The 55,697-nt window shown below is 68.8% G+C and carries 54 protein-coding genes (1 of these 54 running past the window's edge); 28 read left to right on the top strand and 26 right to left on the bottom strand.

Going from position 1 to position 55,697, the window contains the following annotated elements; all coding sequences use genetic code 11:
• Positions 1–152: 152 nt before the first annotated feature.
• Together FFS49_RS42420 and FFS49_RS29640 are read right to left on the bottom strand one after the other, a co-directional pair.
• Positions 153–1,160, bottom strand: coding sequence for a hypothetical protein (locus tag FFS49_RS42420; protein WP_191225517.1), 1,008 nt, complete (start codon positions 1,158–1,160; stop codon positions 153–155).
• A 60-nt stretch (positions 1,161–1,220) separates the two neighbouring features.
• Positions 1,221–2,066 (bottom strand): aldo/keto reductase, encoded by an 846-nt coding sequence (locus FFS49_RS29640; protein ID WP_105818784.1) that lies wholly within the window; start codon positions 2,064–2,066, stop codon positions 1,221–1,223.
• 166 nt (positions 2,067–2,232) lie between these two features.
• On the opposite strand from FFS49_RS29640, the gene FFS49_RS29645 reads away from it, so the two are divergent.
• Complete coding sequence (locus FFS49_RS29645; RefSeq protein ID WP_011352976.1) at positions 2,233–2,979, top strand: GntR family transcriptional regulator; 747 nt, start codon at positions 2,233–2,235, stop codon at positions 2,977–2,979.
• 21 nt (positions 2,980–3,000) lie between these two features.
• Here the strand turns inward: FFS49_RS29645 and FFS49_RS29650 are convergent, their stop codons facing one another.
• Complete coding sequence (locus FFS49_RS29650; RefSeq protein ID WP_105818785.1) at positions 3,001–4,392, bottom strand: CoA transferase; 1,392 nt, start codon at positions 4,390–4,392, stop codon at positions 3,001–3,003.
• A 450-nt stretch (positions 4,393–4,842) separates the two neighbouring features.
• Positions 4,843–5,166, bottom strand: a complete 324-nt coding sequence (locus tag FFS49_RS29655) for a DUF2917 domain-containing protein (RefSeq protein ID WP_105818786.1) — start codon at positions 5,164–5,166, stop codon at positions 4,843–4,845.
• A 218-nt stretch (positions 5,167–5,384) separates the two neighbouring features.
• On the opposite strand from FFS49_RS29655, the gene mdtD reads away from it, so the two are divergent.
• A complete protein-coding gene (gene mdtD, locus FFS49_RS29660; RefSeq protein ID WP_039368231.1) occupies positions 5,385–6,821 on the top strand; it encodes a multidrug transporter subunit MdtD in 1,437 nt (478 codons plus the stop codon).
• Between the two features lie 190 nt (positions 6,822–7,011).
• Positions 7,012–8,286 (top strand): EAL domain-containing protein, encoded by a 1,275-nt coding sequence (locus tag FFS49_RS29665; protein ID WP_039368234.1) that lies wholly within the window; start codon positions 7,012–7,014, stop codon positions 8,284–8,286.
• A gap of 22 nt (positions 8,287–8,308) precedes the next feature.
• On the opposite strand, the gene FFS49_RS29670 is transcribed toward FFS49_RS29665, so the two are convergent.
• From FFS49_RS29670 to FFS49_RS29680, 3 genes are all read right to left on the bottom strand, one after another.
• Positions 8,309–8,911 (bottom strand): class I SAM-dependent methyltransferase, encoded by a 603-nt coding sequence (locus tag FFS49_RS29670; protein WP_039368236.1) that lies wholly within the window; start codon positions 8,909–8,911, stop codon positions 8,309–8,311.
• A 100-nt stretch (positions 8,912–9,011) separates the two neighbouring features.
• Positions 9,012–10,058 (bottom strand): 2-dehydropantoate 2-reductase, encoded by a 1,047-nt coding sequence (locus FFS49_RS29675; RefSeq protein WP_105818787.1) that lies wholly within the window; start codon positions 10,056–10,058, stop codon positions 9,012–9,014.
• The gene (locus tag FFS49_RS29680) at positions 10,051–10,575 is read right to left on the bottom strand and encodes an Mpo1-like protein (protein ID WP_105818788.1); all 525 of its coding nucleotides are present in this window, start codon (positions 10,573–10,575) and stop codon (positions 10,051–10,053) included. The genes FFS49_RS29675 and FFS49_RS29680 overlap by 8 nt, the downstream gene beginning before the upstream one ends.
• 81 nt (positions 10,576–10,656) lie before the next feature.
• On the opposite strand from FFS49_RS29680, the gene FFS49_RS29685 reads away from it, so the two are divergent.
• Together FFS49_RS29685 and chrA are read left to right on the top strand one after the other, a co-directional pair.
• Entirely contained in the window at positions 10,657–11,364 is a 708-nt protein-coding gene (locus tag FFS49_RS29685) for a Crp/Fnr family transcriptional regulator (protein ID WP_071334977.1), read from the top strand.
• 88 nt (positions 11,365–11,452) lie between these two features.
• Entirely contained in the window at positions 11,453–12,664 is a 1,212-nt protein-coding gene (gene chrA / locus FFS49_RS29690; protein WP_071334978.1) for a chromate efflux transporter, read from the top strand.
• Positions 12,665–12,772: 108 nt separating this feature from the next.
• Here the strand turns inward: chrA and sodB are convergent, their stop codons facing one another.
• Positions 12,773–13,351 (bottom strand): superoxide dismutase [Fe], encoded by a 579-nt coding sequence (gene sodB, locus FFS49_RS29695; protein ID WP_011352986.1) that lies wholly within the window; start codon positions 13,349–13,351, stop codon positions 12,773–12,775.
• A 227-nt stretch (positions 13,352–13,578) separates the two neighbouring features.
• Positions 13,579–14,961, bottom strand: coding sequence for an exodeoxyribonuclease VII large subunit (gene xseA / locus FFS49_RS29700; protein ID WP_105818789.1), 1,383 nt, complete (start codon positions 14,959–14,961; stop codon positions 13,579–13,581).
• 450 nt (positions 14,962–15,411) lie between these two features.
• On the opposite strand from xseA, the gene lpxK reads away from it, so the two are divergent.
• The 5 genes from lpxK (at position 15,412) to FFS49_RS29725 (ending at position 19,435) form a co-directional block, all read left to right on the top strand.
• On the top strand, positions 15,412–16,440 hold the full coding sequence (gene lpxK / locus FFS49_RS29705; RefSeq protein ID WP_039368256.1) for a tetraacyldisaccharide 4'-kinase: 1,029 nt from the start codon (positions 15,412–15,414) through the stop codon (positions 16,438–16,440).
• Positions 16,421–16,615, top strand: a complete 195-nt coding sequence (locus FFS49_RS29710; protein WP_010090898.1) for a Trm112 family protein — start codon at positions 16,421–16,423, stop codon at positions 16,613–16,615. Before lpxK ends, FFS49_RS29710 begins: the two co-directional genes overlap by 20 nt.
• 109 nt (positions 16,616–16,724) lie before the next feature.
• Positions 16,725–17,510 (top strand): 3-deoxy-manno-octulosonate cytidylyltransferase, encoded by a 786-nt coding sequence (kdsB, locus tag FFS49_RS29715; protein WP_071334980.1) that lies wholly within the window; start codon positions 16,725–16,727, stop codon positions 17,508–17,510.
• 208 nt (positions 17,511–17,718) lie between these two features.
• Entirely contained in the window at positions 17,719–18,381 is a 663-nt protein-coding gene (gene adk, locus FFS49_RS29720; RefSeq protein ID WP_027785236.1) for an adenylate kinase, read from the top strand.
• A 295-nt stretch (positions 18,382–18,676) separates the two neighbouring features.
• A complete protein-coding gene (locus FFS49_RS29725; protein ID WP_105818790.1) occupies positions 18,677–19,435 on the top strand; it encodes an SDR family NAD(P)-dependent oxidoreductase in 759 nt (252 codons plus the stop codon).
• 64 nt (positions 19,436–19,499) lie between these two features.
• Here the strand turns inward: FFS49_RS29725 and FFS49_RS29730 are convergent, their stop codons facing one another.
• Positions 19,500–20,342, bottom strand: coding sequence for a SirB1 family protein (locus tag FFS49_RS29730; RefSeq protein ID WP_039368457.1), 843 nt, complete (start codon positions 20,340–20,342; stop codon positions 19,500–19,502).
• 8 nt (positions 20,343–20,350) lie between these two features.
• On the bottom strand, positions 20,351–21,901 hold the full coding sequence (gene murJ / locus FFS49_RS29735) for a murein biosynthesis integral membrane protein MurJ (RefSeq protein WP_046544567.1): 1,551 nt from the start codon (positions 21,899–21,901) through the stop codon (positions 20,351–20,353).
• 304 nt (positions 21,902–22,205) lie between these two features.
• Here murJ and rpsT point away from each other — a divergent pair, with 304 nt between their 5' ends.
• Complete coding sequence (rpsT, locus tag FFS49_RS29740) at positions 22,206–22,478, top strand: 30S ribosomal protein S20 (protein WP_039368270.1); 273 nt, start codon at positions 22,206–22,208, stop codon at positions 22,476–22,478.
• Positions 22,479–22,635: 157 nt separating this feature from the next.
• On the opposite strand, the gene FFS49_RS29745 is transcribed toward rpsT, so the two are convergent.
• Positions 22,636–22,956, bottom strand: coding sequence for a DUF3579 domain-containing protein (locus FFS49_RS29745; protein ID WP_039368274.1), 321 nt, complete (start codon positions 22,954–22,956; stop codon positions 22,636–22,638).
• A gap of 413 nt (positions 22,957–23,369) precedes the next feature.
• Between FFS49_RS29745 and argF the strand changes: the two genes are divergently transcribed.
• Positions 23,370–24,299, top strand: a complete 930-nt coding sequence (gene argF, locus FFS49_RS29755; RefSeq protein WP_039368277.1) for an ornithine carbamoyltransferase — start codon at positions 23,370–23,372, stop codon at positions 24,297–24,299.
• Positions 24,300–24,390: 91 nt separating this feature from the next.
• Here the strand turns inward: argF and murB are convergent, their stop codons facing one another.
• Positions 24,391–25,440: a UDP-N-acetylmuramate dehydrogenase gene (murB, locus tag FFS49_RS29760; RefSeq protein ID WP_105818791.1), complete on the bottom strand. Its 1,050-nt coding sequence runs from the start codon at positions 25,438–25,440 to the stop codon at positions 24,391–24,393.
• A 137-nt stretch (positions 25,441–25,577) separates the two neighbouring features.
• Here murB and FFS49_RS29765 point away from each other — a divergent pair, with 137 nt between their 5' ends.
• Positions 25,578–26,063, top strand: a complete 486-nt coding sequence (locus tag FFS49_RS29765) for a YajQ family cyclic di-GMP-binding protein (RefSeq protein ID WP_039368282.1) — start codon at positions 25,578–25,580, stop codon at positions 26,061–26,063.
• An 80-nt stretch (positions 26,064–26,143) separates the two neighbouring features.
• Here FFS49_RS29765 and plsY read toward each other — a convergent pair whose 3' ends face one another.
• Both plsY and ybaK read right to left on the bottom strand, forming a co-directional pair.
• On the bottom strand, positions 26,144–26,782 hold the full coding sequence (gene plsY / locus FFS49_RS29770; protein ID WP_105818792.1) for a glycerol-3-phosphate 1-O-acyltransferase PlsY: 639 nt from the start codon (positions 26,780–26,782) through the stop codon (positions 26,144–26,146).
• Positions 26,783–26,890: 108 nt separating this feature from the next.
• On the bottom strand, positions 26,891–27,382 hold the full coding sequence (gene ybaK / locus FFS49_RS29775) for a Cys-tRNA(Pro) deacylase (protein WP_105818793.1): 492 nt from the start codon (positions 27,380–27,382) through the stop codon (positions 26,891–26,893).
• Between the two features lie 239 nt (positions 27,383–27,621).
• Between ybaK and FFS49_RS29780 the strand changes: the two genes are divergently transcribed.
• Complete coding sequence (locus FFS49_RS29780; RefSeq protein ID WP_105818794.1) at positions 27,622–29,184, top strand: AMP-binding protein; 1,563 nt, start codon at positions 27,622–27,624, stop codon at positions 29,182–29,184.
• A gap of 48 nt (positions 29,185–29,232) precedes the next feature.
• Here the strand turns inward: FFS49_RS29780 and xerD are convergent, their stop codons facing one another.
• From xerD to queG, 3 genes are all read right to left on the bottom strand, one after another.
• Positions 29,233–30,183 (bottom strand): site-specific tyrosine recombinase XerD, encoded by a 951-nt coding sequence (gene xerD, locus FFS49_RS29785; RefSeq protein WP_105818795.1) that lies wholly within the window; start codon positions 30,181–30,183, stop codon positions 29,233–29,235.
• Entirely contained in the window at positions 30,183–30,650 is a 468-nt protein-coding gene (locus FFS49_RS29790) for a methylated-DNA--[protein]-cysteine S-methyltransferase (RefSeq protein WP_105818796.1), read from the bottom strand. Before FFS49_RS29790 ends, xerD begins: the two co-directional genes overlap by 1 nt.
• Before the next feature lie 64 nt (positions 30,651–30,714).
• Positions 30,715–31,950: a tRNA epoxyqueuosine(34) reductase QueG gene (gene queG / locus FFS49_RS29795; RefSeq protein ID WP_105818797.1), complete on the bottom strand. Its 1,236-nt coding sequence runs from the start codon at positions 31,948–31,950 to the stop codon at positions 30,715–30,717.
• Positions 31,951–31,967: 17 nt separating this feature from the next.
• On the opposite strand from queG, the gene tsaE reads away from it, so the two are divergent.
• The gene (gene tsaE, locus FFS49_RS29800) at positions 31,968–32,522 is read left to right on the top strand and encodes a tRNA (adenosine(37)-N6)-threonylcarbamoyltransferase complex ATPase subunit type 1 TsaE (RefSeq protein ID WP_039368301.1); all 555 of its coding nucleotides are present in this window, start codon (positions 31,968–31,970) and stop codon (positions 32,520–32,522) included.
• Entirely contained in the window at positions 32,504–34,024 is a 1,521-nt protein-coding gene (locus FFS49_RS29805; protein ID WP_105818798.1) for an N-acetylmuramoyl-L-alanine amidase, read from the top strand. Before tsaE ends, FFS49_RS29805 begins: the two co-directional genes overlap by 19 nt.
• Positions 34,025–34,078: 54 nt before the next feature.
• On the opposite strand, the gene FFS49_RS29810 is transcribed toward FFS49_RS29805, so the two are convergent.
• Positions 34,079–34,957: an EamA family transporter gene (locus tag FFS49_RS29810; RefSeq protein ID WP_171026858.1), complete on the bottom strand. Its 879-nt coding sequence runs from the start codon at positions 34,955–34,957 to the stop codon at positions 34,079–34,081.
• Positions 34,958–35,220: 263 nt separating this feature from the next.
• Between FFS49_RS29810 and FFS49_RS29815 the strand changes: the two genes are divergently transcribed.
• Positions 35,221–36,102, top strand: a complete 882-nt coding sequence (locus tag FFS49_RS29815; protein WP_105818800.1) for a pirin family protein — start codon at positions 35,221–35,223, stop codon at positions 36,100–36,102.
• A 52-nt stretch (positions 36,103–36,154) separates the two neighbouring features.
• Complete coding sequence (gene trxA / locus FFS49_RS29820) at positions 36,155–37,003, top strand: thioredoxin (protein WP_105818801.1); 849 nt, start codon at positions 36,155–36,157, stop codon at positions 37,001–37,003.
• Between the two features lie 110 nt (positions 37,004–37,113).
• Here the strand turns inward: trxA and FFS49_RS29825 are convergent, their stop codons facing one another.
• A complete protein-coding gene (locus tag FFS49_RS29825) occupies positions 37,114–37,971 on the bottom strand; it encodes a tRNA threonylcarbamoyladenosine dehydratase (protein WP_039368313.1) in 858 nt (285 codons plus the stop codon).
• A 128-nt stretch (positions 37,972–38,099) separates the two neighbouring features.
• Between FFS49_RS29825 and pdxH the strand changes: the two genes are divergently transcribed.
• From pdxH to FFS49_RS29840, 3 genes are all read left to right on the top strand, one after another.
• On the top strand, positions 38,100–38,744 hold the full coding sequence (pdxH, locus tag FFS49_RS29830; protein WP_105818802.1) for a pyridoxamine 5'-phosphate oxidase: 645 nt from the start codon (positions 38,100–38,102) through the stop codon (positions 38,742–38,744).
• A 121-nt stretch (positions 38,745–38,865) separates the two neighbouring features.
• Positions 38,866–40,086 (top strand): cyclopropane-fatty-acyl-phospholipid synthase family protein, encoded by a 1,221-nt coding sequence (locus FFS49_RS29835; protein WP_039368320.1) that lies wholly within the window; start codon positions 38,866–38,868, stop codon positions 40,084–40,086.
• Between the two features lie 23 nt (positions 40,087–40,109).
• Positions 40,110–41,405, top strand: coding sequence for a DUF72 domain-containing protein (locus FFS49_RS29840; RefSeq protein WP_105818803.1), 1,296 nt, complete (start codon positions 40,110–40,112; stop codon positions 41,403–41,405).
• Positions 41,406–41,444: 39 nt separating this feature from the next.
• On the opposite strand, the gene msrA is transcribed toward FFS49_RS29840, so the two are convergent.
• On the bottom strand, positions 41,445–42,005 hold the full coding sequence (gene msrA, locus FFS49_RS29845; protein WP_046544550.1) for a peptide-methionine (S)-S-oxide reductase MsrA: 561 nt from the start codon (positions 42,003–42,005) through the stop codon (positions 41,445–41,447).
• 580 nt (positions 42,006–42,585) lie between these two features.
• Between msrA and FFS49_RS29855 the strand changes: the two genes are divergently transcribed.
• The 3 genes from FFS49_RS29855 to FFS49_RS29865 all read left to right on the top strand — a co-directional run bounded on the left by FFS49_RS29855 (position 42,586) and on the right by FFS49_RS29865 (position 45,468).
• On the top strand, positions 42,586–43,992 hold the full coding sequence (locus FFS49_RS29855; RefSeq protein ID WP_105818804.1) for a selenium-binding protein SBP56-related protein: 1,407 nt from the start codon (positions 42,586–42,588) through the stop codon (positions 43,990–43,992).
• Positions 43,989–44,654 carry a hypothetical protein gene (locus tag FFS49_RS29860; RefSeq protein WP_105818805.1) on the top strand — a complete coding sequence of 222 codons (666 nt, stop codon included), beginning with the start codon at positions 43,989–43,991 and terminating at the stop codon, positions 44,652–44,654. Before FFS49_RS29855 ends, FFS49_RS29860 begins: the two co-directional genes overlap by 4 nt.
• A 304-nt stretch (positions 44,655–44,958) precedes the next feature.
• Positions 44,959–45,468, top strand: a complete 510-nt coding sequence (locus tag FFS49_RS29865) for a flavin reductase family protein (RefSeq protein WP_071334995.1) — start codon at positions 44,959–44,961, stop codon at positions 45,466–45,468.
• Here FFS49_RS29865 and FFS49_RS29870 read toward each other — a convergent pair.
• A complete protein-coding gene (locus FFS49_RS29870; protein WP_006477992.1) occupies positions 45,455–45,955 on the bottom strand; it encodes an Lrp/AsnC family transcriptional regulator in 501 nt (166 codons plus the stop codon). The two genes, FFS49_RS29865 and FFS49_RS29870, sit on opposite strands and share 14 nt — an antisense overlap.
• Positions 45,956–46,085: 130 nt before the next feature.
• On the opposite strand from FFS49_RS29870, the gene kynB reads away from it, so the two are divergent.
• From kynB to kynA, 3 genes are all read left to right on the top strand, one after another.
• On the top strand, positions 46,086–46,727 hold the full coding sequence (kynB, locus tag FFS49_RS29875) for an arylformamidase (RefSeq protein ID WP_105818806.1): 642 nt from the start codon (positions 46,086–46,088) through the stop codon (positions 46,725–46,727).
• 31 nt (positions 46,728–46,758) lie between these two features.
• Positions 46,759–48,009 carry a kynureninase gene (gene kynU / locus FFS49_RS29880; protein WP_095146094.1) on the top strand — a complete coding sequence of 417 codons (1,251 nt, stop codon included), beginning with the start codon at positions 46,759–46,761 and terminating at the stop codon, positions 48,007–48,009.
• Between the two features lie 79 nt (positions 48,010–48,088).
• Entirely contained in the window at positions 48,089–49,021 is a 933-nt protein-coding gene (gene kynA, locus FFS49_RS29885; RefSeq protein WP_071334996.1) for a tryptophan 2,3-dioxygenase, read from the top strand.
• 30 nt (positions 49,022–49,051) lie between these two features.
• Here kynA and FFS49_RS29890 read toward each other — a convergent pair whose 3' ends face one another.
• The 4 genes from FFS49_RS29890 to mdlC form a co-directional block, all read right to left on the bottom strand.
• On the bottom strand, positions 49,052–50,449 hold the full coding sequence (locus tag FFS49_RS29890) for an MFS transporter (RefSeq protein WP_105818807.1): 1,398 nt from the start codon (positions 50,447–50,449) through the stop codon (positions 49,052–49,054).
• Between the two features lie 266 nt (positions 50,450–50,715).
• Positions 50,716–51,660, bottom strand: a complete 945-nt coding sequence (locus tag FFS49_RS29895) for a 2-dehydropantoate 2-reductase (RefSeq protein ID WP_105818808.1) — start codon at positions 51,658–51,660, stop codon at positions 50,716–50,718.
• A 14-nt stretch (positions 51,661–51,674) separates the two neighbouring features.
• A complete protein-coding gene (locus tag FFS49_RS29900) occupies positions 51,675–53,126 on the bottom strand; it encodes an aldehyde dehydrogenase (RefSeq protein ID WP_105818809.1) in 1,452 nt (483 codons plus the stop codon).
• 38 nt (positions 53,127–53,164) lie between these two features.
• Positions 53,165–54,772, bottom strand: a complete 1,608-nt coding sequence (mdlC, locus tag FFS49_RS29905) for a benzoylformate decarboxylase (protein WP_105818810.1) — start codon at positions 54,770–54,772, stop codon at positions 53,165–53,167.
• 99 nt (positions 54,773–54,871) lie between these two features.
• On the opposite strand from mdlC, the gene FFS49_RS29910 reads away from it, so the two are divergent.
• On the top strand, positions 54,872–55,697 hold the 5' portion of the coding sequence (locus tag FFS49_RS29910) for a LysR family transcriptional regulator (RefSeq protein ID WP_171026857.1). It continues 86 nt past the right edge of the window; 826 of the gene's 912 nt are visible here — the first part of the coding sequence; the start codon lies at positions 54,872–54,874; the stop codon falls past the right edge of the window.

The raw sequence follows: 55,697 nt of genomic DNA on the forward strand, positions 1-55,697 counted from the left end.
CTTCGGGTGGCGGCACTTCGGGTGGCGGCACTTCGGGAGGCGGAACTTCCGGTGGCGGAACTTCCGGTGGCGGAACTTCCGGTGGCGGCACTTCGGGAGGCGGCACTTCGGGAGGCGGCACTTCGGGAGGCGGAACTTCGGGAGGTGGGACATCAGGCGGCGGAGGTCATGGCGGACATGGTGGCCATGGCGGTGGTGGTGGCGACGGTGACGGCGGTGGCAACGGCGGCCATGGCGACGGTGATGGTGGCGGTCATGGCAACGGTGGTGGCCATGGCGATGGTGACGGCGGCGGTCACGGCAACGGTGGTGGCCATGGCGATGGTGACGGCGGCGGTCACGGCAACGGTGGTGGCCATGGCAACGGCGATGGCGGCGGTCACGGCGACGGTGGCGGCCACGGCAACGGCGATGGCGGCGGCCACGGCAACGGTGGTGGCCACGGCAACGGCGATGGCGGCGGCCACGGCAACGGTGGTGGCCACGGCAATGGCGATGGCGGCGGTCACGGCGACGGTGGCGGCCATGGCAATGGTGACGGCGGTGGTCACGGCAATGGCGATGGCGGTGGCGGCGGTCACGGCGACGGTGGCGGCCATGGCAACGGCGATGGCGGTGGTCACGGCAACGGTGGTGGCCATGGCAATGGTGACGGCGGCGGCCACGGCAACGGTGGTGGCCATGGCAATGGTGACGGCGGTGGTCACGGCAACGGTGGTGGCCATGGCGATGGTGACGGCGGCGGTCACGGCAACGGTGGTGGCCATGGCAACGGTGACGGCGGTGGTCACGGCAACGGTGGTGGCAACGGCAATGGCGATGGCGGCGGTCACGGCAACGGTGGTGGCCATGGCAATGGTGACGGCGGTGGTCACGGCAACGGTGGTGGCCACGGCAATGGCGATGGCGGCGGTCACGGCAACGGTGGTGGCAACGGTAATGGAAACGGCAGTGGCGGCGCCGGCAATGGCGGGGCCAACGGTGTCGGCAACGGTCGCGGCAATGGCAGTGGTGCTGGCGGCAACAGCGGCTCGGGCAACGGCGGCAGCACCGGTGGCCACGGCAACGGTGGCGGCAACGGCAATGGAAACGGCAGTGGCGGCGTCGGCAATGGCGGGCCCAACGGTCACGGCACCGGGAACGGCAATGGCGGCGGTCACGGCAACGGCGGATCGTCGGGAGGCAGCCACTGACCTGCTGTGTTGATCCGCCGGGTATCGTCAGAGCATCTCGAGCGCGCGCTTGCTGCGCGGCGGACGGAAGTAAGCGTCAAGCTGCACGCGCTCGTCATCGCTGAAGACGAAATCGAGCGCGGCCCGGTTGTCGCGCACGTGTTCGAGCCGCGACGCCTTCGGGATCGCGAACACCTCCGGCTGCGCGAGCACCCACGCGAGCGCGACGCGCATCACCGACACACCGCGCTGCCGCGCGATCTCGTCGAGCGGCGAGTGCTTCGGCAGCCGCCCGTGATCCACCGGGCTGTAGGCCATCGCCGGCATCCGGTGCTCGGCAAGCCACGGCAGCAAGTCGAACTCGGGGCCGCGACGCGCGACGTTGTAAAGGATCTGGTTGGTCGCACACGCGCCGCCACCGGCTTCATCGACGAGCTCGGCCATGTCCGCCGTATCGAAGTTGCTGACGCCCCAGTGACGGATCTTGCCCGCGCGCTGCAGCGCCTCGAAGCCTTCGACCGTCTCTTCGAGCGGCACCGAGCCGCGCCAGTGCAGCAGGTACAGGTCGAGGCGATCGGTACGCAGGCGCTTGAGGCTCGCATCGCACGCGGCGACGACACCGCGCCGGCTCGCATGGTGCGGATAGACCTTGCTGACGAGGAACACGTCGTCGCGCAAGCCCGCGAGTGCTTCACCGACCAGTTCCTCGGTCGCGCCGTCACCGTACATCTCGGCCGTATCGACCAGCGTCATCCCGAGCGCGACGCCTTCGCGCAGCGCCGCGATCTCGTCGGCGCGCCTGGCGGGCCGCTCGCCCATTTCCCACGTGCCCAGGCCAAGCTTCGGAATCGTCTCGCCGTCCGGCAGGACGACCGTGGCGATCGTGTCTGTCATGCGTTCCTCGTTGCGGATTCGTGGCCGCGCACCGCGGCCCAGCCATGGAATACGACACATCAGTGTAGTCAATCGGCGCGCCATTCACCTATTGCACGGCAAAAACCGGCTATAACGGCGCCACGTGATGACTTAGAATGGCCGCAATCAGATCGATACCCACTCCATGAAGGCATCCACGGACGACCGCTGGCAGGACCTGCGCCCCGACCCCGACAACGACACGCCGCTCTACCTGCAGCTCGCCCGCAAGCTCGGCGACGCGATCCACGACAACCGCTGGACGGCCGGGGAGGCATTGCCCTCCGAACGCGTGCTGTCCGATGCGCTCGGCGTCTCGCGCATCACCGCGCGCAAGGCGATCGCGCTGCTCGTCGAGCAAGGCCTGATTCGCCGCACGCAGGGCGCCGGCAACTTCATCCAGCCACGCTACGAAGATCCGCTGTCGCGGCTGTCGAGCTTCAGCGAAATGCTCGAACGGCGCGGCTTCAAGCCGAGCTCGCAATGGCTCGCGCGCGAGATCCAGCCGGCGAACCGCGACGAAGTGATCCAGCTCGGGCTGTCGCCGGCCGCGTCGGTCACGCGCCTGAAGCGCCTGCGTCTCGCCGACGGCATCGTGATGGCCGTCGAGAATTCGACGTTTCCCGCGACGCTGATCCCCGATCCGCAGGCGATCGGCGGCTCGCTGTACAGCTATCTCGAAGCGCGCGGCACGCCGATCGTGCGCGCGCTGCAGCATTTCCGCGCCGTCAACGCGACCGACGAGATCGCCGAGCAGATGGGCATCGCGCCGCACGACGCGCTGCTGCTGATCACACGAATCGGCTATACGTCGGACCAGCGCGCGATCGAACTGACCGACACCTACTGCCGCAACGACTACTACGACTTCGTCGTCGAGCTGCGCAAGTAACGCCGGCCGCGCCGCCGGCGCTCACAGCCAGCGCGCGTCATCGGTGCCGAGCGGCACGGGCGGTCGCGCAAGCGACGGCGGTGTCGCCGACAACCGCTCGGCCGGCCGCACCACGTCGAGCGTGCCGAACGGCGACGCGATGCGCTCGATCCGGTCGCGCACGTCGGTGCGCGTGAAGTCGGGTGCGTGCGGGCCGTCCGGCACGATGCCGAACGACTGCAGCCAGCGTCCCGTCTGCGCGAGCGACAGCCGTACGTGCCAGCTCCCCCCTTCGCGCGCCCGGCGCGCGAGCGCGATCATCGCACCGAACGCCGCGAGATAACCCGTTGCATGATCGAGCGCCTGGCACGGCAGGTGGCGCGGCCCGTCCGCGTGCGCGGCCTGCTGCTCCTGCCATGCGATCCCGCTCGCCGACTGCACGAGGCTGTCGAAGCCGCGCCGCTGCGCCCACGGACCCGCATGCCCGTACGCGGATATCGATACGTACACGATGCCGGGCCGCCGCATCGCCAGTGCGTGGGGCGCGAAGCCGCGCGCTGCGAGCGCGCCGGGCCGGTACGACTGCAGGAACACATCCGCATCGTGTGCGAGCGCGTGCAGCGTATCGATGCCCGCCGCGTCGCGCAGGTCGATCCACGCCGAACGCTTGCCGCGCCCGTTGTCGATCACGAGCGGCGCGATGTTCGGCAGGTGCGGGCCGTTGACGAGCAGCGTCTGCGCGCCGTGCGACGCCAGCGTGCGGCCCGCGACCGGCCCCGCGATGATGCGCGTGAGATCGAGCACACGCACACCCGTGAGCGGCTGGCCGGCTTCGCCGCGACCGATCGGCTCGACCGGCGCGTCACCGATCCGCTCGATTTCGAACAGCGGCAGCGACGCGATCGCGCGCGCCTGCTCGAGCGACGCCCACTCGTCAGGTGTTCTGATCAATGCCGCGCACAGCCCGGCGTCGGCCAGCGCGGTATCGAGTGCCGCACCGTCCCGCGCGCGGATCGCCGCGGCAACAGCGTCCCGCTGCGCGCCGCAGCCGAGTACGTCGAGAATTCCGTTCAGGTGATGCGGGAAGTTCGCGTGCAACTGGATCCAGCGGCCGTCGCCCGTCTCGAAGAAGCCCGTCACCGGATGACGCAACTCCGGCGGCGGACCATCGTCCACGCGCAGGTAGCGTTCGCTGCGGAACGCGACGAGCGCGTCGCGCACCGACACGTCGACGGATTGCGCGACGCCCGTGCGAAGGCGGTGGCATTCGGCCGCCGCGAGCCCGGCTGCCGCGATCGTCGCCGCGGCCAGCGTGCCGACGCGGAAGGTCGACGGCAACGTCGGGTCCTGCCCCGTCACGGTCGCACGGGCGAGCGCGCCGGGGTCGCCGCGTGCGAGCCGCCACAGATGCGCCAAAGCGAGTTCGGGTGTCATGGCGGAATGAGCGGTGAGGTGGACAAGATCGAGTCTAGGATCGGCGGCAGTCGCGAGCAATACTGGCCGCACGAATCCGCACGTCATGCACGGTCGCATTCCCTGCGCTCCGGCAGAAGCGGCCGACATCACACCTTCCAGTGCGCAGGAAGCCAGCCAATCTCCTCTATACCGGCGCGAACCCCTGCACATGTGAACCGTGACCTGCTGCGCTCACTACCGGATCACGCAACCGGGCACTGCTGCCATCATGCGGACCGAGCGCGGCTGCCCGCACGCTGCCGTGCCGACGCGAAACGCTCGCGCGGCGGCGGCGAACGTTCGTTCGACCGGAATGCACCGGAGCCGGACTCGCAGATCACGCAGATATCCGCATGATCAAACGGCCTGCAGGATCACGCATGCGCTCGAACAATGTCAGGACAGGGAACGAATCCCGCCCCGGGCGCGCTACGTCGGCAGCGATACAGGCGCATGACGCCGGCCGTCTCGCCACGAGACGAGCGGCCTCCACCACGGGTGCGCAGCGCGCGGCGCCGGCACCTCGAGCGGACCGAACGCGAACGTCGCATGCTGCGACCCCGCGCCGACCCATACATGCATGCCGGGCGTCAGCATCAGCGAGGCCCCGGCCCCCAGCCAGTGATCATCCGGCAAGCCCTCGATCGTCACCCAGACCTCGCCGTCGGCCACCTCCAGCGAGGTGCGATCGACGATCCGCCACCGACCGGCCGGCTCGTCGCCATCGATCACATAAAGTCGCAGTTCGCGCATGGCAGCCTCCTGGTCGCACCGGTCCGATGGCGTCAGTATTTCGGACAGCGGCAGCACACGGACAGATACGGCTGCAGACACTTTTGGCTGAACTGTACTGGTCGATCGACGGGGACGGGCGCCCGCCGGCCGGACTTCGCGCCGCCCTTGCGCCGAACCGGCACGACGCGACGGCTTTCCCTACAATGTCGGCTGTCCCGCGCCACCATCCCGCCCCCATGTTCCAGCGTCCGCCTGCCGCCGCCCCCGGCGAAAAAAACCTCACCGTGATGCTCTGGCTCGTCGCAACGGGCTTCTTCATGCAGACGCTCGATGCGACGATCGTGAACACGGCGCTGCCGTCGATGGCCGCGAGCCTTGGCGAATCGCCGCTGCGGATGCAGTCGGTCGTGATCGCGTACTCGCTGACGATGGCGGTGATGATCCCGGTGTCGGGCTGGCTCGCCGATACCTTCGGCACGCGGCGCGTGTTCTTCAGCGCGATCCTGGTGTTCTCGCTCGGCTCGCTGCTGTGCGCGAATGCGCATACGCTCACGCAACTTGTCGCGTTCCGCGTCGTGCAGGGGGTCGGCGGCGCGATGCTGCTGCCGGTCGGACGGCTCGCGGTGCTGCGCACCTTTCCGGCGGAGCGCTACCTGGCCGCGCTGTCGTTCGTCGCGATTCCCGGCCTGATCGGCCCGCTGATCGGGCCGACGCTCGGCGGCTGGCTCGTGAAGATCGCGTCGTGGCACTGGATCTTCCTGATCAACGTGCCGGTCGGCGTCGCGGGCTGCATCGCGACCTTCTATTCGATGCCCGATTCACGCAACCCGGCCGTCGGCCGTTTCGACCTGAAGGGCTACCTGCTGCTGACGATCGGCATGGTCGCGATCTCGCTGTCGCTCGACGGGCTCGCCGATCTCGGGATGCAGCACGCGGCCGTGCTCGTGCTGCTGATCCTGAGCCTAGCGTGCTTCGTCGCGTACGGGCTGTATGCGGTGCGCGCGCCGCAACCGATCTTTTCACTGGAACTGTTCCGGATCCATACCTTCAGCGTCGGGCTGCTCGGCAACCTGTTCGCGCGGATCGGCAGCGGCGCGATGCCGTACCTGATCCCGCTGCTGCTGCAGGTGAGCCTCGGCTACTCGGCCTTCGAGGCCGGGCTGATGATGCTGCCGGTGGCCGCCGCCGGGATGTTCTCGAAGCGGATCATCACGCGCCTGATCACGCAGCACGGCTACCGCAAGGTGCTGCTCGCGAACACGATCATGGTCGGCGTGATGATGGCCAGCTTCGCGCTGATGCGCGACACGGTGCCGGTGTGGGTGAAGGTCGTGCATCTGGCGCTGTTCGGCGGCTTCAACTCGATGCAGTTCACCGCGATGAACACGCTGACGCTGAAGGATCTCGGCACGGGCGGCGCGAGCAGCGGCAACAGCCTGTTCTCGCTGGTGCAGATGCTGTCGATGAGCCTCGGCGTCACGGTCGCGGGCGCGCTGCTCGCGACGTTCACGGGCATGCTGCGCACCGTGACGCCGAGCAACACGCTGCCGGCGTTCCATGCGACGTTCATCTGCGTCGGGATCATCACGGCGGCTTCCGCGTGGATCTTCGCGCAGCTCGCGCCCGAGATCCGCAGTACCGCGCGCAAGACCGACCCGTCCGAGCGCGCGTGATGCGTGGTGCGCGCCGAACCGGGTCGGCGCGCACCATCACGGTGCATCGCAGCCCCGCGATGCGCATCTGATACATCCGCCATGCCCGGCGACGCCACCGCGACGCGCCGCCGCACGGGGTACGATGCCGTGCACGCTTCTTGCTCGCCTATTCTCTAGGTAAACTGGCAGTCTTCCTTCGGCCGACATCATGAGCATGATCGAAATCGATCCCCCCGGCTTTCAGCCGCCCCGCCCCGTCGCGGGCGACGACGGGAACCGGCGCACCGTGCTGTACGGCGGCTACACCGTGTTCAGCGTGTTCCAGCCCGTTTTCTCGGTGTCGCACCGCCGCGCGATCGGCTATCACGCGTCGCTGCGCGCGCACGACGAGGAAAGCCGCCAGGTGGCGTCGCACGAGGTGTTCACGCAGGCGGCGCGGCGCGGCGACCTGCTCGAGCTCGGCCGGCTCGCCGAATCGCTGCATCTCGGCAACTTCCACGCATTCGACAGCCATGACGAATGGCTCTTCCTGAGCCTGCATCCGGCCGCGCTGATGGACACCGTCTACAGCGACGCGATGCTCGCGAACCTGAAGGCGCTCGGGCTGCCGCCGCATCGCGTGGTGCTAGAGGTGCCCGAACAGGCAGGCGGCGAAACGCCGCGCTACGCGGCGATCGTCGACGGGCTGCGCAAGGCCGGCTTCCTGATCGCGCTGGTCGGATTCGGCGCGAAGCATTCGAACATCGACCGCGTGTGGCACCTGCATCCCGACATCGTCACGCTCGACCGCGGCATCCTCGCGCAGGCGAGCGAGCACTCACATCTCGAACGCGTGCTGCCGGGGCTCGTGTCGCTGCTGCACGAATCCGGGCAACTCGTGCTGATGGGCGGGCTCGCGACCGAGCGCGACGCGCTGATCGCACTGGAGTGCGACGTCGATTTCGTGCAGGGCCAGTACTTCGCGGGGCCGAGCGTCGAACCGGTGCAGCCGCAGGCCGCCGCGGGCTGCATGGACACACTGTCGGCCGCGTTGCGGCTGCGCGTCGCGGAACGCGAGCGCACGCAGGCGGAACGGCTCGCACCGTACGTCGCGGCGCTCGAGGAAGCAAGCCGCAAGCTCGGCGCAGGCGAGCCGCTCACCGACGCGGCGGCCGTCGTGCTCGGGCTGCCCGAGACCGCGCGCTGCTTCCTGCTCGACGCATCGGGTCGCCAGATCGGCGACAACGTGCTCGCACGCGGCAGCGTCTCGCAGCGCGCCAAGCGCTTCCGGCCGCTGCTGCACTCCGAAGGCGCGAGCTGGGAACGTCGCCCGTACTTCATCGACGCGATGCGCGCACCGGGCCGTGTGCACCTGACGGCGCCCTACCTGTCGATCAACGAGGCGCACCTGTGCGTGACCGCATCGATCGCCGCGCCGGTCGCGACCGGCATGCAGGTACTTTGCGTCGACATCAACTGGGAAGCGGCACTCAACCGCGAATGAACGCGCCGCCGCGCCGCCCTGCTCAGGCCGCGGCGGTCTTGCGTACGATCAGCCGGTGCACGCGCTTGCCGGACGATGCGCTGACGACTTCGTGCTCGTCGATCACCTGCGTGCCGGCGCCGAGCGCCGCCCGCATCCGCGCCGAATCGAGCGGCGTGTAGAGGCGGCCGCGCTCGTCGCGCAACGCGCCGTTTCCGGCCACCCGCCAGCTCATGTACAACGTGCCGCCCGGCATCAGCAGATCGGCCAGCCGCGTGGCGGCGGCCGCCGCTTCCGCCTGTTCGAGATGCATGACGACCGTTTCGCACAGCACGTTGCGAAACGCGCCGGACGGCACGCCGGCCAGCGCCGGCAGCGCAGCCAGCTCGAAGGTGAGGTCCGGATGGTGGCGCCGCGCCTCGTCGAGCAGCGCGGCGCTCGCGTCGTAGCCGCGCACGTCGAAGCCGCGCGACGCGAGCCAAGCCGTATCGCGTCCGGCCCCGCAGCCGACGTCCGCAGTCGGCCCCGGCAAGAAATGCTGCTCCAGCAGCGCGTACATGTCGTCGGGCGCAGCCTGGTCGAGCCAGTCCTGCGCGTATTGCGCGGCATGGGCGTCGTAGGCATCGAGAGTCGGGCGATCCACCATGGTGACGGCTCCGTAAAGGCGTCGCATGACGCACTCCGCATCTTAGCCGTTGCACACTCCGTTCGGCATCGCGCACGGCCACGCGGCGAGTCGTGCAGCCCTACGCAGCCCGCACGTTGCCCGTATGCGGCGCCTGCGCGGTCAGCTCGGCCCACAGCGCATCGCCGCGCCAGGCCGGACGCGCCGCCGCACGTTCCGCGTCGTGCACGAGCGCGCAGAGTCGCGCATTGACGGGCGCCTGCCCGCCGAAGTGGGCGGCCAGCCGCACGATCTCGCCGTTGATCCACTCGACTTCCGTCGCCCGCCCCGACGCAAGATCGTCGGACATCGACGAACGCGCGAGCGGATCGATCGCGAGCATCCGGCCGCCAAGCACGCGAAACGCCGGATCGGGCAAGTCGAGCACGGCCGGGAGCCACCCGGCCGGCAACGGCGTCAGCCGCGCGGGCCGGATCGCGGCCCGCGCCAGCCAGTGCAGCGCTTCGCGCTGCGCAAGCGCGACGCAGCGCCGGTACGCACGTTGCGCGAGTTCGTCGCGCAGCGGCAGGTTCGCGAGCGCGTTGACCGCGTTGTTCAGGTTGAGCAGCAGCTTCGCCCATTGCACGGCCCGCATGTCGCGATGCAGCGCGAGCGGCAGCCCGGCACGCGCGAATGCGCCGGCGAACGGCGTCAGCGCGGGGGAGGCTTCGGCCGCCAGCGCACCGGCCGAGCCTTGGTGAAACGCACCGGGCTCGCGCTCGATCACGTTGAACGGCACCATGCCGGCCAGCACGGTGGCTTGCGGCAGCGCTTCGCGCAGCACGTCGGCGTTATGCAGGCCGTTCTGGAAGCTGATCACGACCGTGCCATTCCGCAGCACGCCGGCAAGCTGCGCCGCGGCCTCACGCGTCGCGGCCGATTTGACCGCCACGAGCACGAGCCGCGCGGTCGCCGCAGCCGCCGGATCGGTCTCGAACACGACATCGGCCGGCGCGAGGGTCGCGCGATAGCCGCGCTGGTCGGTCAGCGTCAGCCCGTGCCGAAGAATCGCGTCGCCGATCCGTGCACGGCCGACGAGCGTCACATCCGCGCCAGCCGCCGCAAGACGTCCGCCGAGATAGCAGCCGACGGCACCCGCGCCGAACACGCAGGCCGGTGCGTCAGACATGCGAATGCGCGCCGCCGTGCACGGGCCCGGCCCGACGCTCGACTTCGCGGCGCACGTCGCCGCGCAGCCCCGCGAAGAACGCGACCTCGGCGACGACGAACAGCGGCCCGACCATCAGGCCGACCAGATCGTCGACAAACGCGGGCTTGCGCCCCTCGAACCAGTGCCCGACGAACTGCACGATCCAGCCGACGACGAACGCGCCGACGCCGACTGCGAGCCATTGCACGGTCGGCAGCAACGCGAGCGCCTGGGCGGCCCACAGGCCGAGCGCGAACAGCGCGGTCATCACGATCCCGAACCGCAGGTCGAGGCGCAGATAGAACACCGCGAACGCGACGGCCATCAGCAGCGCCGGCGACAGCGCGACGCCGGCCAGCATCCCGAGCGCCGGCCGCGACAACAGCACCTCGACCGCGAACACGATCATCGGAATGCCGACCAGATGCGTCGCGATGTTGCGCGCGTCGCGGTGGTAGGCCGCATACTGGGCAAGATGGTCTTCGAGCGTTTTCATCGCGTCTCCTGGTCCATGGTTGAGCGCTATGATGCGCGTCACGCCCGAGAACCTCTGTCAGCTACCCGACATCGCGCGCCCATGCCCTCTCCGCTTGCCCCGTACCTGCCGCAGATCGAAGCGAACCCGTGGTTCGCCGCGCTGCCGCCCGCGTTGCGCGCGGACCTGCTCGCCCGCGCGGCGCTGCGCCGGCTGCCGGCCGGCCATGCGTTGTTCCGGCGCGGCGACCCGCCATGCGGGCTGTACGCGGTACTGGCCGGTTCACTCACGATAGGTGCGGTCGACCCGCAGGGCAAGGAAGCGCTGCTGACGGTGGCCGAGCCCGTCACCTGGTTCGGCGAAATCGCGCTGTTCGACGGCCAGCCGCGCACGCACGACGCGATCGCACTCGACGACGCGCTGCTGCTGCACGTGCCGCAGGCCGCGCTGCTCGCGATCCTCGACGCGACGCCGCAATACTGGCGGCAATTCGCGCTGCTGATGGCGCAGAAGCTGCGCCTGAGCTTCCTGACCGTCGAATCGATGAGCGTGATGCCGGCCGCGCAGCGGCTCGCCGCCCGCCTGCTGATGATCGCCGACGGCTACGGCGGAATCAGCGCCGGGCGCACCCGCATCCGGCTGTCGCAGGAAAAGCTCGCGGCGATGCTGTCGCTGACGCGGCAGACCACCAACCAGTTGCTGAAAGCGCTGCAGGCCGACGGCGTCGTGCGGCTGCACGTGGGCGAAATCGAGCTCGTCGACATCGATGCGCTGCGGCGGGCGAGCGGGTTGCCCGACGGCATGCGCTGAGTTTCGGCACCACCGCAGCGCGGCCTCCCCGCCGTCACCGCGTTGCGCTATCGTGGCGGCTCGTCCGTTCATCTCTGTCCGCACCGCCTTGAGCACGTCAACCGCCTCCGCTCCTTCCCGCCATCCGTGGCCCGTGTTCATCGCGTTCCTGCGGCTCGGCCTGACGTCGTTCGGCGGCCCGGTCGCGCATCTCGGCTACTTCCGCACCGAATTCGTCACGCGGCGCGGCTGGCTCACCGAGCGCACGTACGCGGATCTCGTCGGGCTGTGCCAGTTCCTGCCGGGGCCCGCGAGCAGCCAGGTCGGAATGGCGATCGGCCTCGCGCGCGCCGGCTACGCGGGCATGTTCGCGGCGTGGCTCGGCTTCACGCTGCCGTCGGCGCTGCTGATGATGCTGTTCGCGCTCGGCGTGCACGCAACGGGCGCGCCGATCGAAGCCGGTGCGCTGCACGGGCTGCGCATCGTGTCGGTCGCCGTGATCGCGCAAGCCGTGTGGGGCATGGCGCGCACGCTGTGCCCGGATGCGCGCCGCGTCACGCTGATGGCCGCGGCCGCCTGCGTGGCGCTGCTCGCGCCGGCCGCGTGGACTCAGGTCGCAGTGATCGTCGCGGCCGGGTTGGCTGGCCTCGTGCTGCTGCCGCAGCCGACGCGTGGCGCGCATGATCCGCTGCCGCTGCACGTGTCGCCTCGCGCGGGCGTGCTGTGGCTCGCGCTGTTCGCGGCGCTCCTCGTCGTCCTGCCGTTTGCGACCCGCACGCTGCGCTCCGATACGCTTGCCGTCGTCGATGCGTTCTTCCGGACGGGCGCGCTCGTGTTCGGCGGCGGACACGTGGTGTTGCCGCTGCTGCAGGCGGCCGTGGTCGCGCCCGGCTGGGTCGGCGATGCGGCGTTCCTGGCCGGATACGGCGTCGCGCAGGCCGTGCCGGGGCCGCTGTTCACGTTCTCGGCGTTCCTCGGCGCGTCGTTGCGCACCGCGCCGAACGGCTGGCTCGGCGGCACGATCGCGCTGGTGTCGATCTTCGCGCCGTCGTTCCTGCTGGTGGCCGGCACCGCGCCGTTCTGGGAACAGCTGCGCCGCAGCACGCGCATGCAGGCCGCGCTCGCGGGCGTGAACGCGGCCGTCGTCGGGCTGCTGGTCGCCGCGCTCTATCACCCGGTCTGGACCGATACGATCGTGGCGCCGCGCGATCTGGCCGCCGCGCTCGTCGCGTTCGTTGCACTGGTGTTCTGGCGCGTACCGCCGTGGGCCGTCGTGATCGCGAGCGCCGCGCTCGGCTGGGGGCTCGGCGTCCTGGCCTGACCGGCGATACGCGCAGCGCGTTCCACCTCGACAGAAAACAAAAAGCCCTCGTTTCGAGGGCTTTCTTGCTGGGTGCCGCGCGCCGTAGCGGCGCGCAGGCGCCGGACCTTACGCGAAGTTCTTCGCTGCGAAGTCCCAGTTCACGATGTTCCAGAACGCTTCGACGAACTTCGGACGTGCGTTGCGGTAGTCGATGTAGTACGCGTGTTCCCACACGTCGATCGTCAGCAGTGCCTTGTCGGCGGTCGTCAGCGGCGTTGCCGCGTTGCTCGTCGACACGATGTCGAGCGAACCGTCAGCCTTCTTCACGAGCCATGCCCAGCCCGAGCCGAACGTGCCGACTGCAGCCTTCGTGAACGCTTCCTTGAATGCGTCGTACGAACCCCACTTCGCGTTGATCGCGTCGCCCAGCGCGCCCGTCGGTGCGCCGCCGCCGTTCGGCGACAGGCTGTTCCAGAAGAACGTGTGGTTCCAGATTTGCGCGGCGTTGTTGAAGATGCCGCCCGACGACTTCTTCACGATCTCTTCCAGCGACAGGTTTTCGAATTCCGTGCCCGGGATCAGATTGTTCAGGTTCGTCACATAAGCCTGATGGTGCTTGCCGTAGTGGTACTGGATCGTCTCGAGCGAGATGGTCGGCGCGAGTGCGTCTTCAGCGTACGGGAGCGGCGGGAGCGTATGAGCCATGGCAATTCCTTCGTTGAGTATGTAGGGAGGCTGTGTTGGATGCTGCCGAGCGTCCGATTGTAGGCGAGGACGAATAACCCCGCAAACTCACGGGCCATTTATCCGCGGTATGCGGAAAAGCGATGTTTGCGCATCGTCCGGCAGGACGAACCCGACGATGAGCAGCATTCGTTCCCGTGCACGATGCGTCCGTTGCGGCAACCTTCGCGCCGCTTGCACCCGTTACGTCAGATCGTATCCGTCAGCCGCGGCTGCACGTCGGCGATCGACACGTCGGCCGAGCCTTCCGCGAGATGCACGGTCAGCCGGCGCTGCGGCTTCAGCGCGTTCGGCGTGCGCACCGCACGGCCCGTCTGCGCATCGATCAGCGCCGCATAGCCGCGCTCGAGCGTGCGCTGCGGGCTCAGCACCTCGAGCCGTGCCGCACAGGCTGACACGCGAGCCATGTCGCGTTCGTGACGGCGCTGCAAGGCCTGTGCAAGACGCTGCGACAGGCCCGCGAGCGCCTGGCGCGCCTGCGACGGATCGGGGCGCGCGCGCTGCCAGCGCAGCTGAGCGAGCGCGAACCGCGCGCGCGCGTCGCGCACCGGTCGCGACGCCGCCGACGCAAGCCGCACCGCGAGTTGCTCGACGTGCGTGCGCTGCCGCTGCAGCCGCTCGGCCGGGCTCACCAGCCGGCGCGCGAGCCAGTCGAGCTGCTGCGCGCGCTGTTCGAGCCGGCGCTCCATGCCGCGCGCGAGCGCGCGCTGGCGCTCGCCGACCTCGCGCAGCAGCAAAGCGCGCTGCGGGCTCGCCAGCTCGGCGGCGCCGGTCGGCGTCGGCGCGCGCACGTCGGCCGCGAAGTCCGCGATCGTGAAATCGGTTTCGTGCCCGACGCCGCTGACGACCGGCAGTTCGCTCGCCGCGATCGCGCGCGCCAGCGCCTCGTCGTTGAACGACCACAGATCCTCGATCGACCCGCCGCCGCGACAGACCAGCAACACGTCGACCTCGCGGCGCGCATTCGCGGTCTCGACGGCCGCGACGAGCTTTTCGGCGGAACCGGCGCCCTGCACGGGCGCCGGATAGACGATCACCGGAATGTGCGGCGCGCGGCGGGCGAGCGTGGTCAGCACGTCGCGCAGCGCCGCCGCCTGCAGCGACGTGACGATGCCGATCGCGCGCGGGTGGGCCGGCAGCGGCCGCTTGCGCTCGGGCGCGAACAGTCCCTCGCTCTCGAGCTGCGCCTTCAGCCGCAGGAACGCCTCGTACAGGCGCCCCTGCCCGGTGCGCCGCACGGCCTCCACATTGAGCTGCACTTCGCCGCGCGGCTCGTACATCGTGACGACCGCGCGCACCTCGATCCGGTCACCTTCGCGCGGCGTGAACTCCGCGTATTGCGCGCGGCCGCGGAACATCACGCAGCGCATCTGCGCCTGCTGGTCCTTGATCGAGAAATACCAGTGGCCGCTCGCGGCGCGCGTGAAATTCGACACTTCGCCCGAAATCCACAGCAGCGGAAACGAGCGCTCGAGCATCGTCGAAATTGCGCGATTGAGCGCTGAAACGGGAATCACTTCGTCGCCGCCGCGGGTCGCGCCCGGTGCGGCAAATGGGGAGTCGGAAGGCATGGACGGTCGGATGAATGCTGGCGGCGACACGATAGTCCGACACGCGCGCGACGTCCAGCGCCGGCCGCATGTACCGTGACGTTCGGAAGGTGTCCACACTTTGGCAATCATCGGCCTGAAACGCGAGAAAACCGCTAAAAAATCCAGACGATTATCTGTAACACATTGATTTTTATATACTTTTAAATCTTTCTGAATGATTCTCATCCGATTCGAAGCCCACCCGGCGGGCGTTTGACGTCATCGAACGAGGAGTTTTTCACAGAGTTATCCACAAGCCGCCACGATCCGGCCCCGCAGGCTGCGGCGGCCGGTCGCGCTTGCCGCGCCCGCCTGCGGCGCGCTAGAGTGCCGCCTTCCGCAGACCCCGCGGCATGCGCCGCCCAACGGAGAATCCGCCTTGACGAATCCGTCCCACGCCGCGGCGCACGACCTGCCGCGCCCGGCCCGATGAGCGCGCCCGATGGCCCGCTCGCCCGGCTCGAAGCCCGCCTGACGCGCGAATGGCAGCGCCGCGGCGCGCTCGCGTGGGCGCTCACGCCGTTTGCATGCGTGTTCGGCCTGTGCGCGGCGTTGCGGCGCACCGCCTACGCGCAGGGCTGGAAGAAGCCGGTCGACGTCGGCGTGCCCGTCGTCGTGGTCGGCAACGTGACCGTCGGCGGCACCGGCAAGACGCCGACCGTGATCGCCCTCGTCGACGCGTTGCGCGCGGCCGGCTTCACGCCCGGCATCGTGTCGCGCGGCTACGGTGCGAACGTGAAGGCGCCGACCGCCGTCACGCCCGCGTCGCGCGCCAGCGCGGGCGGCGACGAACCGCTCCTGATCGCACGCCGCACCGGCGCGCCCGTCTGGGTCTGCCCGGATCGCGTCGCGGCCGCGCAGGCGCTGCGGGCCGCGCATCCGGACGTCGACGTGATCGTCAGCGACGACGGCCTGCAGCATTACCGCCTCGCGCGCACGGTCGAGCTCGTCGTGTTCGACCACCGGCTCGGCGGCAACGGCTTCCTGCTGCCGGCCGGACCGTTGCGCGAGCCGCTGTCGCGGCATCGCGACGCCACGCTCGTCAACGATCCGTACAGCGGCGCGCTGCCGCCCTGGCCCGACACCTATTCGCTCGCGCTCACGCCGGGCGCCGCGTGGCACCTCGACCAGCCCGCGCTGCGCCGCCCGCTGTCGCAATTCGCGAACGAGCGCGTGCTCGCCGCGGCCGGCATCGGCGCGCCGGAACGCTTCTTCGCGACGCTGCGCGCGGCCGGTCTCGCGCCCGCGACGCGCGCGCTCCCCGACCACTACGCGTTCGCCGAAAATCCGTTCGTCGACGACGCCGTCGATGCGATCCTGATCACCGAGAAGGATGCAGTAAAATTGGGCGCTTCCTGGCGCGACGCCCGACTGTGGGTTGTCCCCGTCGAAGCCGCGCTCGACCCTCGCCTCATTGCCCTCGTTGTGGAGAAACTCCGTGGACGCTCGCCTGCTTGAAATCCTTGTGTGCCCTATCTGCAAAGGCCCGCTCCACTATGACCGTGCCGCGCAGGAGCTGATCTGCAACGCGGACAAGCTCGCCTACCCGATCCGCGACGGCATCCCCGTGATGCTCGTCGACGAGGCGCGCCAGACCGTCGAAGGCACGCCGGTCGACCCGGCCGGCCGCTAAGCCGCCCGACCCGGCCCTCGTCGCGGCCCGTCCGCAGCGAGGGCGCCGAACCCGCGGGCGGCCCGCACCAGACGCGCCGCCCGCTCCGCTCTTCTCACCGCCCTCCCCGATGACTCAACCCTTCATCGCCGTCATTCCAGCCCGGCTCGCGTCGACGCGGCTCCCGAACAAGCCGCTCGCCGATCTCGGCGGCAAGCCGATGGTCGTGCGCGTCGCCGAGCGCGCGCGCGAAGCGGGCGCGCAGCAGGTGCTGGTCGCGTCCGACGCGCAGAGCGTGCTCGATGCGGCCCGCGATCACGGTTTCGAAGCGGTGCTGACGCGCGCCGACCATCCGTCCGGCACCGACCGGCTCGCGGAAGTCGCGGCGACGTTCGGGTGGAGCGACGACACCGTCGTCGTCAACGTGCAGGGCGACGAGCCGCTGATCGACCCCGTGCTCGTGCGCGACGTAGCGTCGCACCTCGCGGCCCATCCGGCCTGCGCGATTGCGACGGCCGCCCACCCGATCCACGACGCGGCCGACGTGTTCAACCCGAACGTGGTGAAGGTCGCGCTCGACGCGCAGAGCGTCGCGCTGTACTTCTCGCGCGCGCCGATTCCATGGAGCCGGGACGCGTACCAGCCGCACTGGCCCGACGTCGCGGCCATGCCTGCACCGGCCTTCCCGGTCTATCGGCACATCGGCCTCTATGCCTATCGCGCGCGTTTCCTGCGCACCTATCCGACGCTCGCGCAGGCGCCGATCGAACAGGCCGAGCAGCTGGAACAGCTGCGCGCGCTCTGGCACGGCGAGCGCATCGCAGTGCTGATCACCGAGTCCGCGCCGGAAGCCGGGATCGACACGCCGGCCGATCTCGCACGCGTGCAGGCCCTTTTTCAGCCGTCATCAAAATAACCCGTGGCATAATCAGGCGATTGTGCGAGCCGTCCGCGACCAGCGCGTCCTCGCTTGACCCCGCCCGCGGCCCTGCCGGCAGCCGCGCGTCGCTCAACCCGACGCGCCGCATCAGACCGGCCCGCCACGCGCCAGGCAAGCCCCGCGCACACCGTCGCCGGCGTTTTTTTCGTCTCGCCACACGAATCTACATACTGGAGATATCACCATGCGTTTGATCCTGTTGGGCGCGCCCGGCGCGGGAAAGGGCACCCAGGCAAACTTCATCAAGGAAAAATTCGGCATCCCGCAAATCTCGACGGGCGACATGCTGCGCGCGGCCGTGAAGGCCGGCACGCCGCTCGGCGTCGAGGCGAAGGGCTACATGGACGCCGGCAAGCTCGTGCCGGACGCGCTGATCATCGGCCTCGTCAAGGAGCGCCTGAAGGAATCCGACTGCGCGAACGGCTATCTGTTCGACGGTTTCCCGCGCACGATCGCGCAGGCTGACGCCATGAAGGAAGCCGGCGTCGCGATCGACTACGTGCTCGAGATCGATGTGCCGTTCTCGGAAATCATCGAGCGCATGAGCGGCCGCCGCACGCACCCGGCATCGGGCCGCACGTACCACGTCAAGTTCAACCCGCCGAAGGTCGAAGGCCATGACGACGTGACGGGCGAGCCGCTGATCCAGCGCGACGACGACAAGGAAGAAACCGTCAAGAAGCGTCTCGAAGTGTACGAAGCGCAGACCAAGCCGCTGATCACGTACTACGGCGACTGGGCGCAGCGCGGCGAGGAAAACGGCCTGAAGGCGCCGCAGTATCGCAAGATCTCGGGCCTCGGCAGCGTCGACGAAATCCGCGAGCGCGCGTTTGGCGCACTGAAGTAAGCAGCGCATCGCGCACCCGCAAGCCGCCCGTTCCGGGCGGTTTTTTTTTGCCCGGGCGGGCTTCGCACGACCGCTCCGGTCTCGCCGCCGCGCAAGCGTGCCCCGTACAATCGGTCGGGTGCGGGCGCTCCCGTGACCCGGGCGCCGGCATCTCAACCGCTCGCGCGGCATCGAACCGCGCAACCGCTTTGCGCGGCACCGCAACCGGCGCCGAAGCACGAATAGCGGTCGACCACCTTGGATGGGTCCATCCTGAGCGCTAAAGCGCCAGGGGCGCTCAACAACGGAGACAGTCATGGAAATTCGCGGCAACGTGTTTCTGATCACGGGCGGCGCATCGGGCCTCGGCGCCGGCACCGCGCGGATGCTCGCGCAGGCAGGCGGCACGGTCGTGCTCGCCGACCTGAACGACGCGGCGGGCACGGCGCTCGCGACCGAACTGGGCGGCATCTTCGTGCACTGCGACGTGTCGAGCGAAGCCGACGCGCACGCGGCCGTCAGCGCGGCAACGCAAGCCGGCACGCTGCGCGGCCTCGTGAACTGCGCGGGCATCGCGCCCGCCGCGAAGACCGTCGGCAAGGACGGCGCGCATCCGCTCGACGTGTTCGCGAAGACGATCAACGTGAACCTCGTGGGCACATTCAACATGATCCGGCTCGCGGCCGCCGCGATGGCTGCCACCGCGCCGACGGCGGACGGCGAGCGCGGCGTGATCGTCAGCACAGCGTCGGTTGCCGCGTTCGACGGGCAGATCGGCCAGGCCGCATACGCGGCGTCGAAAGCCGGTGTCGCGGGCATGACGCTGCCGATCGCGCGCGATCTGTCGCGCAGCGGCATCCGTGTGATGACGATCGCGCCCGGCCTGTTCGAGACGCCGATGCTGTTCGGTATGCCGCAGGACGTGCAGGACGCGCTCGGCGCGATGGTGCCGTTCCCGCCGCGGCTCGGCAAACCGGCCGAATACGCGCTGCTGGTGCGCCAGATCGTCGAGAATCCGATGCTCAACGGTGAAGTGATCCGCCTCGACGGCGCGATCCGGATGCAGCCGAAATAGGCATAAAAAAACGCCCGCGATGCGGGCGTTTTTCATTCAGGGGTTCCGGCAGCGTCGCGGTAGCTCAGTCCTCGCCGTCGCGCTGCATCCGCTGCCGCAGTTCGGTCACCTGCGACTCGACGACAGTGGCGTCGTCCGCGTCCGGCCGCTCGCCGAGATACTGTTCGAGATCCTCGAGCGCCGGCCGCAGGTAATCGAGCCGCGCATACGCGAAACCGCGGTCGCGGACTTCGTCGAGGTGCTCAGGCAACAGGATCACGAGCCGCTGCTGCACCGCGAGCAGCCGCTGCCAGCGTTCCGTCTGAAGATAGATCGTCTTCAGGTTGCGCAGCATCCGCGCGATGATCTCGCGGCTCGTCGCCGGCTGCAGCAGCGCGCGCAACGCGCTGTCGACCGCACCGGCCGCACGCGCGACGTACGGCTCGAGCATCTCGACCATCTCGGCTTCGGACAGCGAATGGCCGTTGGCCGGATCGATGATCAGGTCGCCGTCCGGCAGCGTGACGCGCAGCAGGAAGTGACCGGGGAACGACACGCCGCGCGCCGGCACGCCGATCTGCTCGGCGAGCTCCAGATACAGCACCGACAGCGAGATCGGGATCCCGCGCCGCCGCTTCAGCACGGCGTTCAGGTGGCTGTTATCGGGGTCGTAGTAGTCGTTGTGATTGCACGCGAAGCCGAGCTCGCGGAAGAAGAAATCGTTCAGTGCGGCGACGCGGCCCTTCAGGTCCGCATCGTCCGTGAGCCGCCGGCGCAACCGCGCCGCCAGCATGTCGAGTTCGGCCAGCGTGCCCTGCAGGTCGAGGTCGGGATACGCGTCCTGCGCCAGCGACAGCGCCGCTTCCGTGACGGGCAGACTGTCGTCGTCCGCCACGAGCGTGCTGAAGTAGTCGAGGACGCGGGTCATTGCGGTCGTCACTTGGCGCGCCTTCTGAAATAAGCGTATTTGAAGCCCATCACCCACAACATACCGAAATATAGTGCAGCGAACAGCACGAGGCACGCGGCCATCAGCGCGATGCGATCGAGCGGCTGCGTACGCATCCCGGTCCAGTCGAAGCTGATCGACAGCCAGTGCATCAGGCCGGCGAGCACGAGCGCCGCGCCGATCAGCTGCACGAAGAAGCGCAGCCAGCCCGGCGACGGCTGGTAGATGCCGCGCTTGCGCAGCCCGATGAACAGCAGCAGCGAGTTCAGGCACGCGCCGACGCCGATGCTCAGCGTCAGGCCCGCGTGGCCGATCAGCGGCACGAACACGTAGTTCGAGATCTGCGTGACGATCAGCACGCCGATCGCGATCTTCACGGGCGTCTTGATGTCCTGCTTCGCATAGAAGCCCGGCGCGAGGATCTTGATCAGGATGATGCCGACGAGGCCGATCCCGTAGGTCGCCAGCGCGCGCGCGACCATCGTGACGGTGTGCGCGTCGAACTTGCCGTAGTTGAACAGGGTCGCGGTGAGCGGCGTCGCGAAGAAGAACAGCGCGAGCGCACTCGGCGCCGCGAGCAGGAACGTGACGCGCAGGCCCCAGTCGAGCAGCGCCGAATACTCGTGCGAATCGGCATCGACGTGCGCCTTCGACAGGCTCGGCAGCAGGATCGTGCCGAGCGCGACGCCGAGCAGCGCCGTCGGGAATTCCATCAGGCGGTCGGCGTAGTTGATCCACGACACGGCGCCCTGCCCGAGCCGCGACGCGATGTTGGTGTTGATGATCAGCGACAGTTGCGCGACCGACACCGCGAACGTCGCGGGCACCATCTTCGCGAGCACGCGCTTCACGCCCGGGTGGCGCAGCGCGCGCAGCGGGTTGAGGCCGATCAGCGGCACCATGTCGATCTTCTTCAGGCCCGGCAGCTGCACGAGGAACTGCAGCACGCCGCCGACGATGACGGCCCATGCCAACGCAAACACCGGCACCTTCAGGTGCGGCGCGACGAACACGGCCGCGGCGATGAACGCGACGTTGAGCAGCACCGGCGCGAACGCGGGCAGCGAGAAGCTCTTGTACGTGTTCAGCACGCCGGAGGCGAGCGTCGTCAGCGAGATGAACACGATGTACGGGAACATGATCTGCGTCATCGTGACCGCGAGCGGGAACGCCTGCCCGTCGGTGTGCAGGCCGGACGCGACCGCGAATACGACCCACGATGCGCCGGCGATCCCGACCACCGACAGCACGGCAAGCGCCCACGCCAGCACTGTGGACATCGCGTCGACGAGCGCTTTCGTCGCGTCATGCCCCTGCTGGTTCTTGAACTCGGCAAGGATCGGCACGAACGCCTGCGAGAACGCGCCTTCGGCAGACAGGCGGCGCAGCAGGTTCGGGATACGGAAGGCGACGTAGAACGCGTCGGTGTATTGACTGGCGCCGAACGCACGGGCGATCAGCGTCTCGCGGGCCAGTCCGGTCACGCGCGACAGCAGCGTGAAGCCGCTGACCGTCAGCAGGGCTCGGAATAGATTCATGGGGCGCTTATTATACGGACGTTGCGTGGCCCGGCCAGCGGCCGATGCCGAAAAGCGCGCACGCGCGCGGCGCCCTCCTCGGCCTGTGTCACGTTGAACTTGCCACGCGCTTGATTTTGTTGCTATAATCGCCGGTTTCTGGGCTCGTACATGCACGGCAACTGCCGTTTTCATGTCCCTGCCCCGGTTAAAATCACCGTTTTTTTATGCGCCCCTGGGCAATCGTTCTCAGGGGACGGATCGAAAAGCAGCGCTTGGCCGTCAGGCTCCAAGCTCTGGAAACAGGACAGGATAAGGAACCGTCATGGCTAACTCCGCACAAGCACGCAAGCGCGCCCGCCAGGCCGCGAAGGCAAATTCGCACAACTCGGCGCTGCGCTCGAAATTCCGTACCGCGATCAAGGCTGTTCGCAAGGCTGTCGACGCCGGCGATCAAGCAAAGGCTGCAGAGCTGTTCAAGTCTGCCGTCAAGACGATCGACACGATCGCCGACAAGAAGATCGTTCACAAGAACAAGGCCGCTCGCAGCAAGAGCCGCCTGGCCGCAGCCGTCAAGGGCCTGCAGGCAGCAGCGTAAATCCGGTGCGCCCGCTCACGCGGGCGTTCCTGTTTCCTGCGATCGCAAAAAAGCCCGCCTAGGCGGGCTTTTTTGTCGTCTGTCGCCGGCGCATCCTGCAAGCCGACGACAGTTGCCACGAGGGCGGGCGCGGCAAGCGCCCTCGCCCGCGCCGGCATCACTTCTTCACGCCGTAGTCCGGCAGTTCGCACGCCTCGGTCACGACGAGGTTGTTGTCCTTCGCGAAATTCAGCACGAAATCGAACGCCATCGGCTCGACGTCGCGCAGCCGGGAATCGAGGATCACGCATTTCAGGTCGCCGAGCATCGTCGGACGCACGTAGAGCGAATACTTGAGGCGCGCATTGGGCCCGCTCGCCCCCGGCCCGAAGCAGGCCATCACACCGGCCAGACGTTCCGACCAGTCGCTCGGGCGAAACTTTTTCCCGTCTTTCGTGATGCCCTGGATGAAGAATTCGGTCGGAGGGGTTTCAGCCATGTGGTTACCCAAGTGACGGCCCGGCGATGTCCAGGCAACGGCGCCTGGATACGCGAACACAAAGCTGAAACGGACGGCGGCACAAGCATTCCGATATCCCGAAAACAGGACGTCGGCGCGCGCCGCCGGCGGACTGCACCGGATTTGTGCAGCGCACGGCTTGTGTCCGGCAGAGCGCGAGGAGGCTTGCCTGCCGGGCTGGAGAAAACTTTTGGATTATACCGCAGCGCGCCATTGCGCGCCGTCCCGACACCTCTCCGCCTGCGTCGCTTGCCGCGCGCGGCGATCGCGCCCCGCTTCTCTCCGCGGCTCGTCAAAGCACAGAAAATCCTTTATGCTGCTTTGAGTTATCCACACCCGACGGCGGCGCCGTCCGGCCTTGCTGCCGGGTGCAACCCGCCGTATTTCGCTTCATGACCACCAAAACCATTCGTCACTACCTGCAGTTCAAGGATTTCTCGCTGGAAGACTACGAGTACGTGCTCGAACGCACGGGTATCCTGAAGCGCAAGTTCAAGAACTACGAGACCTACCACCCGCTGCACGACCGCACGCTCGCGATGATCTTCGAGAAGAGCTCGACGCGAACGCGCCTGTCGTTCGAGGCCGGGATCTTCCAGCTCGGCGGCCACGCCGTCTTCATGAGCACGCGCGACACGCAGCTCGGCCGCGGCGAACCCGTCGAGGATTCCGCGCAGGTCATCTCGCGCATGGTCGACATCATCATGATCCGCACGTTCGAGCAGGACGTGATCACGCGCTTCGCGCAGAATTCCCGCGTGCCGGTGATCAACGGCCTGACGAACGAGTACCACCCGTGCCAGGTGCTCGCCGACATCTTCACGTACTACGAGCACCGCGGCCCGATCGCCGGCAAGACCGTTGCCTGGGTCGGCGATGCGAACAACATGCTCTACACGTGGATCGAAGCCGCACAGATCCTCGGCTTCAAGCTGCGCCTGTCCACGCCGCCCGGCTACGCGCTCGACATGAAGCTCGTGTCGCCCGACAGCGCGCCGTTCTACGAAGTGTTCGACGACCCGAACGAAGCCTGCAAGGGCGCCGACCTCGTCACCACCGACGTGTGGACGAGCATGGGCTTCGAGGCCGAGAACGAGGCCCGCATGCAGGCATTCGCCGACTGGTGCGTCGACGAGGAAATGATGGGCCATGCGAACCCGGACGCCCTCTTCATGCACTGCCTGCCCGCGCATCGCGGCGAGGAAGTGACGGCCGGCGTGATCGACGGCCCGCAGAGCGTCGTGTGGGACGAAGCGGAAAACCGCCTGCACGTGCAGAAGGCGCTGATGGAGTTCCTGCTGCTCGGCCGCCTCAAGCACTGACGCGCCGGCATCCGGCAATCCATGAAAAAGGCGCCGATCGTCGATCGGCGCCTTTTTGTTTGGGCGCGAGAAAGGCTACGCCAAATCCGCGTTACAGGCAGACCGGCTCCGCCTCCAGCTCGACGCCGAACTGTGCGCGCACGTCGGCCTGGATCGCCTGCGCCAGCGCAAGCACGTCGGCACCCGTTGCGCCGCCGCGATTGACGAGCACGAGCGCCTGGCGGTCGTGCACGGCCGCCGCGCCCAGCGCGCGCCCCTTCCAGCCGCAGCGGTCGATCAGCCAGCCGGCCGCGAGCTTGACCTGCCCGTCCGGCTGCGGATACGACACGACTTCCGGCGCGCGGGCGCGCAGCGCATCGAACTGCGCGGCATCGATCACCGGATTCTTGAAGAAACTGCCCGCGTTGCCGAGGACGAGCGGATCGGGCAGCTTCGCGCAGCGGATCGCGACGACCGCGTCGAACACGTCGCGCGCCGTGGCCGCATCGGGTGCCATGCCGCGGGCGTCGAGTTCGCGCGTGACGTCCGCGTAGCCGAGCCGCGGTGCCCATTGCTTCGGCAACCGGAACGTCACCGACACGATCGCGAACCGGCCGCGCCCTTCCCGCTTGAAAAAGCTGTCGCGATAGCCGAACGCGCAGCGCGCGGCGTCGAAACGCTCGCTGCGCCCCGTCGCCAGCTCGACCGCGACCAGCGAGTCGAAATACGCCTTCATCTCGAGGCCGTATGCGCCGATGTTCTGGATCGGCGCGGCGCCGACCGTGCCGGGAATCAGCGCGAGGTTCTCGAGGCCCGCCATCCCGTGCTCGAGCGTCCATGCGACGAATGCGTGCCAGTTCTCGCCGCCGCCGGCCTCGACGTACCACGCGTCGTCGTCCTCCCGCACGACGCGGCGGCCGGCGATCTCGTCGAGCAGCACGACGCCGTCGAAATCGCGCGTGAACACGACGTTGCTGCCGCCGCCGAGCACGAGCTGCGGCAGGTTCGCGACGCGCGGGTCGCGATGGAGCGCCTCGAACTGCGACGCATGCGTGATGCGCGCGGCAAAGCGCGCGGTCGCGGCGATGCCGAACGTGTTGTGCGCGGCGAGCGGGTGGTCGGGAAGCAGCGACAGGGCGGAATCGTCAGGAGGCATCGGCATTCGCGGTCACGTCCGCCCGGGCGGCGCATGGCCGGCCTTGGGCAAACGGAAGGGCATCGGTAAAATGGCAAACAGTCCGCAATTATAGCGAGTGCCCGCGCGCGAGCCGGGTGCCCGCATCTCAAGGGAGGAATGCCATGCCATCGTTCGACGTCGTTTCCGAAGCGAACATGATCGAAGTGAAGAACGCCATCGAGCAGTCGAACAAGGAAATTTCGACACGCTTCGACTTCAAGGGCTCCGACGCGCGCGTCGAGCAGAAGGAACGCGAGCTGACGCTGTTCGCCGATGACGATTTCAAGCTCGGCCAGGTCAAGGACGTGCTGATCGGCAAGCTGGCCAAGCGCAACGTCGACGTGCGCTTCCTCGACTACGGCAAGGTCGAGAAGATCGGCGGCGACAAGGTCAAGCAGATCGTCACCGTGAAGAAAGGCGTGACCGGCGATCTCGCGAAAAAGATCGTGCGCCTCGTGAAGGACAGCAAGATCAAGGTGCAGGCGAGCATCCAGGGCGACGCGGTGCGCGTGAACGGCACGAAGCGCGACGACCTGCAGAGCGTGATCGCGATGCTGCGCAAGGACGTGACCGACACGCCGCTCGACTTCAACAACTTCCGCGACTGATCGCCGGGCGATCCGTCACGTGATCCCGCCGGGCCCCGCATACGCGGCGCGCCCGGCACGCGGCCAAGCGCCGCGCTTCCTCAGGCTTTCCCGCCGTCCTGCGCGCCGCCATCCGCGGCCGCCTTCTTCTTGTCGCCGATCCGGCTTTCCTGCCCCGCCAACAGCTTCGCAATGTTGCCGCGGTGACGCCACACAAGCAGCACGCTCATCGCAAGCACGGCCCATGCGACCGGATTGTGGCTCGTGCCGAACAGGAACACGTCGAACACCGGCGCGAACACGGCCGCCACCAGCGCCGCGAGCGACGAATAGCGGAAGAAGAACGCGACGATCAGCCAGGTCAGCGCGGTCGCGAGCCCGAGCACCGGGTGCACCGCGAGCAGCACACCGGCCGCGGTCGCGACGCCCTTGCCGCCCTGGAAGCGGAAGAACACCGGATACAGGTGGCCGAGGAACACGGCGATCGCGACCCATGCGACCGCGACGTCGGGCAGGCCGAAGCGCCGGGCGAGCCAGACGGCAAGCCAGCCCTTGAATGCGTCGCCGACGAGCGTCAGGATCGCGGCCTTCTTGTTGCCGCTGCGCAGCACGTTGGTCGCGCCGGGATTCTTCGACCCGTACGAACGCGGGTCGGCCAGGCCCATCGCGCCGCTGACGACGACGGCGAACGACACCGAACCGATCAGGTAGGCAACGAGGGCGGCGAGCAGGATCTGCATGCGGAGGACTCTTCTTTCAACGTATCGGTAAAGGGACGGCGGCGCGCGGCACGCCGAAACGGCGCCCATTCTACCGAACGCGCGCGGCCTGCCACGAAGGTGAAACCCTCAGTCGACACTCGCGCACTGCACGGGCTGCGCGCCGAGCAGCGACGTGAGCACGGCCGGCGCGAGGCTGACGAGGTAGCCGCGACGCCCGCCGTTCAGGTAGATCGTCGGCAGCTCGAGGATCGTCGCCTCGACGTAGACGGGCATCGACTTGCGCGTGCCGAATGGCGACGTGCCGCCGACGAGATAGCCCGAATGGCGGTTCGCGACCTCGGGCTTGCACGGCTCGATGCGCTTCGCGCCGACCTGCCGCGCGAGGTTCTTCGTCGACACGGTGCGGTCGCCGTGCATCAGCACGATCAGCGGCTTCGCGTGTTCGTCCTCCATCACGAGCGTCTTCACGACGCTGTGCTCGTCGACGCCGAGCTGGCGCGCCGATTCGCCGGTGCCGCCGTGCTCGACGTAGTCGTACGGATGCTCGCCGAATGCAACGCCGTGGCGGCGCAGCAACTGGGTGGCCGGGGTTTCGGACACATGCCTGGATTTGCTCATGGCGGCATTTTAATGGTGAACGACCGGCGAGCGCGCAATTGTGCGCTCGCGCCGGCGGTATACTCGCGGCCCGTTTTCCGCCGGGCGGCCTGCTGCTGCACCGCAACGATTCCGCCCATCATCATTGCGGGCATCGCGAAGCGCTATTGCCCGAATGGCCGATTGTGGCGCGCCCGCCGTCATGGCACGATCGTTCGCCAACCTCGTCAGTCGCCGCCCGCCCCTTTTCTGGAGACGCCATGCCCTCGTCCCTCCGTTCTTCCGAGCCGCTCGACGTCAACGCACTGCTCGCGGCGCTGCCTCGCCGCATCGCCGACGTGCCCGCACGCCGGGCCGCGCAGGCGCCGGCGCATCCGGCGCTGATCGAGGACGCGCGCCGCCTGTCGTACGGCGACCTGTCGAGGGCCGTCGATGCAGCCGCCGCAATGCTCGCCCACCTCGGCGTGCAAGGCGGCGACCGCGTGATGATCGTCGCCGAAAACTGCGTCGCGCAGATCGTGCTGCTGTTCGCGGCAGCCCGCCTCGACGCGTGGGCGCTCGTGTCGAACGCGCGGCTGTCCGCCAGCGAGCTCGACGCGATCGCCGCGCACGCGCGGCCGAAGCTGATCGCGTTCACCACCGACGCATCGCCCGACGCACGCACGCATGCCGAACGGCACGGCGCGACACCTGCCGGCGCGCTGCCGGTCGACATCGGCGCATGGTCGTACCGCGTCGACCCGAGCGCGCCGGGCGAACCGGTCGCCGCCGACGGCGCCGCGCAATGCGCGGCGCTGATCTACACGACCGGCACGACCGGCACGCCGAAAGGCGTGATGCTGTCGCATCGCAACCTGCTGTTCATCGCGGCGACGTCGAGCTCGCTGCGCCGCGTGTCGCCCGACGACGTCGTCTACACGGTGCTGCCCGTGTCGCACGTGTACGGGCTCGCGTCGGTCTGCCTCGGCAGCCTGTACGCGGGCGCGACGCTGCGGCTCGCGCCGCGCTTCTCGCCCGAAGCCGTGCGCGTCGCGCTCGCCGACGAAGGCGTCACGATCTTCCAGGGCGTGCCCGCGATGCACGCGAAGCTGCTCGAACACCTGCACACGCAGGGCCACACGTGGCGCGCACCGCGCCTGCGCTTCGCGTATTCGGGCGGCTCGCCGCTCGACGCGAACCTGAAGGCGCGCGTCGAGCGCCTGTACGGCGTGCCGCTGCACAATGGCTACGGGATGACCGAGAGCAGCCCGACGATCACGCAGACGCCGCTCGATGCGCCGCGTACCGACAGCTCGGTCGGCGTGCCGATTCCCGGCGTGGAGATGCGGATCGTCGCGCCGGACGGCACCGACGTGCCGCCGGGCGAAGTCGGTGAGATCCGCGTGCGCGGGCCGAACGTGATGCTCGGCTACTACCGCAACGCGGACGCCACGCGCGCGGCCGTGTCGCCGGACGGCTGGCTGAGCACCGGCGATCTCGCGCGCCAGGAGGCGGACGGTGCGGTAACGATCGCGGGCCGCAGCAAGGAGTTGATCATCCGGTCGGGCTTCAACGTCTATCCGGTCGAAGTCGAGCAGGTGCTGAACGCGCATCCGGACGTCGTACAGGCGGCCGTCATCGGCCGCGCAGTCGAAGGCAACGAGGAAGTGCTCGCGTTCGTCGAGCGGGTGCCCGGCGCAACGGCGGACGAAGCGACGTTGCACGCCTGGTGCGCGGAGCGGCTCGCGCCTTACAAACGCCCCGCCCACATCCGCGTACTCGACGCGCTGCCGGCCGCGTCGACGGGCAAGGTGCTGAAGCACAAGCTGCGCGAACTGGTCTGAGTTGGGCAGGCCGTCGCACGTGGCGCGGGCGGCGCCACGCCGGATGCGCTAACCGCGCGGATGGTGTTGCGCGTGCAGCGTCTTCAGGCGCTCGCGTGCAACGTGCGTATAGATCTGCGTGGTCGAGATGTCGCTGTGGCCGAGCAGCAGCTGCACGACGCGCAGGTCGGCGCCATGGTTCAGCAGGTGCGTCGCGAACGCATGCCGCAGCGTGTGCGGCGACAGATGTGCGCGCACGTCCGCGTGCTGCGCATGGCGCTTGATGATGTTCCAGAACTGCTGGCGCGTCATCCCGTCGCCGCGCGCGGTCACGAACAGCGCGTCGGCCGCGCGCGCACCGAGCAGCGCCGGCCGCGCCTCGCGCAGGTAGCGCTCGATCCACCCTTGCGCGACTTCGCCGAACGGCACGAGCCGCTCTTTCGAGCCCTTGCCCATCACGCGCACCACGCCCTCGTTGAGCCCGACCTCGACGGTCTTCAGCATCACGAGCTCGCTCACGCGCAACCCGCTCGCATACATCAGCTCGAGCATCGTGCGATCGCGCAGGCCGAGCGGCGTGCCGATGTCGGGCGCGCCGAGCAGCGCCTCGACCTGCGCCTCCGACAGCGTCGACGGAAACCGGGCCGCCTGTTTCGCGGACGTGATCCGCAATGTCGGGTCGGCGCTCGCGCGATGCTCGCGCACGGCCCAGCCGTAATAGCGCCGGAACACGGACAGCCGCCGGTTCGACGATGTCGCCTTGCCGTCGCTGCGCGCGGCGATGTAGCCCGTCACCATCACTTCGTCGACCGAATCGAGCGACGCGTCGTGCGTGTCCGCCAGCCATTGTGAAAACAGCATCAGGTCGCGCCGATACGCGTCCAGCGTGTTGCGCGCAAGCCCGTGCTCGAGCCACAGCGCATCGCAAAACACATCGATCGACGCGCGGCTCGCGAGCAGCGCGGGGGACGCCGCGGCGGCATCGCCGTCGGCTTCGGGGGAAATCAGCGATTCACTCATCAGTACGGCACGCCTTCATGCGCCAGCAGCCAGCGCTTCACTTTCTGGTAATAACCGTTGTCGTCGTGGTTCGCGAAGCCGCCGAGTCCGCCCGCCGCGACGACGCGATGGCACGGAATCACGAGCGGAAAGTAGTTCGCGCCGCATGCCTGGCCCACCGCGCGCGGCGCGCTGCCGATCCGCTTCGCGACCTGCCCGTAGGTCAGCACCGTGCCGGGCGGAATATCGCTGATCACGTCCCACACACGGTGCTGGAACGCGCTGCCGACTTCGGCGAGCGGCAGGTCGAAGCGCGCCGACGCGCGCTCGAAATAACGTTCGATCTGCTTGACCGCACGCTTCGCGAGCGGCGAATCCGGATCGACCGACTTCACCGATTCGGGCAGATAGACGATCTCGCGCACCACCGCGGCCTCCGTGCGGATGCCGACCTTGCCGAACGGCGCGTCGATGACTGCATTGAACATGGCCCTCTCCTGACCGATGGGTACGCGCGGCACCACCGCGCGCCGACGACACTTTACGCCGCCTTCACGCGGCACGCAGCGCCCATTCGACATGCTCGCGCACGACCGGCGACGGATCGTCGGCCCGCGCGCGCAACGCGGCGACGATCGCGTCGCGCGCCTGCGGCGTGAGCCGGCCCGCGTCCGCGCGCAGCGCATTGCCGAGCCCGACCGCGAGATTGCGCAGCCAGCTTTCGTAGCCGATGCGCCGGATCGCACTGCCCTGCATCCGCGTATCGAACGCGTCCGTATCCCACGCAAACAGCTCGACGAGCGTCGCGCGATCGAGGCCGTGCCGCACGTCGAAATCGGCGACGGGCGCGGCCTGCGCGAACTTGTTCCACGGGCACACGAGCTGGCAATCGTCGCAGCCGTACACGCGATTGCCGATCATCGGCCGCAGCGGCTCGGGGATGCTGCCTTTCAGCTCGATCGTCAGGTACGAGATGCAGCGGCGCGCATCGACGCGGTACGGCTCGACGATCGCGCCGGTCGGGCAGGCGTCGATGCAGCGCGTGCAGCTGCCGCAGTGCGCGCCGGGCGTCTCGGGTGCGGTGTCGGGGGACGTGAGCGCGTCGGTCGGCAGCGGAACGTCGACGTAGATCTCGCCGAGGAAGAACAGCGAGCCCGCATCGCGCTGCAGCAACAGCGTGTGCTTGCCGCGCCAGCCGACGCCGGCCTTCTGCGCGAGCTCGACCTCGAGCACGGGCGCCGAATCGGTGAACACACGGTAGCCGAACGCGCCGATCTCCTGCTCGATGCGCTCGGCGAGCGTCTGCAGGCGGTTGCGCAGCACCTTGTGATAGTCGCGGCCGCGTGCGTAGATCGATACGACGGCCGCCTGCGGATCGTCGAGCCGGGCCCGTTCGCGCGCGCGCCAGTCGTGCAGTGCGAGCGCGCCCGGCCCGCTTTCAGCCGCGTCGGGGGCGAGCGTCTCGGCCGGCAGATAGGCGAGCCGCGCGGAGATCACGCGTCGCGTACCGGCCACAAGTTCGGCCGGACGCGCGCGTTTCATCCCATGTTTCGCCATATAATCCATTTCGCCGTGGTATCCGGCTTCCAGCCAGGCGGCGAGGCCAGCTTCGGCATCCGAGAGATCGGTATCGCTGATGCCGATCGCCCCGAAACCCAATTCGCGCCCCCACGCCCTGATGCGCGCGGCGAGCGCAGTCAACGCCGCATCGTCGAGCGCGCACGGTGCCGCGCCTTCGGCACGAGTCGAAGGCCTGTCGGATGCGGCGAGTTCCGGTAATCGGTTCATCGCACTATTTTACGAGAATGCCAGCCACGCCCAGCCATCCGCCTCACGACGCCATGCTGCCCGCCCCGCTCGCGGAGCGTGTGATCGCGCTCGCCGACGAAGCGGCGACCGAGGCCTTCGGCACCCGCTTCGCGCACGCGCTCGACGCGGCACGCACCGAGCTCGCCCGCGCGCATGCGTTCGACGGGCTGCAGATCCAGCTGGTCGGCGATCTCGGCGCGGGCAAGACGTCCCTCGTCCGCGCGATCCTGCGTGGCCTCGGCCACACGGGGCGCGTGCGCAGCCCGACCTATACGCTCGTCGAGCCGTACGCGCTCGAACGCGACGATGGGGAACTCGAGGTCTATCACTTCGATCTGTATCGTTTCAACGATCCGGCCGAATGGTCCGACGCAGGCTTTCGCGAATATTTCAATTCCAGCGCGATCTGCCTCGTCGAATGGCCGCAACAGGCGGGCACGCTGCTCGGCGTACCCGATCTGGTTTTCTCGCTCGACGTGGATGGCGACGGCCGCGTCCTCACCGTCCGGGCGTACAGCGCTTCAGGAAAGGCATGTCTCGAAAGATGTTGATCAAACCGTTCCGCTCGATCGAATCGGCGGCCACCGCGACGCACAACTGGCGGCGCCGCCAGATCCTGCGCGCGGGCGCGTCGACGCTGGTGCTCGGTCTCGTCGCACCGCGCATCGCGCACGCGTCGTCGGTGCTCGGCGTGCGCGTGTGGCCGGCGCGCGATTACACGCGCGTCACGATCGAATCCGACCAGCCGCTGCAGAATAGCCAACAGCTGCTGCAGGGTCCCGACCGTCTCGTGGTCGACCTGACCGGCCTCGACCTCGACCAGGCGCTGCGCGACCTCGTGTCGAAGATCGCGCCGAACGATCCGCAGATCCAGTCGGTGCGCGTGGGCCAGTATCAGCCGCACGTCGTGCGGATGGTGTTCGACCTGAAAGGTTCGGTGAAGCCGCAGGTGTTCACGCTGCCGCCAGTCGGCACCTACAAGTACCGGCTCGTGTTCGACCTGTATCCGGCCGTCGCGCCCGATCCGCTGTCCGACCTGATCGCGCAGACGGAACGCAAGGAACAGGCGCTCAACGACACCGCGCGCGCGCAGCAGATGCAGCCGCCGACCACGCTGGCCGGCCCGGGTACCCCGCCGCCCGCAGCGGGCGACAACAGCGACGCGTTCTTCCAGCGCTTCGCGCAGAACACGCCGGCCACGCCGCACACGCCGCCCGCCCCCCCTTCGACGCCCACGAAGCCGGCCGTCAAGCCGCCGCCCGTCATCGCGCGCCGCGACGACAGCGACGACGATGGCGACACCTACAAGTTCACCGCGCCGAAATCCGGCAAGGGCGGCACCGTGCGCCTGCTGACGGTGGCGATCGACCCGGGCCACGGCGGCGAGGATCCGGGCGCGATCGGCGGCGGCGGTACGTATGAGAAGCACATCGCGCTCGACATCGCGAAGAAGCTGCGCGCGAAGATCGACGGCGCGCCGAACATGCGCGCGATGATGACGCGCGACGCCGACTTCTTCGTGCCGCTGAACGTGCGCGTGCAGAAGGCGCGCCGCGTCGGCGCCGACCTGTTCGTGTCGATCCATGCCGACGCCTTCACGACGCCGTCCGCGCGCGGCTCGTCGGTGTTCGCGCTGTCCGACCACGGCGCGACGAGCGCCGCGGCGCGCTGGATGGCGAACAAGGAAAATTCGTCCGACCTGATCGGCGGCATCAACATCAAGACCGCGGACGCGGCCGTGAACCGCGCGCTGTTCGACATGTCGACGACCGCGCAGATCCGCGACTCGCTGCGCTACGGCAACTACGTGCTGAAGGAAGTCGGCGGCATCAACAAGCTGCACAAGGGCTCGGTCGAGCAGGCCGGGTTCGCGGTGCTGAAGGCGCCCGACATTCCGTCGATCCTCGTTGAAACGGCCTTCATCAGCAACCCGGAAGAAGAGAGCCGGCTGAACGACGACGGCTATCGCGACCAGATGGCCGACGCGATCTTCCGCGGCATCAAGCGCTATTTCGCCGCGAATCCGCCGCTCGCGAAGAGCCGGATGGCCTGACGGCCGTACCCGGCCACCCCGCCCCGCCGCCGGCACGCAATGCGTGCCGGCGCGTCACGACGCCGCGACGCGGCGCATCAGTTTCCCGCCGAACACGTTCACCGCGAGTCCGCCCATCACGAGCGCCGTGCCGATCACTTGCGCGCGCGTCAGATGCTCGTCGAGCAGCAGCGCCGACGACGCGAGACCGACGATCGGCACCAGCAGCGAGAACTGCGCGACCTGCGCGGCCGGATAGCGCGACAGCAGGCGGCTCCACAGCCCGTACCCGAGCAGCGTCGCGACGAACGCGAGATAGACGACCGCGAAGATCGACGCGCCGTTCAGGCCGGCGAGCGCGGTCGCAATCCGCTGCGGCCCTTCGAACCACAGCGACAGCAGGAAGAACGGCACGGGCGGCACGAGGCTGGCCCACACGACGAGCGACACGAGGTTCGCACGGCCGACCTTCTTCGTGACGATGTTGCCGAACGCCCACATCGCAGCCGAGCAGATCGTCAGCAGGAAGCCCGCGAGCGTCATCGCGCGGCCGCCCTGCGCCGCGATCACGACGAGCCCGCCCGCGGCGATCGCAAGACCGAGCAGGTTCTGCACGCGCAGCCGCTCGCCGAGGAACAGCATCGCGAACACGAGCGTGAAGAATGCCTGCGACTGCAGCACGAGCGACGCGAGGCCGGCCGGCATGCCGACGTACATGCCGGTGAACAGGAACACGAACTGGCCGAGCTGGATCGTCGCGCCGTACAGCACCAGCAGGCGCCACGGAATCTGCGGCCGGCGCACGAAGAACACCGCGGGCACGGCCGCGAGCGTGAAGCGCAGCGCACCGAGCAGCATCGGCGGCATGCCGTGCAGGCCGACCTTGATCACGACGAAGTTCACGCCCCACGCCAGGATCACGACCAGCGCAAGCAGCAAGTCCTTCGGGGCCATCATCGGCGTCTCCTCGATTGTCGGATGTTTTCTGAAGCCGGTCAGTCTACCGGGTTTCGCCGCCCGGCCCGATACCCGCGCGAGGGGCATGGAATCGGCGGCGGGCGCAGCGGCTTGTGCAGCGCAGCGGCTTGCGCGACGCGATGAATGCCGCACGACGCGTGCCTGCCGCGGCCGCATCGCGCCGCGCGTCTTTCGCGTTCGCCGTCACGCGCGCCGCCAGTACAATGACCGACAATCCAGCCGTTCCCCACGAGGCCACCATGACCGACTCGATCAAAGCCCTGCTGAAGCCGCACGTGCGCGACATCGGCAACCTGCAGGTGCGCCGCACGCTGCCCGCACTCGCCGCGCGCCTCGTCGGCCCGTTCATTTTCTTCGATCACATGGGGCCCGCCACGCTGCCACCCGGCACGGGGCTCGACGTGCGCCCGCATCCGCATATCGGCCTCGCCACCGTCACCTACCTGTTCGACGGCGCGATCCTGCACCGCGACAGCCTCGGCTCGCTGCAGGAGATCGTGCCGGGTGACGTGAACTGGATGACGGCCGGCCGCGGCATCGTCCACTCCGAGCGCACGCCCGACGCGCAGCGCGAAAACGGCCACACCGTGCACGGGATCCAGACCTGGGTCGCGCTGCCGCAGGCGCACGAGACGACCGAGCCGTCGTTCGAGCATCATGCAGCCGACACGCTGCCGAAGCGCGACGAGGACGGCGTCGCGCTGACGGTGATCGCCGGCGATGCGTTCGGGCTGCGCTCGCCGGTCACGACGTTCTCGCGCACGCTGTACGTCGCGGCCGAATTCGCGGCCGGCGGCCGTCTCGCACTCGACGCGTCGCACGAGGAGCGCGCGGTCTACGTGGTCGACGGCGAGCTCGCGATCGACGGCACGCCGGTGCCGGCCGAGCAGATGGCCGTGCTCACGCCCGGCGTCGCGGTCACGCTGACGAGCGCCGGCGGCGCGCGTGCGATGCTGCTCGGCGGCGACAAGATCGACGGCGAGCGCTTCATCGAATGGAATTTCGTCGCCAGCAGCCGCGAAGCGATCGAGCGCGCGAAAGAAGCCTGGACGCGCCAGGAAATGGGCAACGTGCCGGGCGAGACGGAGTGGATTCCGCTGCCCGAGTCGAAGCCGCGTTGAAAAAGGGGCGCGCCGCCCCCATCCTGACGACATTCGAACCGAAGAGAACGCCATGGACACCACGCTTGCCACATTCGAGAAAGACGTCATCGAGGCGTCGCTGGACGCACCCGTGCTGGTCGACTTCTGGGCGCCGTGGTGCGGCCCCTGCAAGACGCTCGGCCCGCTGCTGGAAAAGCTCGAAGGCGACTACGAAGGCCGCTGGAAGCTCGTGAAGGTCAACGTCGACGAGAACCAGGAACTCGCCGCGCACTTCCAGACGCGCAGCATCCCGCACGTGATCGCGTTCGCCGACGGGCGCCCGGTCGACCAGTTCGTCGGCGTGCTGCCCGAAGGCCAGCTGCGCGCGTTCCTCGACCGGCTGCTGCCGGCGCCCGAGGAAGCCGAACGGCGTGCCGCGCAGTATGCGATGGCCGAGGCGCGCTACGACGACGCACTCACGCACCTCGAGGCGGCGCTCGCGCTGAACCCGGGCTTCGACGACGCACGCCTCGATTTGATCGAACTGCTGCTCGCGAACAACCAGGTCGACGCCGCGCGTGACGAGGCCGAGCGCCTGTCGCCGCAGACCGTGCAGAACGGCGATCCGCGCTACCAGGCGATCAAGACCCGTTTCGACGCACTCGAAGCCACGGCCGACCTGCCGCCGACCGATGCGCTCGAAGCGCGCATCGCGGCGAACCCGGCCGACCTCGACGCGCGCTTCGACCTCGCGCAGAGCCTGATCGCGCGGCGCGCGTACGAAGGCGCGGTGGAACAATTGCTGGAAATCGTCACGCGCGACCGCGCGTACGGCGACGATCTCGGCCGCCGCACGCTGATCTCGGTGTTCGAGCTGGCCGGCGATCGCCCCGACCTCGTCGCGGGGTGGCGACGCAAACTGAGCATGGCGCTCAACTGAACTGACGTGGCACCGGCCGGGCTGCAACGGCCCGGCTGCCGGATCACCACGTTACGCACGGCGCGTGTCACGCGCCGCAGCATTCCTCGACGACCGCGGTGTACAGCGGCTCAGCCGGCGGCCTGCGCCGCGATCGCGCGCAGCGCATGCGCGGCGGCCGCGAAGCCGAAGCTCGCGGTCACGCACACGCTCGAACCGAACCCTGCGCAGTTGAGCCCCGCGACGTGCGCGGCCGCGGACGGCTCGGCGCCGTCCTCGAGGTCGCAGGCGGCCGCTTCCGGATAGATCAGCGGCTCGTCCGAATACACGGCGCTGACCTTGAAACGCGCCTTCGGCCCGCGCGGAAACCCGTGCTGCTTGCGCAACTGCGCGCGCACTTTCGACAGCAGCGGATCCTGGATCGTCAGCGCGAGATCGTCGATCCGGATGCGCGTCGGGTCGAGCTGGCCGCCCGCCCCGCCGACCACGACGAGCGGCTGGCGCTTCGCGACGCACCACGCGATCAGCGCAACTTTCGTACGCACGCTGTCGATCGCGTCGATCACGTAGTCGAAGCCGCCGCCGAGCAGCGCGTCGAAGTTGTCGGGCTCGACGAAATCCTCGATCCGGTTCACGCGGCACGCGGGATCGATCAGCGCGATCCGCTCGGCCATCGCGTCGACCTTCGGCTTGCCGTAATTGCCGTCGAGCGCGTGGATCTGCCGGTTCGTATTGCTTTCGGCGACGTTGTCGAGGTCGATCAGCGTCAGCGTGCCGACCGCATTGCGCGCGAGCGCCTCGGCCACCCACGACCCGACGCCGCCGATCCCGATCACCGCGACGTGCGCGCGCTCGAACGCGGCGGCGGCCGGCGCGCCGTACAGGCGCGCCACGCCGCCGAAACGCCGCGCGCGATCCACGTCAAGCTGGATTTCCGGGGTCGGGGTAAGATCAGAGGAACTGGGCGGGGCAGCGTCGGCGACGGACATGGCAGCAAGGAAAACGTAAGTCGTGCAGCCCTCTATTTTGCCTGAACTCCTCGCTCGCAAGCGCCACTGTGCACGCACGTTTCCTGCGCGTTGGCTACAATGGTTCCAGATTGAAGCGTTTGCATAACATGACGACTCTCGCCGATCTCCGCATCAATTACTCACGTGCTTCGCTCGACGAAGCCGACGTCGCCCACGACCCCTTCGCCCAGTTCGACCGCTGGTTCAAGGAGGCGCTCGCCGCCAAGCTGCCCGAGCCGAACACGATGACGCTCGCGACCGTCGGCGACGACGGCCGGCCGTCGGCACGCATCGTGCTCATCAAGGGCGTCGACGAACGCGGGTTCGTCTTCTTTACCAATTACGAAAGCCGCAAGGGGCGCGATTTAGCCGCGCACCCGCAGGCCGCGCTGTTGTTCTACTGGATCGAGCTCGAGCGCCAGGTGCGCATCGAAGGCCGGATCGAGAAAACCAGCGCAGAAGAAAGCGACCGCTATTTCGCGTCGCGCCCGCTCGGCTCGCGCATCGGCGCCTGGGCGTCGGAGCAGAGCGCGGTGATCGACAGCCGCGCGACGCTCGAAGCGCAGGAAAAGGCCGTCAGCGAACGCTTCGGCGACAACCCGCCGCGCCCGCCGCACTGGGGCGGCTACCGCCTCGTGCCCGACTCGATCGAGTTCTGGCAGGGCCGCCCGTCGCGGCTGCACGACCGCCTGCTCTACACGCGCGACGCCGGTACGTCGCACGGCTGGTCGATTTCGCGCCTGTCGCCTTAAGCGCGGCGCCGGCGCGCGCCGGTCGTGTCTCGTGTTGCATCCGGGCGCCCGCCTCGCAAGCGGCGGGCGCCGGTCAAGATACTTGGCTGTATTCGATTCAACGAACAAACGGAGAATCCAAATGTTCTGGGAAAAGAAGCTGGCACAGTGGGCGGACGAAGTACGGGCGAAAGCGAACATACCGGCGCGCCTCGTGCTGTGGAACGGCGATCAGCTCGATTTCGGCACCTTCAGCGCGCCGCAGGTGACGCTGAAGGTCAACAGCGCGTCGGCGTTGCCGCTCCTGCTCGAACCGAGCCTCGACAATCTCGGCGAGGCGTACGTGAAGGGCAAGATCGACATCGAGGGCAAGCTGTCGGACATCATCAACATCGGCTACTCGCTCGCGCGCAGCACGGTGACGAGCGCGAGCAAGCTGGCGCGCGTGAAGCGCTACTTCAATCACTCGAAGAGCACCGACAAGAAGGCAATCCAGTATCACTACGACGTCTCGAACGAGTTCTACAAGCTGTGGCTCGACGAGAACATGGTGTACTCGTGCGCGTACTTCGAGAACGGCGACGAGGATCTCGCCACCGCGCAGATCAAGAAGATCGACCACATCCTCACCAAGATCCGGCTTCAGCCCGGCCAGCGCCTGCTCGACATCGGCTGCGGCTGGGGCGCGCTCGTGCTGCGCGCCGCGCAGAAGTTCGGCGCGCAGTGCCTCGGCGTCACGCTGTCGCAGAACCAGTTCGACCTGGCAACCGCGCGCGTGAAGGCCGCCGGGCTGGAAGACAGGATCGAGATCCGGCTGCAGGACTACCGCGAGATCGACGGCCAGTTCGACCGCATCACGAGCGTCGGGATGTTCGAGCACGTCGGGCGCAAGAACCTGCCGCTCTATTTCTCGCGCATCCACGACCTGCTCGCCGACGACGGCATCGCGATGAACCACGGCATCACGTCCACCGACGCGGAAAGCGGCGAGACGGCGCTCGGCGGCGGCGAGTTCATCGACCGCTACGTGTTCCCGGACGGCGAACTGCCGCACATCAGCCTCGCGCTGGAAGCCGCACAGCGCGGCGGCCTCGAAGCGATTGACGTCGAAAGCCTGCGGCGGCACTATGCGCGCACGCTCGATATCTGGACGGAAAACTTCGAGGCGAAGGCCGACGCCGCGCGACAACTCGTCGACGACGAAAAATTCCGTATCTGGCGCGTGTATCTGGCCGGCTGCGCGTATGCGTTCGAGCATGACGACGTGTCGATCTTCCAGATCGTGTGCCGCAAGGCCGGGCAGAGCGCGAAAACGCTGCCGTGGTCGCGGCGCTATATGTACGAACACGCGCTGCCGCGCTAGGCGGCGCTTCACGCTGGGCATGCATGGGTGACGGCAGGACGCGGCGCAAGGCGCCGCCGGAACGACGACAGCACGACGATGCGGACGCGCCGCACGCCGACGGGCAATTCGACCTGTTCGGCGTGCCGGCCGACACTGCACGCGCGTCGCCCGACAACGATGGCCCGCCTGCCGATTCAGACGGACAGGTGAACCCGGACGCGCCTGACGACGCGCAGCCGGCACCGCGCATCCGCACCCACCCCCGTTCTTCCGACGAAACACCGCCCGCCGCTTCGGGCCTGCTGTGGGACGAGCCGTCCCCGCCCGCTGAGCCGCCGAAGAAAGGCCGGCGCCGGCGCGGCGTGCTGCCCGCGCCGATCGCGCCGGATGTGGCCGACGCAGCGGCCGGCCTGCCGCCGAACGTCCGGCTCGGCACGTCGTCGTGGACCTTCCCGGGCTGGGACGGCATCGTCTACGACGGCGATTTTGCTCAGACGAAACTCTCGCGCGAAGGGCTCGAAGCGTACGGCGCGCATCCGCTGCTGAAGAGCGTGAGCCTCGACCGGTCGTTCTACGGCCCGCTGTCGGTGGCCGACTACCTGCGCTACGCGCAGCAGGTGCCCGACGATTTCCGCTTCGTCGTGAAGGCGCCGGCCTCCGTGACCGACGCGGTGATCCGCGGCCGGCGCGGCGAACCGTCGGGACCGAACCCGACCTTCCTCGACGCGGATCTCGCCACCCGGGAATTCGTGCAGCCATGCGTCGAAGGGCTCGGCCGGAAAGCCGGCGTGCTCGTGTTCCAGTTCTCGCCACTGCCCGACCCGTTGCTCGCGCAGCCGGCCGAACTGATCGACCGGCTCGCCGCGTTCTTCGCGGCGCTGCCGCCGCTGCCGCCGGAAGCCGACTGCACCCGCTACGCGATCGAGATTCGCGACGCGAGCCTGCTCACGCCGCGCTTCATCCGCGCGCTCGCCGCGCTCGGCGTGCGCTACTGCGTCGGCCTGCACGCGCGGATGCCCGACCCGCTGCGCCAGGCGGCCGCGCTCGCGCTGCTCGACGGCGACGCGCCGGGCCCGCTGATCGTGCGCTGGAGCCTGCACGGCGGCTTCAAGTATGAACAGGCGAAAGCGAAGTACGAGCCGTTCGACAAGCTCGTCGACGAGGATCCGGCCACGCGCTCGGCGCTCGCCGAACTGGCCGCGCGCTATGCGCTGGCCGGGCAGCCGGTGATCATCACGATCAACAACAAGGCGGAAGGCTCCGCGCCGCTGTCGTGCATCGCGCTTGCGCGCGAGATCGCCGCCGCATGCGCACAGTGGCGCAACGAGGCGGCTTGATACCCGCCTGATACCGGCTTGCGCCGGACGTGGTCGCGCTTACGCGCCGCGCAGCGACTTCAGACGGTGCGAGAACTTCTGACGGAATTTCGCGAGCTTCGGCCCGATCACGACCGAGCAGTAGCCCTGCCCCGGGTTACGCGCATAGTAGTTCTGGTGATAATCCTCGGCCGGCCAGTAGTTGTCGTCGAGCGGCACGACTTGCGTGACGATCGGCTGCCCGAACACCTGCTCGCGCTCCAGTTCGCGGATCACGTCGAGCGCCGTGTCGCGCTGCGCGTCCGAATGGGTGAACACGACCGAACGGTACTGCGTGCCGACGTCGTTGCCTTGCCGGTTCAACTGGGTCGGATCGTGCGTCGCGAAGAAGATCTCGAGGATCTCGCGATAGCCGATGCGTGCCGGATCGAATGTCACGTTGACGACTTCCGCGTGGCCCGTATCGCCCTCGCAGATGTCGCGATAGCCGGGATTGCGCGTATGGCCGCCCGCGTAGCCCGACTGGACGGCCGTCACGCCGTCGACGTCGAGAAACACCGCCTCCGTGCACCAGAAACACCCGCCTCCCAATGTCGCCGTTTCAAGCATCTCGTTCACCATGAAATCAGTCCCTCGTTGATGTCGGCAGCCGGCGCGCATGTGCCGGCGCCACCGTTCCGTCTCGCCGCTGCCCACCCGCGTGCGGGTCGCAACGGCACTTCGGCAAGTATCTCACTCGCGCGCGAACCTGACAGAGCGCACAGGTGCCGCGCGCGACCGGCCGCCCGTTTTCTCGACTACACTTAGGCACGCGCGAGCGCGGCGGCAAACCTGCTGTCTCGCGCAACGCACCCGAAGCATGCCCGACCCTGATGCAAACATCATCTGCCGGAACATCGCTATGCATGCCTTAACAGACATCACCCGCGTCACTCGCCCGGACGTCGCCGCGTCGCGGGCCGCGGCTTCGATCGCATCACCCCCTTGCCGCGCATCCGCCTCGCTCCGCGTTCGGCGATCCGGCACACCGCGTCTTTCCGCTTTCACGATCTGATGCACGGCGTCGCACGCTCACCGACGCGTGCATCCGCCTGCCGATCGCTCCCGCCGGCGTGATGCGCGCCGTGCGGCAACCCGGATTCGCACGCCCACGACGAACGGCCGTGCGACCACGATCCGACACCATCGAGAGGGCATCACCATGAGCATGCGGCCTGACCCGACTTTTCACGCTTCGCCGGAACTTGCGATGCAGGCGCCGCCCGAAGCGTTTGCCTATACGTTGTTGCTGAGCCCCGATTTTTCCAGACCCGACGCGCTCGCCGTGATCGACGTGAAGCCCGGCTCGTCGACCTACGGAAAAATCGTGCACACGGTGACGATGCCGAACACTGGCGACGAGTTTCATCACTTCGGCTGGAATGCCTGTTCGTCGTCGCTGTCGCCGCTGACCGGCCATGCGTTCCTCGAACGCCGCTTCCTGATCATCCCCGGCCTGCGCTCGTCGCGCATCTACGTGATCGACACGAAGCCGCATCCGACGCAGGCGCGCATCCACAAGATCATCGAGCCCGACGAGGTCTTCTCGAAGACCGGCTATTCGCGGCCGCACACCGTTCATTGCGGGCCCGAGGGCATCTACGTGAGCACGCTCGGCGGCGCGGGCAAGGACGGCACCGACGGCGCGCCCGGCATCTTCATCATGGATTGCGAGACCTTCGACGTGCTCGGCCGCTGGGAGATCGATCGCGGCCCGCAGGACAAGCACTACGACTTCTGGTGGAACCTGCCGCGCGACTACATGGTGTCGAGCGAATGGGCGCTGCCGCCGCAATTCGAGAACGGGATCGTGCCCGAGGACCTGCTCGCGAACAAATACGGGCACCGGCTGCATTTCTGGGACCTGCGCGCGCGTCGCAACGTGCAGACGATCGATCTCGGCGCGCAGCACCAGATGGCGCTCGAAGTGCGGCCCGCGCACGACCCGGCGCGCGAATACGGGTTCGTCGGCGTCGTGGTCGACACGACCAATCTCGAAGGCTCGATCTGGACGTGGTGGCGCGAAGGCGGCAAGTTCCATGTGAAGAAAACCGCGACGATCCCCGCGGAGCCGGCCGCGGCCGATGAACTGCCGCCGCTGCTCAAGGGATTCGGCGCGGTACCGCCGCTCGTGACCGACATCGACCTGTCGCTCGACGATCGCTTCCTCTATGTGTCCTGCTGGGGCACCGGCGAGATGCGCCAGTACGACGTGTCGGACCCGCACAACCCGGTGCTCGCGGGGTCGGTCCGCATCGGCGGCATCGCGCGCCGCGCGCCGCATTCGAACGGCCGCACGTTCGCGGGCGGCCCGCAGATGGTCGAGATCAGCCGCGACGGGAAGCGCGTGTACTGGACCAACTCGCTCTATTCGACGTGGGACGACCAGTTCTATCCGGACGGCGTGCCGGGCGCACAGGTGCTCGCGCACGTGGGGCCGGAAGGCGGGATGACGCTCGCCGACGATTACTGGGTCGAGTTCCCCGACGGCTATCGCGCGCACCAGATCCGGCTCGAAGGCGGCGACTGCTCGACCGACTCGTTCTGCTATCCGTCGGTCAAGCGTTGAACACCGGCTTGCACGCCCCGTTCGCGCTGTGGGCGGCCGTGCTCGCGAGCGGGGTGTATCACGGGCTCAACCCCGCGATGGGCTGGCCGCTCGCGGTGTCGAACGCGCTGATGACGCGCCGCGGCGGCGCGCTCGTCGCGGCGCTCGGCTATCTGGCGCTCGGCCATGCGCTTGCGGTCTTCGCGGTGATGCTGCCGTTCGGGCTGCTCGCCGCGCTGCTCGCGTGGCAAACGGCGATCCGGATCGGCGCAAGCGCACTCGTGATCGGCTTCGGCGCCGTGCTGCTGATCCGGCGCCGGCATCCGCGGGCGCTTGCGCGGATTCCGCCCGCGCGGCTCGGCCTGTGGTCGTTCGCGGTCGCGATCGCGCATGGCGCGGGGCTGATGCTGGTACCGATTTACCTGGGGCTGTGCGGGCTCGACCAGGATGCCGGCCATCGCGCGGCGGCCACGCTCGTCGATGCGCATCTCGGGATGGCGCTCGTCGTCGCGGCCGTGCATGCCATCGCGATGATCGGCGCGGGCGGCGGGCTCGCGTGGCTCGTGTACCGCTATCTCGGGCTGAAGTTCGTATCGCGGAGCTGGTTCAATCTCGACGCGGTGTGGGCGTCGAGCCTGATCGTGACGGGCGCGTTGTCGCTCGGTCTGGCGGCGGCGCGATAGTGCGGGGGAACCTGCGGCCGAGGTCGAGCACGGGTGCCGGGCGGCGCGGCGGCCCCGCACGAACGACACGACAGAACGGCCGTGCCGGCTGCGTGCCATTGAGGATCCGTCGGCGCGCCGCAGTGTTCGCTACGTCACCCTGCCCCCGCAATGCGCCGTCCGGCCGGGCCCGGCGGCCCCGATTCCGCTAAAATCGGGCCATGCGCACCCCTTCCTCCTCGACCGCCTTGTCGCCTTTCGTCCGCCGTGCCCGCCCTGCCCGCGTCGCGCCGCGCCCGCCCGTCTCGTTCCGGATGGCCGCGCGATGACCCACGCCAATCCTCCGGATTTCGACTCGGCCGCCTTCCGGCAAGCACTCGGCCAGTTCGCCACGGGCGTGACGGTGATCACGACGCGCGCGCCGTCCGGCCAGCTGATCGGCATCACCGCCAGCTCGTTCAACTCGGTGTCGCTCGATCCGCCGCTCGTGCTGTGGAGCCTCGCGCACAAATCGGCGTCGACGCCCGTGTTCCGCGGCAACAGCCATTACGTGGTGAACGTGCTCGCGGCATCGCAGCTCGACCTGTGCAAGCGCTTCTCGACCTACAAGGGCGATCGCTTCGAAGGAATCGCGCATGCGGCCGGCAACTCGGGGATGCCCGTGCTCGACGGCGCGCTCGCGTGGTTCGAATGCCACAACCGCAGCCGCTACGATGAAGGCGACCATGTGATCTTCGTCGGTGAAGTGGAGCGCTGCGGCGTGCGCGCGGAATCCGACACGGCACCGCCGCTCGTGTTCCACGGCGGCGGCTTCCACGGCCTTACACCGCTTTGATCGCCCCCGTGCGCGCCAGCCCGACCGGCGCGCCGGCTTCATCCTTCAGCGTCTGCAGCACGATGTTCGAACGGATGTCCATCACGCCCGGCGCCTTGTAGAGCCGGTTCAGCACGAAATCCGAATAGTGCTTGAGGTTGTGCGCGAGCACGCGCAGCAGATAGTGGCTTTCGCCCGTCACGACGAACGCGCCGACCACCTCCGGCCATTCGCGCAGCGCTTCCGCGAAGCGCTCGTGCCATTGATTCTCTTCGTTGCGCATCGACACCTGAACGAACGCCTCGAGCTCGAAGCCGAGCTTCTCGCGGCTCAGGCACGCGCGATAGTGCTCGATCACGCCCTGCTCCTCGAGCAGGCGCATGCGGCGCAGACAGGCGGATGGCGAAAGCGAAATCCGTTCCGCCAGGTCGAGATTGCTGATTCTGCCCTCTTCCTGCAGTACCGCCAGAATCCGGCAGTCGGTGGCATCGAGCGTGATCGCGTGCATTTTTGGTCCCCGTTTTCCCTCTGAGTCGAATTATCTGCCAATCGGGCGGATTGTCCATGTTTATTTCGCAAGCACTTTCTACGAGCGTCCACCTATCATTCGAAGGACCGACTCACCGAATCGTCATGCCATGGACACCCTCTGGGACATCTCGCCGCCTGTCAGCCCCGCCACCCCCGTGTGGCCGGGCGATACGCCGGTTTCCGTCGAACGCGTGTGGCGGATGGAGGCTGGCTCGCCGGTCAACGTCGCGCGCCTGACGCTGTCGCCGCACACGGGCGCGCATTGCGACGCGCCGCTGCACTACGACGCCGACGGCGCGCCGATCGGCGCCGTGCCCCTCGACACCTACCTCGGCCCGTGCCGCGTGATCCATTGCATCGGCGCATCGCCGGTCGTGCAGCCGGCCGACGTCGCGGCCGCGCTCGACGGCGTACCGCCTCGCGTGCTGCTGCGCACCTGTGCGCGCGCCAGCGTCGACGAGTGGGACAGCGACTTCTGCGCGGTCGCGCCCGAGACCGTCGACCTGCTCGCCGCGCACGGCGTGAAGCTGATCGGCATCGATACGCCGTCGCTCGACCCGCAGGAATCGAAGACGATGGATTCGCATCGCCGCGTGCGCGCGCACCGGATGGCAATCCTCGAAGGCATCGTGCTCGACGATGTGCCGCCCGGCGACTACGAACTGATCGCACTGCCGCTGAAATTCGCGACGCTCGACGCGAGCCCCGTGCGCGCGGTGCTGCGCGCGCTGCCCGCGCGTGCCGCCTGATTACCCCGACCTACGACCTCACATCATGATGATCAAGACCCGTGAAGACGCGCTCGCGCTCGACCGCGACGATGCGCTCGCCCCGCTGCGCGACCAGTTCTCCCTGCCCGACGGCGTGATCTACCTCGACGGCAACTCGCTCGGCGCGCAGCCGCGCGCATCGGCCGCCCGCGCGCTGCAGGTGATCGACGCCGAATGGGGCGAAGGCCTGATCCGCAGCTGGAACACGGCCGGCTGGTTCGCGCTGCCGCGCCGTCTCGGCGACAAGCTCGCGACGCTGATCGGCGGCGCGCCCGGCGAGACGGTCGTGACCGATACGATCTCGATCAACCTGTTCAAGCTGCTGTCGGCGATGGTGCGCCACCAGGCCGAGCGCGCGCCCGAACGCCGCGTGATCGTGTCGGAACGCTCGAACTTCCCGACCGACCTGTATATCGCGCAGGGGCTGATCGAGCAGCTCGGCGGCGACTACGAACTGCGCCTGATCGACGACCCGGCCGACCTGCCCGGCGCGCTCGGCGCGGACACGGCCGTCGCAATGATCACGCACGTGAACTACCGCACCGGCTACATGCACGACATGCCGGCCGTCACGCAACTCGTGCACGACGCCGGCGGGCTGATGCTGTGGGATCTCGCGCACTCGGCCGGCGCGGTGCCGGTCGACCTGAACGGCGCACGCGCGGACGGCGCGGTCGGCTGCACGTACAAGTACCTGAACGGCGGCCCCGGTTCGCCCGCCTTCGTGTGGGTGCCGCATCGTCATCACGCGCACTTCTCGCAGCCGCTGTCCGGCTGGTGGGGCCACCGCGCACCGTTCGCGATGCAGCCCGGCTTCGCGCCCGATCCGGGCATCGCACGCTTCCTGTGCGGCACGCAGCCGATCGTGTCGATGTCGATGGTCGAATGCGGGCTCGACGTGTTCCTGCAGACCGACATGCACGCGATCCGCCGCAAGTCGCTCGCGCTGACCGACGCGTTCATCGCGCTCGTCGAAGCACGCTGCGCGGGCCTGTCGCTGAAGCTCGTCACGCCGCGCGCGCATCACCAGCGCGGCTCGCAGGCGAGCTTCGAGCATCCACACGGCTACGAAGTGATGCAGGCGCTGATCGCGCGCGGCGTGATCGGCGACTACCGTGAGCCGTACGTGCTGCGCTTCGGTTTCACACCGCTCTATACGCGCTTCGCCGACGTGTGGGATGCCGTCGAGACGCTGCGCGACATCCTCGCCACCGATGCGTGGAAGGCGCCCGAGTTCGCCGAGCGCGGCGCGGTGACCTGATCGGCCTTGCCCGGCGCGCGCGAGCCGCGCGCCGCGCCCCCGTCATTCAAATCTGGAGAGAGTCGTGAATTCTGGTCATATGCAGCCACCCGGCGGCGACGCGCCGGCGGGCTGCCCGTTCTCGGGCGCACGCGCCGCGCATTCGTCACAAGCGGCCCCGGCCGCGCACGAAGCATCGCACGTGCCCGGCGATGCCGGCTGGCACAACGCGCAGCTCGATTTCTCGAAATCGATGAGCTACGGCGACTACCTGTCGCTGAATTCGATCCTCGACGCGCAGCATCCGCTGTCGCCCGATCACAACGAGATGCTGTTCATCATCCAGCATCAGACGAGCGAGCTGTGGATGAAGCTCGCGCTGTTCGAGCTGCGCGGCGCCCTCGACGCGGTGCGCACCGACGCGCTGCCGCCCGCGTTCAAGATGCTCGCCCGCGTGTCGCGCATCCTCGAGCAACTGGTGCAGGCGTGGAACGTGCTGTCGACGATGACGCCGTCCGAATATTCGGCGATGCGCCCGTATCTCGGGCAATCATCGGGTTTCCAGTCTTATCAGTACCGGCAACTCGAATTCCTGCTCGGCAACAAGAACGTGCAGATGCTGCAGCCGCATGCGCACCGGCCCGACATCCTCGAACAGGTGCGTGCGACGCTCGAGGCGCCGTCGTTCTACGACGAAGTCGTGCGCCTGCTCGCGCGGCGCGGCTTCCCGATCGCGGCGGAGCGGCTCGAGCGCGACTGGACCCAGCCGACCCGGCACGACGAGACGGTCGAAGCCGCGTGGCTCGAGGTGTACCGTCACCCGCAGCAGCACTGGGAACTCTACGAGATGGCCGAGGAACTCGTCGATCTCGAGGATGCGTTCCGCCAGTGGCGCTTCCGTCACGTGACGACCGTCGAGCGCATCATCGGCTTCAAGCAGGGCACGGGCGGCACGAGCGGTGCGCCGTACCTGCGCAAGATGCTCGACGTCGTGCTGTTCCCAGAGCTCTGGCACGTGCGCACCACGCTGTAACGCACCACTCGCTCCCGGGCCCGCCCGCCGTCACGACGACGTGCGGGCCAGCTCCTCCCCTTCGCGCGGCTGCACGGCCGCGCGCGACAGCCGCGGGATATGCCGTCGCACGACGAGCAGCGCGACGCAGACAATCCCCATCGCGATCGCCAGCATCGTCAGATAGGCCGTGGCGCCGCCCGTGGTGATCACGATCGCGCCCGCGAACGCACTGAGGATCGCGCCGAGCCGGCCGAACGCGAGTGCGCTCGCGGTGCCCGTCGCGCGCACGGCCGTCGGGTAGATGTACGCACAGAGCGCGTACATCGTCGACTGCACCGCGTTGACGAACAGTCCGTGCAGGCCGAGCCCGACGATCAGCCAGCCCGTGTGGCGGCCCGCATCGACACCCATCAGCCACACCGCACTCGCCGCGCCGCCGATACTGCACAGCACGAGCGGCCAGCGCGACCCGGCACGCGCGATCGTCCACGCGCACAACAGCGCACCGATCACGCCGCCGAGGTTGTACGCGGTGAGCCCCGTCCCCGCGACCGACACGCTCAGCCCGCTCGCCGCCAGCATCGTCGGCAGCCAACTGAACGCCGCATACACGGCAAGCAGGCACATGAAGAACGCGCACCACAACGCGATCGTGTCGCGCGCCTGGCCGCTCGCGAACAGCGCGCCGAAGCCGCCGCGGCCGCCCGCCGTGCGTGCGTCCCTCATGTCGGTGAAGGCGGTGCCCGGCGCGACGGGCCGCTCCATCCGCGCGAGCAGCGCGCCGAGTTCCGGCCAGCGCGCGGGGCGCCGCGCGAGATAGCGCGGCGATTCGGGCAGCGCACGCACGAGCACGAAGCCGAGCACGAGCGGCAACGCGCCGCCCGCGAAGAACAGCCCGCGCCAGCCATAGCGCGGCAGCATCTCGTGCGCGAACAGGCCGGCCAGCATCCCGCCGAGCGGCACGCAGACGATCGTCGCGGTCACCATCATCGTGCGACGCCGCGCGGGCGTGTATTCGGCCGTCATCGTCGTGGCCGTCGGCAGCGCGCCGCCAATCCCGAGGCCTGCTACGAAGCGCAGCACCGCGATCGCGGTGACGTCCGGTGCGAAACCGATCGCGCAGGTCGCGATGCCGAACAGGAACACGCTGCCGATCACCGCCTGGCGGCGGCCGAAGCGGTCAGCGACGATCCCCGCGCACGCACTGCCGATGCCCATCCCGATCAGCCCGGCCGCCACCGCCGGCGCGAACGCGCCACGCGTGATGCCCCATTCGCGGATCAGCACCGGAATCGCGAAGCCGATCAGCTGGCCGTCGAAGCCGTCGAGCACGATCGCGAGCGCGGCGAGCAGCACCACGCAGCGCTGCATCGTCGTGAACGGCCCGTCGTCGAGCGTCGCGCCGATGTCGACGGACGGAGGCAGCAATCCGTCGCGCGTGCTCATGCGACCTCCCGTGTACCGCGCTTACGCGGCAACATGCGCGAGCGGCGCGCGGCAAGACAACGGCATTCGATGGCGTTCATGGCGTCTCCATTTGCCCGGGCTGGCGCGGTAGCGCGTGCCCGGATCTCGTGCTGCGCAGGCGGCCGGTGTCGACGCATCGGCGCCGGCTCCGGTGTCTCGTCCAACCCGTTGCGATCGGGCGCCGTCGCCTGCGCGCGACGCGCTCGTTTCGTCGTGCGGCGCAAGCCGCGCCGCCAGCCTGATGCTCAGTTCATCCGTGCGTCGATCAGCCGGACCAGCGCAAGCAGCGTCTCGGCGTGCGGTACCGCGACACCCGCTTCGCGCGCGGCCGCGACGACCTTGCCGCTGATCGCTTCGATTTCCGTGCGGCGGCCCGCGAGCACGTCCTGCAACATCGACGGGCGATGGCCGCGATGCGCGCCGATCGCATGCTCGACGTTGTGCGCGATACGTTCGCCGTCGACCGCGATGCCCTTCGCGTGGGCGACGGCGGCCACCTCGGCCGCGATCGCGAGCGCGAGCCGCGGCCCGTCGTGATGATTGCCGAGCTGGTCGACCGTGCAGCCCGTCGCCGCGCACAGTGTGTTGAGTGCCGCGTTGAACGCGACCTTCTCCCAGATCGCGGCCCATACGTCGGCGTCGAGCGTGCACGCGAGCCCCGCGCGCGACAGCGTTTCGGCCGCCGTCGCCGCGAACGGGCGCGCCGCGCCGTCGGCCGTCATCATGCGGATCGTGCCCGCGCCGTGCGAGCGCACGTGCGCCGGCCCCGCGGCGTCGGCCGGCCACGTCGTCACGCCGACCAGGATGCGTTCGAGCGGCACGAACGCATTCAGCGTCTCGACGTTGCCGAGCCCGTTCTGCAGCGTCAGCACGTGCGTGTCCTGCTCGAGCAGCGCGCGCACGCCGTCGAGTGCGGTACGCGTATGCAGCGATTTCGTGAAGACGATCAGCAAGTCGAACGATGCATCGGGCGATGCGGCCGCATCCGCATTCGCCACTTCCGGCCGCACGGCCTGCAACGTACGGATGCGTCGTTCACCACGATCGTCGTCGATGCGCAGTCCGTCGCGGCGAATCGCATCGAGGTGCGCGTCGTTCACGTCGATCAGCGTGACGGCCTCGCCGCTTTCGGCCAGCCGCCCGCCGAACAGCGAGCCCATCGCGCCGGCGCCCAGAATCGCAATCCTCATCGTCGTCGGCCTCGTCAGAACGGATAGTGGCGCGGTGCGGTCTGCACCGTGATCCAGCGCAGGTCCGTGAACGCCGCGATGCCTGCCTTGCCACCGAAGTGACCGAAGCCGCTGTCCTTCACGCCGCCGAACGGCATCTGCGCCTCGTCGTGCACGGTCGGGCCGTTCACGTGGCAGATGCCCGATTCGATGCGGGCCGCGACGCGCATCGCACGCGCGACGTCGCGGCTGAACACGGCCGACGACAACCCGAACGCGTTGTCGTTCGCGCAACGGATCGCGGCATCCTCGCCGTCGGCGCGCACGATACCCTTCACCGGGCCGAACGACTCCTCGGCATAGATGCGCATCGCCGGCGTCACGTGGTCGAGCAGCGTGGCCGGGAACAGCGTGCTGTCTGCGTTGCCGCCGCATACGAGCGTCGCGCCGTGCGCGAGCGCATCGTCGATCAGCGCGTTGCAGCGATCGACGGCCTTCGTGTCGATCAGCGAACCGAGTACGACGGGCCCTTGGCGAGGATCGCCGAGCGGCAGCGACGCGGCCTTGTCGGCGAGCTTCGCGACGAACGCATCGGCGATCGATGCGTCGACGACGATGCGTTCGGTCGACATGCAGATCTGCCCGGAATTCGCGAACGCGCCGAACGCGGCCGCCGCCACTGCGGCGTCGAGATCGGCATCGTCGAGCACGACGAACGGCGCCTTGCCGCCGAGCTCCAGCACCGACGGTTTCAGGTGACGCGCGCAGGCTTCGGCGACGATCCTGCCGACACGCGTCGAGCCCGTGAAATTCACGCGGCGCACGGCCGGATGCGCGATCAGTGCATCGACGATCGTGCCCGCATCCTCGGGCGCGTTCGTCACGAAATTGACGACACCCGGCGGCAGCCCGGCTTCCTGCAACGCCTCGACGATCAGACCGTGCGTGACGGGACACAGCTCCGAGCCCTTCAGCACGACCGTGTTGCCGCATGCGAGCGGCAGCGCGAGCGCGCGCGTCGCGAGGATCACCGGCGCATTCCACGGGGCGATGCCGAGCACGACGCCGGCCGGCTGCCGCACGCCCATCGCGAGCGAACCGGGCACGTCGGACGGGATCAGCTCGCCGCCGATTTGCGTGGTCAGCGACGCGGCTTCGACGAGCCCGCTCGCGGCGAGATGCACGTTGAAGCCGGCCCACAGCGCGGATGCGCCCGTCTCCGCCGCCATCGCGGCGACGAACTGCTCGTTCTTCGCTTCGAGCGCGGCGGCCGCCTTCAGCAGCAGCGCGCGGCGTGCGCCGGGGCCGAGCGCGGCCCAACCGGGAAACGCTCGGGCGGCCGCATCGGCCGCCGCGCGCGCATCGTCGACGGTGCATGCCGGCGCTTCGGACGCGACTTCGCCATCGAGCGGGTTGCGGCGCACGAAGGTCGCGCCGCTGGATGAATAGCGACGTTCGCCGCCGATCAGCATCGATACGGTTTGCATGGAATCTCCGGAAGGACGCGCGTCGCGCATCACGTAATTCAGGCAATCTCGACTTCGACGACGACCGGCGTCGCCGCACGCAGCGCGTCGGCCAGCGTGTCGCGCAGGTGCGTGGCCTCGCTCACGCGTATGCCGCGGCAGCCCATCCCTTGCGCGAGCGCGACGAAATCCAGGTCCGGCAGATCGGTGCCCTGCACGGGGTCGCCCGGACCGAAGCCGAACACCGGCGCGAAATCCTGCAGCGCCGCGTAGCGGCGATTGTTCAGGATCACGAACGTGATCGGCAACTTCAGTTGCGCGGCGCTCCACAGTGCCTGGATCGAATACAGGCTCGATCCGTCGCCGATCAGCCCGATCACGCGCCGGCCCGGCTGCGCGAGCGCGACGCCGACGGCGGCCGGCATCCCGTAGCCGAGCCCGCCGCTGTCCATCGTGTAGAACGTGCCGCTGCGCGTGAACGGCAGGTGTTCCTGCATCACGGGCCGCGCGCTCGGCGCTTCCTCGACGACGATGTCGTGCGCATCGCGCAGGTCGGCGAGCGTCTGCAGCGCGAACGCGACCGACATGCGCTCGCCGGCGGCCGGCGGTTCGACACGCGCACGCGGCGACCGCGGCGCGGGCATCGGCCGCTCGGGCGGCGCCGGGCGCGCGAGCAGGTCGCGCGCGGCGAGCCGCAGGTTGCCGACGACCGCATCGCCCGACGGCGTCCACGCGGCGATGCCCGGATCGTCGACGAGCTGCACGAGCGTCGCGCCCGGCGGCACGTGCGGGCCGAAGCCCTCGATGTGATAGGTGAACGCGGGCGCGCCGAACACGAACACGAGGTCGTGCCCGTCGAGCCGCGCGACGATCTTCTCGCGGATCGCGGGCAGGAAGCCGGCGAACAGCGGATGGTCCTCGGGGAAGCTGCAGCGCCCCGACATCGGCGCGACGTACACGCGCGCACGGTGCCGCTCGGCGAGCCGCACGACGTCGTCCCACGCGCCGGCGCGATCGACTGCCGCCCCGACCACGAACGCGGGTCGCCGCGCGGCGTCGAGCGTGTCGCCGAGCCGTGCGAGTGCGTCCGGATCGGGCCGCACGACGCTGCTGACGTCGCGGCGCGGCAGCCGATCGGCCGGCTGGTCCCAGTCATCGACCGGGATCGACACGAACACGGGGCCGCGCGGTTCCTGCATCGCGATGCGGTACGCACGCGAGATCGCGGCCGGCACGTCCTGCGCGCGCGCAGGCTCGATGCTCCATTTCACGTACGGCTTCGGCAGCTCGGCCGCCTGCGTCGCACCGAGAAACGGGTCGAACGGCAGGATCGCGCGCGCCTGCTGGCCCGCGGTGACGACCAGCGGCGTGCGATTCTTGAAGGCGGTGAAGAGATTGCCCATCGCGTTGCCGACGCCCGCCGCCGAATGCAGGTTGACGACCGCCGCATTACCGGTGGCCTGCGCGTGGCCGTCGGCCATCCCGACCACGACGGCTTCATGCAAGCCGAGCACGTAGCGGAAATCGTCCGGGAAGTCGCGGAACATCGGCAGCTCGGTCGAGCCGGGATTGCCGAACACGCGGTCGATGCCGAACTGGCGAAGCAGGTCGATCACCGCATCGCGAACGGTGACCGGTACGGCGGAAGGGGGCGTATGGCCGGACATGCTCGGGCGTCTCCTCGATGGCTTGGCGGTTTCCACAGTATCGAAGCGCAAGCCATTCTCGGATACTGTATTTTCTGCGATAAGCCATACCGCTCCGACATGACTTTCGATCTTCGACAATTGCGTGCCTTCACGACGATCGTCTCGTGCGGCAGCCTCGGCCGCGCCGCCGACGCGCTGCACGTCACGCAGCCGGCGCTGAGCCGGATCCTGAAACGGCTCGAGGACCAGATCGGCGCGCCCTTGTTCGAGCGCCACTCGAAGGGCGTGCAGCTCACCGCGTTCGGCGAGGCGCTGCTGCCGCACGCGACGCTGCTGCAGCACGAGGCCGAGCACGCGCGCGAGGAGCTCGACGCGATGCGCGGCTTCGCGAAAGGCACGATCAAGGTCGGCACGGTGGGCAGCATCGCGAGCCTCGTGCTGCCGGTCGCGGTGGGCCGTGTGCTCGACCGCTGGCCGAACCTGCGCGTCGAGATCATCGAAGGCGTGTGGGACCGGCTCGCGGAAGGGCTGAACAAGCACGAGATCGATCTCGCGCTGTCCGCGCACGGGCCCGACACCGACGAGATCGTCGCGATTCCCGAGTGCCGCTGGGAGGATCGCAGCCACATCGTTGCGGCGCCGCACCATCCGCTGCGCGCGCTCGGCCGCGCGCCGACGCTCGCCGACACGCTGCACGCGCGCTGGGCGATTCCGCCGCGCGGCACCGCACCGTTCGACCACATGCGCGCGACCTTCGACGCACACGGGCTCGCGCTGCCCGACATCGCGGTCGAGACGCGCTCGGTGACGACGCTGAAAAGCCTCGTCGCGCATGCCGGTTTCCTGAGCTGGATGGCCGAGCCGATGTACGGTGCCGAGCAGCGCGCCGGTACGATCGACACGCTGCCGGTGCACGAGGTCGTCGCGGTGCGCACGCTTACCG

It is taken from the genome of Burkholderia sp. 4NA327C6 (genome assembly GCF_005502655.1).
GTDB lineage: Bacteria > Pseudomonadota > Gammaproteobacteria > Burkholderiales > Burkholderiaceae > Burkholderia > Burkholderia contaminans.

Bases quoted from the DNA above. Each gene is read 5' to 3' on its own strand.
- xseA (WP_105818789.1), bottom strand. From the start codon at position 14,961: ATGCCTTCCGACTCCCCATTTGCCGCACCGGGCGCGACCCGCGGCGGC.
- FFS49_RS29810 (WP_171026858.1), bottom strand. From the start codon at position 34,957: ATGGCCCCGAAGGACTTGCTGCTTGCGCTGGTCGTGATCCTGGCGTGG.
- FFS49_RS29725 (WP_105818790.1), top strand. From the start codon at position 18,677: ATGGAAATTCGCGGCAACGTGTTTCTGATCACGGGCGGCGCATCGGGC.
- FFS49_RS29680 (WP_105818788.1), bottom strand. From the start codon at position 10,575: ATGAAAACGCTCGAAGACCATCTTGCCCAGTATGCGGCCTACCACCGC.
- pdxH (WP_105818802.1), top strand. From the start codon at position 38,100: ATGACGACTCTCGCCGATCTCCGCATCAATTACTCACGTGCTTCGCTC.
- FFS49_RS29855 (WP_105818804.1), top strand. From the start codon at position 42,586: ATGAGCATGCGGCCTGACCCGACTTTTCACGCTTCGCCGGAACTTGCG.
- ybaK (WP_105818793.1), bottom strand. From the start codon at position 27,382: ATGAGCAAATCCAGGCATGTGTCCGAAACCCCGGCCACCCAGTTGCTG.
- xerD (WP_105818795.1), bottom strand. From the start codon at position 30,183: ATGAGTGAATCGCTGATTTCCCCCGAAGCCGACGGCGATGCCGCCGCG.
- FFS49_RS29765 (WP_039368282.1), top strand. From the start codon at position 25,578: ATGCCATCGTTCGACGTCGTTTCCGAAGCGAACATGATCGAAGTGAAG.
- kynB (WP_105818806.1), top strand. From the start codon at position 46,086: ATGGACACCCTCTGGGACATCTCGCCGCCTGTCAGCCCCGCCACCCCC.
- FFS49_RS29890 (WP_105818807.1), bottom strand. From the start codon at position 50,449: ATGAGCACGCGCGACGGATTGCTGCCTCCGTCCGTCGACATCGGCGCG.
- FFS49_RS29805 (WP_105818798.1), top strand. From the start codon at position 32,504: ATGTCTCGAAAGATGTTGATCAAACCGTTCCGCTCGATCGAATCGGCG.
- trxA (WP_105818801.1), top strand. From the start codon at position 36,155: ATGGACACCACGCTTGCCACATTCGAGAAAGACGTCATCGAGGCGTCG.
- FFS49_RS29650 (WP_105818785.1), bottom strand. From the start codon at position 4,392: ATGACACCCGAACTCGCTTTGGCGCATCTGTGGCGGCTCGCACGCGGC.
- FFS49_RS29730 (WP_039368457.1), bottom strand. From the start codon at position 20,342: ATGACCCGCGTCCTCGACTACTTCAGCACGCTCGTGGCGGACGACGAC.
- kynA (WP_071334996.1), top strand. From the start codon at position 48,089: ATGCAGCCACCCGGCGGCGACGCGCCGGCGGGCTGCCCGTTCTCGGGC.
- argF (WP_039368277.1), top strand. From the start codon at position 23,370: ATGACCACCAAAACCATTCGTCACTACCTGCAGTTCAAGGATTTCTCG.
- kdsB (WP_071334980.1), top strand. From the start codon at position 16,725: ATGACTCAACCCTTCATCGCCGTCATTCCAGCCCGGCTCGCGTCGACG.
- msrA (WP_046544550.1), bottom strand. From the start codon at position 42,005: ATGGTGAACGAGATGCTTGAAACGGCGACATTGGGAGGCGGGTGTTTC.
- rpsT (WP_039368270.1), top strand. From the start codon at position 22,206: ATGGCTAACTCCGCACAAGCACGCAAGCGCGCCCGCCAGGCCGCGAAG.
- FFS49_RS29815 (WP_105818800.1), top strand. From the start codon at position 35,221: ATGACCGACTCGATCAAAGCCCTGCTGAAGCCGCACGTGCGCGACATC.
- lpxK (WP_039368256.1), top strand. From the start codon at position 15,412: ATGAGCGCGCCCGATGGCCCGCTCGCCCGGCTCGAAGCCCGCCTGACG.
- FFS49_RS29780 (WP_105818794.1), top strand. From the start codon at position 27,622: ATGCCCTCGTCCCTCCGTTCTTCCGAGCCGCTCGACGTCAACGCACTG.
- FFS49_RS29865 (WP_071334995.1), top strand. From the start codon at position 44,959: ATGACCCACGCCAATCCTCCGGATTTCGACTCGGCCGCCTTCCGGCAA.
- FFS49_RS29835 (WP_039368320.1), top strand. From the start codon at position 38,866: ATGTTCTGGGAAAAGAAGCTGGCACAGTGGGCGGACGAAGTACGGGCG.
- murJ (WP_046544567.1), bottom strand. From the start codon at position 21,901: ATGAATCTATTCCGAGCCCTGCTGACGGTCAGCGGCTTCACGCTGCTG.
- tsaE (WP_039368301.1), top strand. From the start codon at position 31,968: ATGCCAGCCACGCCCAGCCATCCGCCTCACGACGCCATGCTGCCCGCC.
- FFS49_RS29685 (WP_071334977.1), top strand. From the start codon at position 10,657: ATGCCCTCTCCGCTTGCCCCGTACCTGCCGCAGATCGAAGCGAACCCG.
- FFS49_RS29670 (WP_039368236.1), bottom strand. From the start codon at position 8,911: ATGGTGGATCGCCCGACTCTCGATGCCTACGACGCCCATGCCGCGCAA.
- mdlC (WP_105818810.1), bottom strand. From the start codon at position 54,772: ATGTCCGGCCATACGCCCCCTTCCGCCGTACCGGTCACCGTTCGCGAT.
- FFS49_RS29640 (WP_105818784.1), bottom strand. From the start codon at position 2,066: ATGACAGACACGATCGCCACGGTCGTCCTGCCGGACGGCGAGACGATT.
- FFS49_RS29655 (WP_105818786.1), bottom strand. From the start codon at position 5,166: ATGCGCGAACTGCGACTTTATGTGATCGATGGCGACGAGCCGGCCGGT.
- FFS49_RS29675 (WP_105818787.1), bottom strand. From the start codon at position 10,058: ATGTCTGACGCACCGGCCTGCGTGTTCGGCGCGGGTGCCGTCGGCTGC.
- plsY (WP_105818792.1), bottom strand. From the start codon at position 26,782: ATGCAGATCCTGCTCGCCGCCCTCGTTGCCTACCTGATCGGTTCGGTG.
- FFS49_RS29900 (WP_105818809.1), bottom strand. From the start codon at position 53,126: ATGCAAACCGTATCGATGCTGATCGGCGGCGAACGTCGCTATTCATCC.
- FFS49_RS29825 (WP_039368313.1), bottom strand. From the start codon at position 37,971: ATGTCCGTCGCCGACGCTGCCCCGCCCAGTTCCTCTGATCTTACCCCG.
- FFS49_RS29745 (WP_039368274.1), bottom strand. From the start codon at position 22,956: ATGGCTGAAACCCCTCCGACCGAATTCTTCATCCAGGGCATCACGAAA.
- mdtD (WP_039368231.1), top strand. From the start codon at position 5,385: ATGTTCCAGCGTCCGCCTGCCGCCGCCCCCGGCGAAAAAAACCTCACC.
- FFS49_RS29645 (WP_011352976.1), top strand. From the start codon at position 2,233: ATGAAGGCATCCACGGACGACCGCTGGCAGGACCTGCGCCCCGACCCC.
- queG (WP_105818797.1), bottom strand. From the start codon at position 31,950: ATGAACCGATTACCGGAACTCGCCGCATCCGACAGGCCTTCGACTCGT.
- FFS49_RS29790 (WP_105818796.1), bottom strand. From the start codon at position 30,650: ATGTTCAATGCAGTCATCGACGCGCCGTTCGGCAAGGTCGGCATCCGC.
- FFS49_RS29870 (WP_006477992.1), bottom strand. From the start codon at position 45,955: ATGCACGCGATCACGCTCGATGCCACCGACTGCCGGATTCTGGCGGTA.
- adk (WP_027785236.1), top strand. From the start codon at position 17,719: ATGCGTTTGATCCTGTTGGGCGCGCCCGGCGCGGGAAAGGGCACCCAG.
- FFS49_RS29665 (WP_039368234.1), top strand. From the start codon at position 7,012: ATGAGCATGATCGAAATCGATCCCCCCGGCTTTCAGCCGCCCCGCCCC.
- FFS49_RS29840 (WP_105818803.1), top strand. From the start codon at position 40,110: ATGGGTGACGGCAGGACGCGGCGCAAGGCGCCGCCGGAACGACGACAG.
- FFS49_RS29895 (WP_105818808.1), bottom strand. From the start codon at position 51,660: ATGAGGATTGCGATTCTGGGCGCCGGCGCGATGGGCTCGCTGTTCGGC.
- sodB (WP_011352986.1), bottom strand. From the start codon at position 13,351: ATGGCTCATACGCTCCCGCCGCTCCCGTACGCTGAAGACGCACTCGCG.
- murB (WP_105818791.1), bottom strand. From the start codon at position 25,440: ATGCCGATGCCTCCTGACGATTCCGCCCTGTCGCTGCTTCCCGACCAC.